This window comes from Ruegeria sp. BH8, from assembly GCF_056538065.1.
Genome location: NZ_JBQFSP010000002.1, coordinates 1 through 56,992 on the forward strand (window position 1 = coordinate 1; position 56,992 = coordinate 56,992).

The 56,992-nt window shown below is 56.4% G+C and carries 51 protein-coding genes, 1 tRNA gene and 3 pseudogenes; 37 read left to right on the top strand and 18 right to left on the bottom strand.

Going from position 1 to position 56,992, the window contains the following annotated elements; genetic code table 11:
• Positions 1 to 54: 54 nt before the first annotated feature.
• The 5 genes and pseudogenes from ACR0AD_RS07040 to ACR0AD_RS07060 form a co-directional block, all read right to left on the bottom strand.
• A complete protein-coding gene (locus ACR0AD_RS07040; protein WP_480486498.1) occupies positions 55 to 276 on the bottom strand; it encodes a hypothetical protein in 222 nt (73 codons plus the stop codon).
• 205 nt (positions 277 to 481) lie between these two features.
• Positions 482 to 889 (bottom strand): phasin, PhaP, encoded by a 408-nt coding sequence (locus tag ACR0AD_RS07045; RefSeq protein WP_480482927.1) that lies wholly within the window; start codon positions 887 to 889, stop codon positions 482 to 484.
• A 309-nt stretch (positions 890 to 1,198) separates the two neighbouring features.
• Positions 1,199 to 1,381 (bottom strand): annotated as a pseudogene (locus ACR0AD_RS07050) (IS6 family transposase); the annotation flags it as partial.
• Positions 1,382 to 1,441: 60 nt separating this feature from the next.
• Positions 1,442 to 2,428, bottom strand: coding sequence for a DUF3179 domain-containing protein (locus ACR0AD_RS07055; RefSeq protein WP_480486499.1), 987 nt, complete (start codon positions 2,426 to 2,428; stop codon positions 1,442 to 1,444).
• Positions 2,429 to 2,984: 556 nt separating this feature from the next.
• Positions 2,985 to 3,602 carry a GNAT family N-acetyltransferase gene (locus tag ACR0AD_RS07060; protein WP_480473296.1) on the bottom strand — a complete coding sequence of 206 codons (618 nt, stop codon included), beginning with the start codon at positions 3,600 to 3,602 and terminating at the stop codon, positions 2,985 to 2,987.
• Between the two features lie 153 nt (positions 3,603 to 3,755).
• On the opposite strand from ACR0AD_RS07060, the pseudogene ACR0AD_RS07065 reads away from it, so the two are divergent.
• Together ACR0AD_RS07065 and ACR0AD_RS07070 are read left to right on the top strand one after the other, a co-directional pair.
• Positions 3,756 to 3,941: pseudogene (locus ACR0AD_RS07065) on the top strand (hypothetical protein); the annotation flags it as partial.
• Between the two features lie 121 nt (positions 3,942 to 4,062).
• Positions 4,063 to 5,622, top strand: a complete 1,560-nt coding sequence (locus ACR0AD_RS07070; RefSeq protein WP_480473298.1) for an acetolactate synthase large subunit — start codon at positions 4,063 to 4,065, stop codon at positions 5,620 to 5,622.
• Positions 5,623 to 5,839: 217 nt separating this feature from the next.
• Here ACR0AD_RS07070 and ACR0AD_RS07075 read toward each other — a convergent pair whose 3' ends face one another.
• Positions 5,840 to 6,388, bottom strand: a complete 549-nt coding sequence (locus ACR0AD_RS07075; RefSeq protein ID WP_480492724.1) for an RES family NAD+ phosphorylase — start codon at positions 6,386 to 6,388, stop codon at positions 5,840 to 5,842.
• A gap of 103 nt (positions 6,389 to 6,491) precedes the next feature.
• Here ACR0AD_RS07075 and ACR0AD_RS07080 point away from each other — a divergent pair, with 103 nt between their 5' ends.
• Complete coding sequence (locus ACR0AD_RS07080) at positions 6,492 to 8,033, top strand: M81 family metallopeptidase (protein WP_480486501.1); 1,542 nt, start codon at positions 6,492 to 6,494, stop codon at positions 8,031 to 8,033.
• Here the strand turns inward: ACR0AD_RS07080 and ACR0AD_RS07085 are convergent.
• Positions 8,030 to 8,941: a LysR family transcriptional regulator gene (locus ACR0AD_RS07085; protein WP_480486503.1), complete on the bottom strand. Its 912-nt coding sequence runs from the start codon at positions 8,939 to 8,941 to the stop codon at positions 8,030 to 8,032. The genes ACR0AD_RS07080 and ACR0AD_RS07085 overlap by 4 nt on opposite strands.
• Before the next feature lie 181 nt (positions 8,942 to 9,122).
• Here ACR0AD_RS07085 and ACR0AD_RS07090 point away from each other — a divergent pair, with 181 nt between their 5' ends.
• From ACR0AD_RS07090 to ACR0AD_RS07120, 7 genes are read left to right on the top strand one after another with little or no spacing between them, the layout of a single operon-like run.
• Positions 9,123 to 10,703 (top strand): ABC transporter substrate-binding protein, encoded by a 1,581-nt coding sequence (locus ACR0AD_RS07090; protein WP_480486505.1) that lies wholly within the window; start codon positions 9,123 to 9,125, stop codon positions 10,701 to 10,703.
• A gap of 60 nt (positions 10,704 to 10,763) precedes the next feature.
• Positions 10,764 to 11,741 carry an ABC transporter permease gene (locus tag ACR0AD_RS07095; RefSeq protein ID WP_480486506.1) on the top strand — a complete coding sequence of 326 codons (978 nt, stop codon included), beginning with the start codon at positions 10,764 to 10,766 and terminating at the stop codon, positions 11,739 to 11,741.
• Complete coding sequence (locus ACR0AD_RS07100; RefSeq protein WP_480472946.1) at positions 11,738 to 12,661, top strand: ABC transporter permease; 924 nt, start codon at positions 11,738 to 11,740, stop codon at positions 12,659 to 12,661. Before ACR0AD_RS07095 ends, ACR0AD_RS07100 begins: the two co-directional genes overlap by 4 nt.
• On the top strand, positions 12,658 to 13,635 hold the full coding sequence (locus ACR0AD_RS07105) for an ABC transporter ATP-binding protein (protein ID WP_480472948.1): 978 nt from the start codon (positions 12,658 to 12,660) through the stop codon (positions 13,633 to 13,635). Before ACR0AD_RS07100 ends, ACR0AD_RS07105 begins: the two co-directional genes overlap by 4 nt.
• Positions 13,632 to 14,636: an ABC transporter ATP-binding protein gene (locus tag ACR0AD_RS07110; RefSeq protein ID WP_480486508.1), complete on the top strand. Its 1,005-nt coding sequence runs from the start codon at positions 13,632 to 13,634 to the stop codon at positions 14,634 to 14,636. The genes ACR0AD_RS07105 and ACR0AD_RS07110 overlap by 4 nt, the downstream gene beginning before the upstream one ends.
• Positions 14,637 to 14,656: 20 nt before the next feature.
• Entirely contained in the window at positions 14,657 to 16,063 is a 1,407-nt protein-coding gene (locus ACR0AD_RS07115) for an amidohydrolase (protein ID WP_480486510.1), read from the top strand.
• A 12-nt stretch (positions 16,064 to 16,075) separates the two neighbouring features.
• Positions 16,076 to 17,461 carry a M20 family metallopeptidase gene (locus ACR0AD_RS07120; protein ID WP_480486511.1) on the top strand — a complete coding sequence of 462 codons (1,386 nt, stop codon included), beginning with the start codon at positions 16,076 to 16,078 and terminating at the stop codon, positions 17,459 to 17,461.
• Positions 17,462 to 17,951: 490 nt separating this feature from the next.
• Here ACR0AD_RS07120 and ACR0AD_RS07125 read toward each other — a convergent pair whose 3' ends face one another.
• The 3 genes and pseudogenes from ACR0AD_RS07125 to ACR0AD_RS07135 all read right to left on the bottom strand — a co-directional run.
• Entirely contained in the window at positions 17,952 to 18,350 is a 399-nt protein-coding gene (locus ACR0AD_RS07125; RefSeq protein WP_480482942.1) for a cupin domain-containing protein, read from the bottom strand.
• A gap of 296 nt (positions 18,351 to 18,646) precedes the next feature.
• Entirely contained in the window at positions 18,647 to 19,342 is a 696-nt protein-coding gene (locus ACR0AD_RS07130; RefSeq protein WP_480486825.1) for a LysR substrate-binding domain-containing protein, read from the bottom strand.
• A 24-nt stretch (positions 19,343 to 19,366) separates the two neighbouring features.
• Positions 19,367 to 19,558 (bottom strand): annotated as a pseudogene (locus ACR0AD_RS07135) (helix-turn-helix domain-containing protein); the annotation flags it as partial.
• Positions 19,559 to 19,679: 121 nt separating this feature from the next.
• Here ACR0AD_RS07135 and ACR0AD_RS07140 point away from each other — a divergent pair.
• The 7 genes from ACR0AD_RS07140 to ACR0AD_RS07170 all read left to right on the top strand — a co-directional run bounded on the left by ACR0AD_RS07140 (position 19,680) and on the right by ACR0AD_RS07170 (position 26,886).
• Complete coding sequence (locus ACR0AD_RS07140) at positions 19,680 to 20,735, top strand: dipeptidase (protein WP_480486513.1); 1,056 nt, start codon at positions 19,680 to 19,682, stop codon at positions 20,733 to 20,735.
• Positions 20,736 to 20,769: 34 nt separating this feature from the next.
• Positions 20,770 to 22,365 (top strand): ABC transporter substrate-binding protein, encoded by a 1,596-nt coding sequence (locus ACR0AD_RS07145; RefSeq protein ID WP_480486515.1) that lies wholly within the window; start codon positions 20,770 to 20,772, stop codon positions 22,363 to 22,365.
• The gene (locus ACR0AD_RS07150) at positions 22,366 to 23,424 is read left to right on the top strand and encodes an ABC transporter permease (protein WP_480486517.1); all 1,059 of its coding nucleotides are present in this window, start codon (positions 22,366 to 22,368) and stop codon (positions 23,422 to 23,424) included.
• Positions 23,421 to 24,332 carry an ABC transporter permease gene (locus ACR0AD_RS07155; RefSeq protein WP_480486519.1) on the top strand — a complete coding sequence of 304 codons (912 nt, stop codon included), beginning with the start codon at positions 23,421 to 23,423 and terminating at the stop codon, positions 24,330 to 24,332. Before ACR0AD_RS07150 ends, ACR0AD_RS07155 begins: the two co-directional genes overlap by 4 nt.
• Positions 24,329 to 25,177 (top strand): ABC transporter ATP-binding protein, encoded by an 849-nt coding sequence (locus tag ACR0AD_RS07160; RefSeq protein ID WP_209598734.1) that lies wholly within the window; start codon positions 24,329 to 24,331, stop codon positions 25,175 to 25,177. Before ACR0AD_RS07155 ends, ACR0AD_RS07160 begins: the two co-directional genes overlap by 4 nt.
• A 1-nt stretch (position 25,178) precedes the next feature.
• Positions 25,179 to 25,934 (top strand): ABC transporter ATP-binding protein, encoded by a 756-nt coding sequence (locus ACR0AD_RS07165; protein ID WP_480486520.1) that lies wholly within the window; start codon positions 25,179 to 25,181, stop codon positions 25,932 to 25,934.
• 319 nt (positions 25,935 to 26,253) lie between these two features.
• Positions 26,254 to 26,886, top strand: a complete 633-nt coding sequence (locus tag ACR0AD_RS07170; RefSeq protein WP_480486522.1) for an outer membrane protein — start codon at positions 26,254 to 26,256, stop codon at positions 26,884 to 26,886.
• A 155-nt stretch (positions 26,887 to 27,041) separates the two neighbouring features.
• On the opposite strand, the gene ACR0AD_RS07175 is transcribed toward ACR0AD_RS07170, so the two are convergent.
• A tRNA-Ser gene (locus ACR0AD_RS07175) sits at positions 27,042 to 27,131 on the bottom strand.
• 432 nt (positions 27,132 to 27,563) lie between these two features.
• Between ACR0AD_RS07175 and ACR0AD_RS07180 the strand changes: the two genes are divergently transcribed.
• Both ACR0AD_RS07180 and ACR0AD_RS07185 read left to right on the top strand, forming a co-directional pair.
• On the top strand, positions 27,564 to 29,546 hold the full coding sequence (locus tag ACR0AD_RS07180; protein WP_480486524.1) for a phosphatase PAP2 family protein: 1,983 nt from the start codon (positions 27,564 to 27,566) through the stop codon (positions 29,544 to 29,546).
• A gap of 184 nt (positions 29,547 to 29,730) precedes the next feature.
• Entirely contained in the window at positions 29,731 to 30,939 is a 1,209-nt protein-coding gene (locus ACR0AD_RS07185) for a hypothetical protein (RefSeq protein WP_480486526.1), read from the top strand.
• 7 nt (positions 30,940 to 30,946) lie between these two features.
• Here the strand turns inward: ACR0AD_RS07185 and ACR0AD_RS07190 are convergent, their stop codons facing one another.
• A complete protein-coding gene (locus ACR0AD_RS07190; RefSeq protein ID WP_480486528.1) occupies positions 30,947 to 31,888 on the bottom strand; it encodes a YcaO-like family protein in 942 nt (313 codons plus the stop codon).
• 68 nt (positions 31,889 to 31,956) lie between these two features.
• Between ACR0AD_RS07190 and ACR0AD_RS07195 the strand changes: the two genes are divergently transcribed.
• Together ACR0AD_RS07195 and ACR0AD_RS07200 are read left to right on the top strand one after the other, a co-directional pair.
• Positions 31,957 to 32,268 carry a hypothetical protein gene (locus ACR0AD_RS07195; RefSeq protein WP_480482958.1) on the top strand — a complete coding sequence of 104 codons (312 nt, stop codon included), beginning with the start codon at positions 31,957 to 31,959 and terminating at the stop codon, positions 32,266 to 32,268.
• A 32-nt stretch (positions 32,269 to 32,300) separates the two neighbouring features.
• Positions 32,301 to 33,920 (top strand): hypothetical protein, encoded by a 1,620-nt coding sequence (locus tag ACR0AD_RS07200; protein WP_480482960.1) that lies wholly within the window; start codon positions 32,301 to 32,303, stop codon positions 33,918 to 33,920.
• 6 nt (positions 33,921 to 33,926) lie between these two features.
• Here ACR0AD_RS07200 and ACR0AD_RS07205 read toward each other — a convergent pair whose 3' ends face one another.
• From ACR0AD_RS07205 to ACR0AD_RS07215, 3 genes are all read right to left on the bottom strand, one after another.
• The gene (locus ACR0AD_RS07205; protein ID WP_480482962.1) at positions 33,927 to 34,310 is read right to left on the bottom strand and encodes a carboxymuconolactone decarboxylase family protein; all 384 of its coding nucleotides are present in this window, start codon (positions 34,308 to 34,310) and stop codon (positions 33,927 to 33,929) included.
• A gap of 193 nt (positions 34,311 to 34,503) precedes the next feature.
• Entirely contained in the window at positions 34,504 to 35,634 is a 1,131-nt protein-coding gene (locus ACR0AD_RS07210; protein WP_480486530.1) for an aromatic ring-hydroxylating oxygenase subunit alpha, read from the bottom strand.
• The gene (locus ACR0AD_RS07215; RefSeq protein WP_480486532.1) at positions 35,631 to 36,518 is read right to left on the bottom strand and encodes a MurR/RpiR family transcriptional regulator; all 888 of its coding nucleotides are present in this window, start codon (positions 36,516 to 36,518) and stop codon (positions 35,631 to 35,633) included. Before ACR0AD_RS07215 ends, ACR0AD_RS07210 begins: the two co-directional genes overlap by 4 nt.
• Positions 36,519 to 36,586: 68 nt before the next feature.
• On the opposite strand from ACR0AD_RS07215, the gene ACR0AD_RS07220 reads away from it, so the two are divergent.
• From ACR0AD_RS07220 to ACR0AD_RS07245, 6 genes are read left to right on the top strand one after another with little or no spacing between them, the layout of a single operon-like run.
• A complete protein-coding gene (locus ACR0AD_RS07220; RefSeq protein ID WP_480486533.1) occupies positions 36,587 to 39,040 on the top strand; it encodes an FAD-dependent oxidoreductase in 2,454 nt (817 codons plus the stop codon).
• Positions 39,040 to 40,122, top strand: a complete 1,083-nt coding sequence (locus ACR0AD_RS07225; RefSeq protein ID WP_480486535.1) for an alcohol dehydrogenase family protein — start codon at positions 39,040 to 39,042, stop codon at positions 40,120 to 40,122. The genes ACR0AD_RS07220 and ACR0AD_RS07225 overlap by 1 nt, the downstream gene beginning before the upstream one ends.
• A complete protein-coding gene (locus ACR0AD_RS07230) occupies positions 40,119 to 40,697 on the top strand; it encodes a dimethylsulfonioproprionate lyase family protein (protein WP_480486536.1) in 579 nt (192 codons plus the stop codon). The genes ACR0AD_RS07225 and ACR0AD_RS07230 overlap by 4 nt, the downstream gene beginning before the upstream one ends.
• A complete protein-coding gene (locus tag ACR0AD_RS07235) occupies positions 40,694 to 41,800 on the top strand; it encodes a mandelate racemase/muconate lactonizing enzyme family protein (protein WP_480486537.1) in 1,107 nt (368 codons plus the stop codon). Before ACR0AD_RS07230 ends, ACR0AD_RS07235 begins: the two co-directional genes overlap by 4 nt.
• Positions 41,797 to 42,900: a mandelate racemase/muconate lactonizing enzyme family protein gene (locus tag ACR0AD_RS07240; protein WP_480486539.1), complete on the top strand. Its 1,104-nt coding sequence runs from the start codon at positions 41,797 to 41,799 to the stop codon at positions 42,898 to 42,900. The genes ACR0AD_RS07235 and ACR0AD_RS07240 overlap by 4 nt, the downstream gene beginning before the upstream one ends.
• A gap of 1 nt (position 42,901) precedes the next feature.
• On the top strand, positions 42,902 to 44,173 hold the full coding sequence (locus tag ACR0AD_RS07245) for an aspartate aminotransferase family protein (RefSeq protein WP_480486541.1): 1,272 nt from the start codon (positions 42,902 to 42,904) through the stop codon (positions 44,171 to 44,173).
• A gap of 223 nt (positions 44,174 to 44,396) precedes the next feature.
• Here ACR0AD_RS07245 and hemC read toward each other — a convergent pair whose 3' ends face one another.
• The gene (gene hemC, locus ACR0AD_RS07250; protein WP_480486542.1) at positions 44,397 to 45,362 is read right to left on the bottom strand and encodes a hydroxymethylbilane synthase; all 966 of its coding nucleotides are present in this window, start codon (positions 45,360 to 45,362) and stop codon (positions 44,397 to 44,399) included.
• Positions 45,363 to 45,468: 106 nt separating this feature from the next.
• Here hemC and hemE point away from each other — a divergent pair, with 106 nt between their 5' ends.
• Positions 45,469 to 46,503: a uroporphyrinogen decarboxylase gene (gene hemE / locus ACR0AD_RS07255; protein WP_480486544.1), complete on the top strand. Its 1,035-nt coding sequence runs from the start codon at positions 45,469 to 45,471 to the stop codon at positions 46,501 to 46,503.
• Between the two features lie 81 nt (positions 46,504 to 46,584).
• Here the strand turns inward: hemE and ACR0AD_RS07260 are convergent, their stop codons facing one another.
• On the bottom strand, positions 46,585 to 47,673 hold the full coding sequence (locus ACR0AD_RS07260) for a CaiB/BaiF CoA transferase family protein (protein ID WP_480486546.1): 1,089 nt from the start codon (positions 47,671 to 47,673) through the stop codon (positions 46,585 to 46,587).
• Between the two features lie 170 nt (positions 47,674 to 47,843).
• On the opposite strand from ACR0AD_RS07260, the gene ACR0AD_RS07265 reads away from it, so the two are divergent.
• The 6 genes from ACR0AD_RS07265 (at position 47,844) to uvrC (ending at position 54,531) form a co-directional block, all read left to right on the top strand.
• Positions 47,844 to 48,773: an ABC transporter ATP-binding protein gene (locus tag ACR0AD_RS07265; RefSeq protein ID WP_480486548.1), complete on the top strand. Its 930-nt coding sequence runs from the start codon at positions 47,844 to 47,846 to the stop codon at positions 48,771 to 48,773.
• On the top strand, positions 48,770 to 49,531 hold the full coding sequence (locus ACR0AD_RS07270; RefSeq protein ID WP_209598717.1) for an ABC transporter permease: 762 nt from the start codon (positions 48,770 to 48,772) through the stop codon (positions 49,529 to 49,531). Before ACR0AD_RS07265 ends, ACR0AD_RS07270 begins: the two co-directional genes overlap by 4 nt.
• Positions 49,532 to 49,645: 114 nt before the next feature.
• Positions 49,646 to 50,443 (top strand): S49 family peptidase, encoded by a 798-nt coding sequence (locus tag ACR0AD_RS07275; RefSeq protein ID WP_480486550.1) that lies wholly within the window; start codon positions 49,646 to 49,648, stop codon positions 50,441 to 50,443.
• 171 nt (positions 50,444 to 50,614) lie between these two features.
• On the top strand, positions 50,615 to 51,577 hold the full coding sequence (locus ACR0AD_RS07280; protein ID WP_480486826.1) for a calcium/sodium antiporter: 963 nt from the start codon (positions 50,615 to 50,617) through the stop codon (positions 51,575 to 51,577).
• A gap of 21 nt (positions 51,578 to 51,598) precedes the next feature.
• On the top strand, positions 51,599 to 52,378 hold the full coding sequence (locus ACR0AD_RS07285) for an SDR family oxidoreductase (protein WP_480486551.1): 780 nt from the start codon (positions 51,599 to 51,601) through the stop codon (positions 52,376 to 52,378).
• A gap of 290 nt (positions 52,379 to 52,668) precedes the next feature.
• Complete coding sequence (gene uvrC / locus ACR0AD_RS07290; protein ID WP_480482993.1) at positions 52,669 to 54,531, top strand: excinuclease ABC subunit UvrC; 1,863 nt, start codon at positions 52,669 to 52,671, stop codon at positions 54,529 to 54,531.
• On the opposite strand, the gene ACR0AD_RS07295 is transcribed toward uvrC, so the two are convergent.
• Complete coding sequence (locus tag ACR0AD_RS07295; protein WP_480486553.1) at positions 54,528 to 55,412, bottom strand: DMT family transporter; 885 nt, start codon at positions 55,410 to 55,412, stop codon at positions 54,528 to 54,530. The two genes, uvrC and ACR0AD_RS07295, sit on opposite strands and share 4 nt — an antisense overlap.
• A gap of 174 nt (positions 55,413 to 55,586) precedes the next feature.
• Between ACR0AD_RS07295 and pgsA the strand changes: the two genes are divergently transcribed.
• Genes pgsA through ACR0AD_RS07310 form a run of 3 tightly spaced genes read left to right on the top strand, consistent with a single transcriptional unit; the run spans position 55,587 to position 56,951 of the window.
• Complete coding sequence (pgsA, locus tag ACR0AD_RS07300) at positions 55,587 to 56,255, top strand: CDP-diacylglycerol--glycerol-3-phosphate 3-phosphatidyltransferase (RefSeq protein ID WP_480482997.1); 669 nt, start codon at positions 55,587 to 55,589, stop codon at positions 56,253 to 56,255.
• A gap of 3 nt (positions 56,256 to 56,258) precedes the next feature.
• Complete coding sequence (gene moaD / locus ACR0AD_RS07305) at positions 56,259 to 56,504, top strand: molybdopterin converting factor subunit 1 (protein WP_209506660.1); 246 nt, start codon at positions 56,259 to 56,261, stop codon at positions 56,502 to 56,504.
• A gap of 3 nt (positions 56,505 to 56,507) precedes the next feature.
• The gene (locus ACR0AD_RS07310; RefSeq protein WP_480482999.1) at positions 56,508 to 56,951 is read left to right on the top strand and encodes a molybdenum cofactor biosynthesis protein MoaE; all 444 of its coding nucleotides are present in this window, start codon (positions 56,508 to 56,510) and stop codon (positions 56,949 to 56,951) included.
• The last annotated feature ends 41 nt before the right edge of the window (positions 56,952 to 56,992 follow it).

The following is a 56,992-nucleotide window of genomic DNA, read 5'->3' on the forward strand; positions in this document are numbered from 1 at the left end:
CATCAGAACGCGGCGTAGATTGAAACTGCGGCGAGCCTGATCCTCCTAAGCCAATCAAACGCTCGTGTTCCAAATCATTCGATGACGGACACTTCGGAACGCTGCAGCGCAGCCCGCATTGCCGACATTCGCTGCACCGCCAAAGTTTGGGTTGTCATAAACTAATAGTCTACGGGTTAACCAATCATTTATCCCTGTGGAACGAGCAACCGCTTCTTGACCAAAAAATTCCCAAAAGGATGACAGGATACGGATATCTTTTTCGACGGCGATCAATGGTTTCCCCCATCGGAGGCTTGTAAATAAGCGATATTCACGCCGCCTTTACATAGGGCTACGTTACATAGGTGCGCACCGGAGCATATCATACATAACGTTTCGATCCTCTTACACACGCGCATAAAGGGCAGATTCTTCAATCTGCCCTTCTCTATTGCACCAATTAATAAGAAACGGCGCAATTCTGTTCTCTTGTTCCGAATTAGGCTGCTAAGGCTTTCTTTGCAGCGGCGGATTCTTTGGTGATGTCTCTGCCGGCGGTCATCAGCAACTCGACAGTGTCTATCTGGGCTTTCTTGGCGATCTCGGCAAAAGCAAACATCATTTCAGTGGCGTCTTCGGTAGCGCCCGACAAAAAATCTGTGGCAGCTTTTGCGTACTCAGTTGGCTCCGCCTTGGCTTTTGACACTTCGGTCAGCTTGACAATGGTATCTTTGGTCCACACGCTGGAAATATCCGTTGATTTTTCAGCCGCTTCTAATGAAATGCGCGACAGTTTTTCGCTCAGCGATGTGGAAGTTCTGAACGCATTTTCGAAGACTGCGGCTTTGAGGGGAAATTCGCCCATCGCATCTTTCCAAATCGCTGTGAAGTTCTGGATTTTTTCCATTGTCTTAAGTCCTAGTGTCTTGCGGGCCCACCCCGCATTATCTCCAATTGAGATTTTATCCTTTCTGCGACACAGCAATGCAAGGAGATAAGTTTACGCTAGGGAAAGCAGTGGAACGGAAGCGTTTTCAAAAACTTGCTTGCAAGCAACTTAGTCTCCGACGCCGGCGTCAACGGCATGGAACCCGAATCGCTAGTATCACTGGCCGCGGGTGCTTGACCGGTGCTGTCAGACAAAGGTGCTGTCAGACAAATTCGAACCTGTCTCCGTTAGGCCAAAAGAACTGTCCTTTATACAGCACCAATATACAGCACCAAGTTTGCGCAACTCGGCAAGAGCGGCGGACCGTGTCAGCTTGAGGGTGTCTCGGCTGGTGAGCGATCTTTCCTGGTTGAAATGGTTTTAGACGGAGGAGTGGACGGAGGCGAATTTCAGCAAACTTCGCATACGCTTGAAACGTTGCATGGTGCGTTCTCTTCGTCGGAACGGCAGGGGCATTGCTAACTTGATTGCGCGCGGCTGATGGCTGTCTGGCCCGCGTCCGTCAAGCGGTCATTTCGAGAGCGTACGTTCACCCCCGTCGGCCAGCATCCATCTGCCTTCCGGCCAGAAGGCGTGGAATGCAAAGGCGAACATGACATCATGGGCGATATCCTGTCCCGATGCGTTACGCACCCGGACTGAGCCTACATCGCGCCCCTTGGCGATGCGCCCGGTGTCGAGGGCCGAGGCCTGCCCCGCGCGCCAGGAGAGCGTTTTCCCGGCCTCAGAGATCTCGCCCTCTGCTCTCAGCCTCTCCAGAGTCCAGGCTTTGTCGCCGACGCGGATCACGCGCGCCAGTGGGTTGATGCCATGGGGCGGGTTTTCACCGGAATAGAGAAAGGGCCGCGACAGGGTGTCATAGCCGCGATAAGGGTTGCGCCCATAGTCGCGAATATAGGCCGGTTCGTTCATCACCAGCCCATCCGGGTTACGGCTGCTGAACTCCTCCCAGCTTTCCATCCAAGTGGGCAGGGTCTTCAATTCGGTGCCTGTCAGATCGCCGACGATGGCCCGGCCGATGGCCTGCTGCCACCAGCTTTCAGTTTCGCGGTCATACATCAACATGTCGGAATGGCGCAGCTTACCTGAGACGCCGAATGTGAGCGTGCCCGCAGCGGTGCGCCGATCGAAGCTCATGCCGGAATTGCACAATGGGCAAAAGGTGACGGCCACCGGGATACCGCCGACGCTGTCATTCACGATCTCGTGCCATACCAGATAGCGTATCGGATAGGCTCGAGGCTCGGCCCCGTCGATCTCAAGCGTGATTACTGGCTCGCGTTTACCCAGTCTCGTTTCGTCAGAAACGCGCAGGAAATTGGGATCGCTGATCGCAGGGATTCCGTCCTTGGGCGGACCGCCGGACTGAATCTCGGACCAATCCGTGACCGCACTGCGGCTGAAATTGGTCTGCGGCCACTCAAGTTCCCAGCGGTCGGGGCTGGCGAGCGCTGTACCGGCGACGAAGAGAAAGGCGAACAGGACAGGACGGCGCATTGGAATCTCCGGTCGGGGGATGCGCAATCCTGACGGCTGGACACCTGTCTGCAAAGGGCTGGCACAGGAATGTGAAGAGAATTCATGCCTCCGGTATCAGGTTGCCCCCTCGGGGCGTCGGCAAACCAGGGTGGAGGCAAGGGCCGAGATTCCGGCTAGGGCCTGCCCCGCATGGTTCACTGCACCCCGAAACCGGCAAAGCGCCAGCACCGCAAAGCCCGACCGGGTCGTAAAAACTACGTTGCCCGTCCGTACCATGGGCCACGTTTGGAACTACCACCGCCGCCTCGTAATAGCGGATTGTATCGATTTTGGGCCCTGACCGGGAAGCGGCTTCCGAAATACGCACAAAGGATGCCCTCCAACCTCCAAAGCGGTACCGGCCTCAAGTAACTCAACGTCGAAAGGAAACTTGGAGAACGGCCCATAAGAGACATTCATCGCAGTCACTGGTGCCGCAGTGCGGCTTCACCAGACCGGCCATTCGCTACGGACATAAATATCCTGAAACTGCCGAACTCACAGATTGCAGACAATGCAGCCGTTTGATCTACCGCTATTGGGCGGCTCGAAACATCGGAAACAGGGGTGGGGCTTGGTCGGCTTTGATTAGACCCATCTCTTGGAAACCATAGCGCTTATACAGCGATAGATTTGTAGGGTTTGTCGACTCTAAGTAAGCAGGTCTTCCATCTTCATCACAACGTTTGAGGCAGCATTCAAGCAACGCGGACCCCAATCCTTTTCCTTGGCGAATTGGATCGACCGCAATAAATGCTAAATGCCAGCAATCCTCATCGGGATGATAATTGTCCATCTGCCCGAAGGTTTCGAACAACGCATCATGCTTTTCTGGTGAGACCGTCTGCTCAAAACAGGCGACAAGCCGTTCTTCGTCAGGGTGAATGCTTGGCGGAAGCCAAAGTGCGCCAGCAGTGAAATCATCGTTCCGAAACGCGCTACCCTGTTCAAATGCACGCCCGCCAAAGAAATCCATTACTCGCGGGAAGTGGGTAAGGAAATCGGCAGGTTCAGGATACAGCCAACGCATGAACGGGTCCGCAGAAAATCCAAGAGCAAGTCCGCTTAACAAACTTTCTGCTTCACTTCGGGTTGATGATCTAAACATGAAATTACCTTTGGTCGTTACACCTCGATTTTCACGTTTCAGCATGTGGGCCGCAAATACTTGTTGTCAAATGCGCAATTTATTGTCCTGCTCAAGCAACGATGGATGGCTACGTCGAGCTCCCAGCAGGCCTCTGAGGCGACGCAGCATCCTGTAATATTGTTTCTCGTCAATGTCGGGTTGTCGTTGTGGGAGGGCATGGCGGATCGGAGGATCAGTCATGGAAACCCAAACATACCTGCCGTTCGCGCGCTTCGCCCAACCTGGAACAAAGGACGTATCGTCGGTCAGAAGCGGCCGCCAAAACCCAAGCATGTCTGGGCGACCCGAGTTCGACTTGAACTGGCCGAAAACCACCGCGATTTCGCGTTGTTCAACATGGCATGTCTTACGGGCGAGGGCATCGATGACGATTGACGGCCTGCACATCATCGAAAGCTTTTTCAGTTACTTTTAGATTGTCTCTCCCATAAAGTTCGTTGAAATCAGAGTTGGCGGTGATCGAATGAATGGCGCAGAATCGTTAGTCAAAACCTTTCTTCACAATGGTGTGGATACGGTTTTCGCCAATCCAGGCACGTCTGAAATGCACTTTGTTGCGGCTCTTGATAGACATCCCGAGATGAACTGTGTTCTGTGCCTGTTCGAAGGTGGAACGACGGGCGCCGCTGATGGCTATTACCGCATGAAACGGGACGTCGCCGGCACTCTGCTGCATCTTGCACCGGGGCTAGGCAACGCATTTGCCAATCTACACAACGCCCGAAAATCAGGGTCCGGGATCGTGAATGTGGTGGGAGATCACGCAACACATCACCTGCGCTATGAAAGCCCACTCAGAGGCGACATTATTGGCGTAAGTCAGGCCATAAGCCATTGGACACGAGTTTCTGATCAGGCCACAAGCGTCGCATCGGACGGGGCCGCAGCCATCCAGGCCGCCCGATCTCAAAACGGCCAGATCGCCACTCTTGTTCTTCCCGCCGATACTGCTTGGGATGCAGCGACTGGCCCTGCGACGAATAGCATTCTGGCCCAACCACTTCATCGCCCGTCCTTGGAAGGCATCGAGGCCGCAGCCATGCGTCTGAAGACTGCAAACGCGGCTTTGATGATAGGTGGTTCCGCGCTTTTTGGTCCACTTCGTGTACTGGCTGGAAAAATTTCCGTCAAAACCGGATGCCGCCTGTTGGCGGATACTCTAATCCCTCGAATTTCGAAGGGGGCCGGGGCTGCCAAATTGGATCAACTTGTGTATCCAATTGCACCCAAGATCGCTCAGCTTGAACAGACATCGTCAATCACTTTGATCGGCGCCGACCAACCCGTTGCCTTCTTTGCATACCCGGGCAAACCGAGCACACCCGAGCCCGCCGGTTGCACGGTTTCAAGCCTGTGTGCTCCGACGGATGATATTGCCTGGACTCTTCAAACACTGGCAGATGCGGTTGGTGTTTCGAGCAAGACACAGCTGAACACATACGCTCTCGACCTGCCTCCAATCCCAACCGGAGATCTCACCCTAGCGAAAGTCGGCCAAGCGTTAGCGGCCCTCATTCCCGAGAATGCTATCGTTTGCAATGAATCCGTGACGTCCGGGTTTCACGTCATTCCTCCGACTGCAACCGCGCGACCACATGACTTGCTTGGGGGAACCGGTGGTGCGATAGGGCTTTGCCTACCGTGCGCAACCGGCGCAGCAATTGCATGTCCAGATAGAAAAGTAATTGCTCTAACAGGCGATGGATCAGCCATGTATACGTTGCAATCTTTGTGGACGATGGCACGCGAAAGCCTGGACGTTACGGTGATTGTTTTTGCAAACCGCGGCTATCAAATCCTTCGAGATGAGCTGGCAAATGTCGGTGTTGAGAGTTTTGGCAAGAATGCGGAGGCAATGTTTGATGTGGAAAACCCAACGCTTGATTGGGTTGCGCTCGCTAAAGGGCATGGGGTTCCCGGAATACGAATTGAAGACACCGATAGCTTTGCAAAAGCCCTTTCCGCGGGGCTATCACGTGACGGCCCTTCCTTGATCGAAGTCATGTGCCCGCCAGCATCTTGAACACAAATTCTTTTTGAAACGGGCGGCCCAAAGCCGCCTTTCGTTACCCAAAGCGAAGCTACATTTTGGCACTGAAAGCAGACTGTCACGAGCGCTCAAACAACATGCAAAAAAATGTCATTGGCGTGCCAGAAGAGAACTCATGACAATGTCCTCCACACAGCCAATTTTCGCGATGACCATAATTGCGAAATGATAGTTGGTCGCACCTTAAACGTCACCGATAATCCGGCAGGACGGAAACCGGCTTCACTTCACTACGCCGAAACACGCCAGGTGCGCCTGGCTCGCTCCATCGAAATAAAGTTATGTGCCAAAGACCCGGACGCCTTCGCGAAGGGTCAATCAACCCGATATGCCGATCTGTTCTGAGCCGATCAGCAGCGAGCCATGAAGACGGCTCTCCGCCCGCAGCTAAGAGTTTGCGCCAGGGCTGACTGGCGAGTGCATAGATATCCGCGGCTTCGGGGCTGCGCAGATCGAATAACGCACATCGTTCCACCTCGAAGGTCAGCACAACCCGCGGGCGATCATCCTTCCTAACGTCCTGACCAATAGCGACTTTTGCGCTTTCGACATCAGGGCTCAGATACAAAGCGTCCTGCCCCCGGCGATTGAACCGGGCGGGTGGGCGATCCGGTGCGCCGCGCATGAGGTGAACGTCTGGGTCATCGGCCCAAACAATCTTTACGAATTCTCCGGAAACTTCTGTCAGCATAACGGGTGGCACTGATCGTTTGCGCGTCGCGTTATAGGAAAGACGCAAGGCGGCAGTGGTTTTCCTAGAACAGAGAAGACGCATGATATCTTGATTGAAATCACTTACTCATGTTTCCTCGCACTGTGTTGCATTTCCAAAGGCCTCTCGCATGACGGCTCCAAAGATCGCCCTCCTTGGCGCAATTCTCGAGTCAAATCGCTTTGCACCCCCGGCTGATTTGTCAGACTTTAAGTCTCTGACATGGCTTACAAGCGATGCTTTGATATCTGAAGCCAGATCCGCGACACCAAAGCTGGCAATAGAATTTGCGGCCTTTGTCCGGGCGATGGATGCTACGGGCGACTGGACGCCGGTACCCTGTATCTTGGCAGCCAGCCATCCCGCAGGTCCAGTACGAAAAACCGTGATCGAAGAGATCATGGTGACTTCGGAAGACATGCTTCGCTCAGCTGGCCCTGTCGACGCAGTCTACATCTGCAATCACGGCGCGATGGTTGCCGAGCACGACCACGACCCCGACGGTTTGTTGATGTCACGCATTCGGAGAGTTGTCGGACCGGACGTACCTGTCATCGCGACACTCGATTTGCATGCAAATATCTCACAACGGATGGTCGATGCCTGTGACCTGATCGTCGGCTATCGGACCAATCCTCACGTCGATCAAATAGAACGTGGCGAGGAAGCCGCCTTTTCGTTGCGCCGGGTTTTGGCGTCGGGCGTCCGGCCCCAAACCGCGCATGTTAAACTGCCTCTTGTTCCGGCATCCGTGACCCTGCTAAGTGCCGAGCACCCGTATGGCGCGCTGATCGACCATGGTCAGCGACGACAAGCCGAAGGTCGAGGTGAGATTCTAAACGTATCGATCTTCGGTAATTTTCTTTTCTCCGACACGCCCGACAACGGTCTGAGCATCGTTGTCACCGCGCGTGAGGACCAGAAGGCGGCCAATGCACTGGCGGAAGAATTGGCAGACATGGCCTGGTCATTGAGGAAGGATTTCGTTCGGAAACTGACATCCGTGACGGAAGCGATCTCAATTTCCGCTGACCAAGCGCGCACGCCTGTGATTTTCTCCGATGCCGGTGACAATCCTGGTGGCGGCGGCAGTGGCAGGACGACGGAACTGTTAGCCGCTCTTCATGCGGCAAAAGTCGAAGAATGCCTATTCGGTTCCTTTTGTGATCCGGAACTTGCGAACGAAGCCCATGGCATCGGTGTCGGCGGCAAATTCAGGGCACGATTCAACCGGTCTTCCGATTCCAGCGCTTTCTGGGCGCAATGGGATGTGCCTTTTGAGGCGGATGCAGAGGTCTTGGGTCTCCATAATGGAGATGTGGTAGGTGAACTGGGCATGACGGCTGGTCGGAGATTGGCCCTAGGGCCATCCGCTGCGCTTCGTATTGGTGGTATCACCGTGGTGGTGATCACCGATCGCACACAGACTGCCGACCCCGTGTTCTTTCATATGTTCGGGCTGGATATTGCGGCTGCCCGGACTGTTGTTGTGAAATCCCGAGGCCACTTTCGGGCCGGGTTTTCCAACTGGTTTGGGCCAAACCAGGTATTTGAGGTCGACACGGGCGGGCTTACGTCGCCAGTTCACGACCGCTGGCCGTTTGCGAATTTGCCACGACCGAACTTTCCGATGGACGTCGACACCTCGTGGTCGGCTAAGATGCTGCGCTAGACGGGCTCTGAGTATTTGTCCTGCGGCGTCGTCAACTTGACAAATTGCATGAACTGGCGGGCAAGCTGAGAAGGTGGCCTGCCTGATGGAAGTACAAAGCTCGTGTCATAAAAAATGGCTGCGTCAAATGGCCTGACGACGACACCTTCCATCCCTGACGACAACAACGGGAAGGGATTGATCAGCGTCACGCCCAAACCCTCGCGGACGAGCTCCAGTGCGGCCATGTTCGTTGCCGTTTCTGCGACTTGTTTCGGCCGAATTCCAGCGCGCGCAAAGATCTTTTCGGTGATCGCTCGCGTCCCCAGCCTTCGCAGAAACTCGATCAGCGCGACGCCTTCAAGGTCGTGCGGCGTCACCACTCGTTTTTCCGATAGCGGATGGTTGCTCGGCATGGCGCAGACCACCTGACTGCGGCGCCAAGGCATGAGATGAACACCCGTTCGTTGGATCATCGCACTCGTCAAACCAAGATCATAGCGGAGGTCGAGAATGCCGGCGACCAGCACGTCCGTGGCCTGAATATCCAATTGAAGCTGCTTTCCTTCATTCTTCTTGAGAAAACTGGCCACCCTGGAGATGACAAAGTGATGTGCCAGAGTCGGCGGCACGATCAGGCGTAACGGCTCGTTATCCGGAGTAGCCCATTCTGCGCCCTCAATGTCCGCCAGCGTCTCGAAAATTGGGTCCAGTTTTTCGTTGAGACGCAAGGCTTCGTCTGTTGGGTCGATACGTCCCGATCGCCGGAGAAAGAGCGTTCGCCCAACACGGGCCTCGAGTTGTGATAAGGACCGGCTCACGGCAGACTGCGAAATCCCGAGACGCCGCGCGGCGCCGATGGTTGTCCCAGTCGTGATCACGGCTCTTAGCGACTCGAACTCGCGCAGTCTGTGTCTGTGTTCCGTCATGCTACATTACTCCCCCGGTACGAGCGGCTGAACATCCAAACTCTTGGATTGGTCTATGCAAAGTCGCATAGCAATATGTATTGGCAATGATTTTTGCGGTAGCTAGCCTTATTTAATAGGGCGCGGGATCGGCCAAAGATTCGCCCATTCACAAGCGCCAAACAAACAGGGAGTCTTTTTGATGAGGAAACTCACATCTGTGACAGCCGTCGCTGTCAGCATTTTGGCTTTCGGCGCCGGTGCTGTCTCGGCCGAAAAACTAACGATCGGCCTCGCTTCGGAGCCGACGTCACTCGATCCGCATTTTCACAACCTGGGTCCGAACAACGCGATGTCCGTGCACATCTTTGACCGGCTGATCGCGCAGGATGAGAAGCAGCGCCTATCGCCGGGTCTTGCCGTGTCATGGGAGCCGATTGATGAATTAACTTGGGAGTTCAAGCTGCGTGAAGGCGTTAAGTTTCACGACGGAAGCGACTTCACGGCGGACGACGTCGTCTGCACCATGGCGCGCGCGCCGGACGTACCGAACTCTCCATCGGGATACGGCACCTATCTTAAGGGTAAGGAAGTCGTCAAGATCGATGACTACACGGTGCATTTCAAAACGGCCGCACCTTATCCGTTGATGGGCAATGACATTTCCACGATCCCTGTGATCTCAGAAGTGGGCTGCGAAGCAACGACGGAAGACTTCAACGCGGGTACGGCCGCCATCGGCACAGGGCCGTTCAAGTTCCAAAGTTACACACCGGGTGAAAGCATCGTACTGGTGCGGAACGACGACTACTGGGGTGACGCGCCGATCTGGTCCGAGGTGGAATTCCGCCCAATCACGTCCGGTCCGAGCCGTGTTGCATCGCTTCTTGCCGGTGACGTCGACATGATATCGGGCGTACCAACGACCGATATCACAACACTTCAGGGCAATGATGGTATCCAGCTGAGCCAGGGCGTGTCCAACCGAGTGATCTATCTTCACATGGACCAATTCCGCGAGGATTCACCCTTTGTGAAGGCCAACGGTGGCGGCGATATCAAGAACCCCCTCATGGACGTCCGCGTCCGCAAGGCGATCAGCATGGCGATCAACCGCGATGCAATCGTTGAGCGTGTCATGGAGGGGGTTGCCCTGCCCGCCGGCCAGCTTCTGCCCGAGGGGTTCTTTGGCGTGTCCGACAATCTGGACGTCGTGGCTTATGACCCGGACGGTGCTAAAGCGCTTCTGGCTGAAGCCGGTTATCCCGATGGATTTGAAATGACAATCCATGGGCCGAATGACCGTTACATCAACGACGCCAAAATTGCCGAGGCAATTGCGCAAATGTTGACCCGTGTTGGCATCAAGACAGCCGTCGAAACAATGCCGCGTTCGGTATACTTTGGACGCGCGTCCAAAGGCAGCCCAGAGGGTCTGCCGGAGTTCAGCTTTATCCTCGTCGGATGGGGCGCGGGGTCCGGCGAAGCGTCCTCGCCTCTCAAATCGCTGATCCACACCCATGACAAGGATGCGGGCTTTGGATCATCGAACCGTGGCCGGCACTCGGATGCTGAAACCGACGCACTGATCGAAGAAGCCCTGCGAACAGTCGATGACGCAAAGCGGCAGGAACTGCTCGCCGCGGCGACAGAGCGCGCGATCGAGAACGTGGCGATCATTCCGACGCACTTCCAGGTCAACACCTGGGCGGCCAAAAAAGGTCTGAGCTACATCCCTCGGACCGACGAATACACTCTCGCGACAGGCGTCGTGAAAGAGTAATCGCAATGCATCCGGGCCGCCTTCGCAGCGGCCCGGAGCCTTTGCCCAGGGAATGTCCTCATGACCGTTTTTGTCATTCGCCGATTGCTGCAAGCAATGCTTGTTGTCTTCCTGATGTCGGTGATTGTCTTTTTCGGCGTCAATATCGTTGGTGACCCGGTCTACATGCTGGTCAGCCCCGACGCGGATCAGGCTGACATCGAAGCTGCAATTCGACGGCTTGGATTGGATCGGCCTATTTGGGAACAGTACTGGTTGTTCCTCAAAGGTGCTGCACAGGGTGACCTCGGCGACAGTTTCGTCTTCGGTGAGCCCGCGCTCAAACTGATCCTGCACCATATGCCTGCCACGATGGAACTGGCCTTCAGTGCACTCTTTCTTGCTATCGTGATCGGTATTCCATTGGGTCTTTATGCCGGGCTCTATCCCGACAGCCCGCTGTCCAAGGGCATTATGGCTGGCTCAATCCTTGGGTTTTCGCTGCCGACCTTCTGGGTCGGGCTTATGCTCATCATGCTGTTTGCCGTAGAACTTAGATGGCTCCCAGCGACAGGGCGCGGCGATATCGGCTCGTTTCTTGGGATTCACAGCAGCCTTTTTACGCTCGATGGGTTGAGCCACATCTTCCTGCCTGCTCTCAACCTAGCGCTTCTTAAGATTTCACTGGCAATCCGCCTTACCCGAGCGGGTGTCCGGGAAGCGATGGGACAGGATTACGTGAAGTATGCCCGGGCCAAAGGGCTTTCGACCCGACGCATCATTCTGGTGCATGTAATGAAAAACATCATGATCCCGGTAGTGACCGTCATGGGCCTCGAATTCGGTAGTTTGATCGGGTTCTCGGTGGTGACTGAATCAATCTTCGCGTGGCCGGGAATGGGCAAACTGCTGATCGACGCAATACTGCAATTGGATCGGCCTGTCGTCGTCGCCTATCTGATGATCATCGTACTGTTCTTCGTGCTGATCAATCTGATCGTCGACATACTCTACTCGATCCTCGATCCGAGGGTTCGTTTGCAGGATCAGGGCGCATGACCGACACCGTCACAGATCATTCTCTGACCCCCGCCAAGTCCCCTAAAGTCGAGACGCCGTTCCAGCGATTTCGGGCCGAGTTCTTCGAAAGCAGGATCGCAACAGCGGCGCTCGGCATATTCCTGATCATCGTTCTGCTGGCCATCCTGGCACCCTGGATCACGCCGCAGAACCCCTACGATCTTGGCCAGGTCAGCGTCATGGATGGGCGCTTGCCTCCAGGTTCCGAAGCATTCGACGGATACACGATGTGGCTCGGTTCGGACGGGTCTGGACGCGATCTCTACTCGGCAATTCTCTATGGCTTGCGTATTTCTCTGACCGTTGGGCTTGCATCTGGGGTGATTGCCCTTCTGATCGGTATGGCGATCGGTCTGGTCGCGGCCTACGCCGGAGGCCGGACCGAAGCGTTCATCATGCGCATCGTGGATCTTCAACTGTCGTTCCCGGCATCGCTTGTTGCGCTGATGATGGTTGCGGCACTTGGTAAGGGTGTCGACAAGATCATCCTCGCCCTCGTGATCGCGCAATGGGCTTATTACGCCCGCACGGTTCGCGCGACCGCGCTTGTCGAGCGTGGCAAGGAATATGTCGAAGCCGCGCAATGCCTTGGAATATCGCGACCCCGGATCGTCTTTCGCCATATCCTTCCGAATTGCATGGCGCCTCTGATCGTCGTTGGCACGGTGCAAACCGCCAGCGCAATCTCATTGGAAGCGACGCTTTCGTTTCTTGGCGTAGGCCTTCCACAGACTGAACCGTCGATTGGGGTGCTGATCGCAAATGGCTTCGAGTACATGCTGTCCGGGCGCTACTGGATATCCGTTTTCCCCGGCATCGCGCTCTTGCTGACGGTCGTGTCCATCAACCTTGTGGGCGACCATTTGCGCGATGTTTTGAACCCGAGGTTGAAGAAATGACGGCAGTACTCGAAGTCAGCGGGCTAAAGACCCACTTCTTCACGCACGCGGGTGTGGTCAAGGCCGTAGATGGTGTGGATTTCACCGTCTCCAAGGGCGAGGTAATGGGTCTGGTGGGTGAGTCCGGGTCGGGCAAGTCGATCACCGGGTTTTCCATCCTTGGGCTGATCGATCCTCCCGGGCGCATCGTCGATGGGTCAATCCGTTTTAATGGTGACGAGATCGCGAACGCACCGGAAGAGCGACTCAAGACCTTGCGTGGCAACCGAATCTCGATGATCTTTCAGGATCCGATGATGACTCTCAACCCGGTCCTGCGCGTCGATACGCAGATGATCGAGGCCATTCTCGCCCATGAAAACGTAAGCCGCCAAACCGCCTGGGAAAGAAGCCGTGATGCGCTTGGTTTGGTTGGCATCCCATCGCCGGAAGAGCGATTGCAAGCCTATCCGCATCAGCTTTCCGGTGGGATGCGGCAGCGCGTGGCGATTGCGACAGCCTTCTTGAACCAGCCGGACCTCATTATTGCCGACGAGCCGACGACAGCGCTCGACGTGACAATTCAGGCGCAGATCATCCACGAGGCACAGAAGCTGACGAAACGCACGGGAACCGCGATGATCTGGATCACGCATGACCTTGCCGTTGTGGCAGGGCTCGCGGACCGGATTTCGGTGATGTACGCAGGACGGATCGTTGAGCAAGGCAGTATCGACGATGTTATCGACCGTCCGTTGCATCCCTATACGGTCGGGCTTCTCGGATCGGTTCCGACGGCGAACCGGCGCGGGCAGCGTTTGTTCCAGATCGAAGGGATGACGCCAAACATGCTCGCCCTGCCTGAAGGATGCGCCTTTGGACCGCGTTGTCAGGCCCGAACGGCAGCGTGTTCCAAGCGCCCCCCGATTAAGGACGTGGATGGCCGCAGCCTTCGCTGTTTCAATCCGCAACGCACCAAGGAGACGACGCTTTGAGTGAGCCGCTCGTTGAAATCCGAGGCGTTTCGAAGCGCTTCACCAAACGTTTGGACGTCGCGGGGAAAATCGCACAGCGACTTGGCGCAAACATCCGGGAAGAAACGGTCCATGCTGTCGATAGCGTGAACCTGTCGATTCAAAAGGGTGAGGTTCTGGGATTGGTCGGCGAATCCGGCTGCGGCAAGTCCACTTTGGGACGTGTTGTTGCCGGCATTCACCCTGCAAGTGACGGACAGATGTTCTACGGAGGCAAAGATGTTGCGACGTTGAACGGCACCGACAAACGCGCGGCGACCCTCGCAATTCAGATGATCTTCCAGGACCCCTTTGCCAGCCTAAATCCGCGAATGCGCGTCGAAGATATCATCGGCGAAGCACCGCGTATGCATGGGATCGTCCGCAAGGCAGAGAGTGCGGAATACGTGGACGACGTGATGCGCAAGGTCGGCCTCGACCCGTCGCTCAAGCGGCGTTACGCGCATCAGTTTTCCGGCGGTCAAAGGCAACGGATTGGAATTGCACGTGCGCTCGCCGTGAAGCCGAAGTTCCTTGTCTGCGACGAAGCCATCGCTGCGCTGGACGTGTCGATCCAGGCGCAGGTTATCAACTTGTTCATGGATCTGCGCGAAGAGCTGGGCCTGACCTATCTGTTCATCAGCCATGACCTGAGCGTCGTCGAACACATCGCCGACCGCGTGGCGATCATGTATCTGGGCCGCATTGTCGAGAGCGCATCGACTGAGGAAATTTTTTCGGACCCACGCCATCCCTACACGAAAGCGCTGCTTGCAGAGGCTCCGCGCCTTGATCAGCGCCGGCGTGAGTTTGCCCCGATTGAGGGGGAAATTCCGTCGCCGCTCGATCCGCCATCTGGATGTACCTTCCACCCGCGTTGCCCGGTGGCGACCGCTGAGTGCCGCACCACTGTTCCTGAACTGAAAGCGGGGCGCGGCGGGCGCGAAACGGCTTGCCTGCTGGAACACGCCGAAACCGTTTGAACGAGAAGCTGGAGAGCCCCTTGAAAAACGCCGATCCGATCTGGGACCACGTCGACCGCCATCGTGATGATTTTATCGCCTTGTCAGATCGAGTCTTTGACACGCCCGAGACGCTTTATGCCGAGTACAAGTCCGTCGCCGAACATGTGCAGATGTTACGCGCTCAGGGCTTCAAGATAACAGAGAACGCAGCTGGCATTCCTACGGCCGTGATTGGCGAAGCAGGAGACGAGGGTCCGGTGATTGCCATCCTCGGCGAGTTCGATGCGCTGCCATATCTGAGCCAGGCGCCAGGTGTGGCTGAACATCAGCCGCTTGAAGAGGGCGGCAACGGGCATGGGTGTGGTCACAATCTTTTAGGGGCCGCCGCACTCTTGGCCGCGACGGCGGTGAAAGACTGGCTGGCCGAAAACGGCATCAAGGGCCGTGTGCGATACTATGGCTGCCCCGCTGAAGAAGGGGGCGCGGCCAAGACATACATGGTGCGCGAAGGACTGTTCGATGATGTCGACGCGGCCATCTCCTGGCATCCAGCGACCTTCACAGGCGTGAATGAGGCGAGATCGCTCGCGAACACCCGGATCGACTTCACTTTTCATGGAAAAGCTGCCCATGCTGCTGGCGCGCCTGAATTGGGCCGGTCCGCGCTTGATGCGGTTGAACTGATGAACATCGGCGTGAATTATCTGCGCGAGCACATTCCCGACAGCGCCCGGGTGCATTACGCCTATCTCGATGCAGGTGGTGTTGCGCCGAACGTGGTGCAGGCCAAGGCCACGGTGCGCCAGCTTGTCCGGGCCAGTTCGCTACCCGACCTCGCCGATCTGGTTACGCGTGTCAGAAAGATTGCAGACGGTGCGGCGCTGATGACCGGAACGCAGGTCACAAGTCAGGTCTTTTCCGGCGTTTCAAACCTGCTTGGAAACCGTCCTTTGGAAGAAACCATGCAGCACGAGCTAGAGAAACTCGGACCCGTCGCCTTTGACGAGTCAGACCTCAGCTTTGCCCGTGAGATTCAGACTACATTGACCAAGGCTGACATCAACACGACCTTCAAGCGGATCGGAGCCAAGCCCAAAAAAAATCTCGCACTCTGCGACTTCATCGCACCTCTTGATCGCCACAGCGATGGTGGCGAAGGCTCAACAGATGTAGGGGATGTGAGTTGGGCAGTTCCGACGGTTCAGGCACGAGTTGCCACCTGTGCCATAGGAACACCGTTTCATACGTGGCAAACAGTTGCTCAAGGCAAGGCACCCGCGGCTCACAAAGGCATGGTCTACGCGGCAAAAGCAATGGCCGCGACGGCCTGTCGACTGGTTGAGGACCCGTCACGCATCGACGCGGCGCGCGCGACACATCAAGACCATCTGGGCGAAACGCCGTATACATGTCCGATCCCTGACGACGTGCGCCCACCTGTCTGAGGGAAAGTGACCATGACCCGCGCTGCTGCCATAGACAACGCCGCCGAATATTTTGACAGCGGTCGATTTGCAACCGATCTTAGCGAACTGGTTGCCCATGAGACAGAGAGCCAGACACCAGAGAAAGCCGCGGAACTTCCGCGCTATCTTGAGGAAGCCCTCGTTCCGCGCCTGAGCAGACTCGGGTTCTCCTGTGAAATCTACCCGAACCCTGTGCACGATGCCGGACCGATCTTGGTTGCAGAGCGCATCGAGGACGACACGCGCCCGACAATCCTGTCCTACGGGCATGGCGACGTGATCCGCGCGCAAACGGATCAATGGCGCGACGGGCTTCACCCATTTCGACTGGTTGATGAGTGCGACCGCCTCTATGGACGCGGAACAGCCGACAATAAGGGGCAGCATCTCATCAATTTGGCGGCGCTGAGCGCTGTCATTGAGGCCCGTGGAGCGCTCGGCTTCAACATGCGCATTCTCATTGAAATGGGCGAAGAAATGGGATCACCGGGGTTGTCGGAGTTTTGCGCCAAGCACAAGGACAACCTAGCCGCAGACGTCCTGATCGCATCGGACGGGCCGCGCCTTCAGTCCGACACGCCCACGTTGTTCATGGGGGCAAGGGGCGGCAATTCGTTCGACCTCATCGTTGATCTAAGAGACGGCGCGCACCATTCGGGTAACTGGGGCGGTTTGCTTGCCGACCCCGCGATGATCCTTGCACAAGCCCTCTCGACGATCACCGATGTGCGGGGCCAAATCCAAATACCAGAATGGCGGCCGACCAGCCTGACTGAAGACATCCGGGACACCCTGCGCAACTTGCCGGTTGGCGGGGATGGTGGTCCGAAGATTGACGAGAATTGGGGAGAGGAAGGCCTGACACCGGCCGAACGCGTCTTCGGCTGGAACAGTTTTGCGGTCCTCGCAATGAAAAGCGGTGTCCCCGAGGCACCGGTCAACGCGATCTCGGGATTTGCCATAGCCGCCTGCCAGCTCCGCTTCGTTGTTGGCACTAACCAATCCGATATCCTGCCCGCCCTTCGACGCCACCTTGATGCGAGAGGTTTTGAGATCGTTCAGATCAAGCCTCATGACCGCAGCTTCTTTGATGCAACGCGAACGTCGCCCAACCATCCGTGGGTGTCTTTTGTCGCGCGTTCGCTTGAAAAAACGTGTGGGAAGCCACCCCATGTCCTGCCAAATCTCGCCGGTTCCTTGCCCAACGAGGTCTTTTCCGATTTGCTCGGTCTCCCAACGGTTTGGGTGCCGCACTCCTATCGCGGCTGTTCGCAGCACGCGCCAAACGAGCACGTGTTAAAGTCAGTTTCGCGTGATGCATTGCGCGCAATGGCCGGGCTTTTTTGGGATATTGGCGACCTTGCCAGGTCGCTCTGATCCCGCGCCACAAAGGACTTCATCCGTACCTGGATCGGGCGTGTATCGCATATCTGACTGTAAATGACCGCTTTCACAGATTGGTAGAGTTGCTCTCGCATATGCAGCGAAAGTCAGCTTCCCGCCCAGACTTCAATTTAGGCATGTCTGCTTCTGGCTGTCTGCAGCCTTCCGGCACAAGCGTGCCAATTGCGGGAAAATCCGCAAGACATCTTCAGCGCTTTTCAACTCTGGGTCTGCCATCCCTCCCAACGCGGTCATTAATTTAAGCAGCTAGGGCATGTGTAAAATTGGCCTACTAGATTCTTAGTTCCACAGACGTTCGGCAAAGGCCAAATCCTGCTCCCGCAACCAATACTTCCTAGTTAGATATCAAACACTTAGCGCCCCAAGGGGCGCTTTCTGCGTTCAGGGCCACTGCACAACTGGAAGCTCTCTGGAAGCATTAGGGACTAAAAAATACGCTGCTGGTCCCCAACGGTATTTTGCGTCACCCTGGTACAAGGTCTTCAAGTTCCGGCATCAGAACAACGCTTTCCTGTTCGTTCGGGTCCGTGCGTGCGATAACTGCAACTGCGGGTTCATTCCCATCGTTGAACGGAAGGTGCGGAGTGTTTGATGGTATATAGATCAGGTCTCCTGCTTGCGTTTCCATAACGTGTTCTAGCCTGTCGCCCCAATACATCTTAGCAGACCCGGAAATCACATAAATCGCGGTTTCATGTGTCTCATGTTTATGCGCCCTGGCGCGCCCTCCGGGCGGGACCGTGAGCAGATGCATGCAGATAGCTTGGCTTCCTACCGTCTGTCTGGCGATGCCTTCGAAGTAATCGAACCCCTGTTTCCCGGAATAGGTTTCGCCGGGGTGCAGTTTCGCACAATCCGCCATCTAGGTATTCCTTCCTAAGATTTGAGCGAGAGAATGATACGCCAGCTTCGCCTGGAAACGTAGGGAAATCAGAAGCGGGTTTTGGGCGGAGATTCTAACGAGCCTTATGAACGAACCGCATACCGGGTGATACGGCCTGAGATACATAAGGACGAAGAAACCCACGTTTGCGGACGTTACTCATACCAAACTGTGCACGTAGCCATGACAGGTCCGTACCTCGACCCTCCTCCAAAATCTTCCCTGTTGGGCGGTCACATGGCGTATTGCCATTGAAGACCTTTGGAAAGATTTCATTACTTCGGGTCAGAGAAAGGGTCCGGAGGGGTATTCAATCGCAGATGCCGCATGAATGCCCGTGCGATCCTTGGAACCGGTTTTTGATCAGAGACCACAAAATGGCCCCGGTACCGCATAAGAGATTCAAATCGGACAAATGCCAGGTCGGGAGATCGGTAATGGTAGACGGGAAAGGGATTGATAACAGACAGCCCCAATCCTTCGCGCGCCATGTCGGCAGCGGCGAATGAGGTTGAAACTTCGGCAACGATCCTCGGTTTAGCGCGCACTTGATGAAGCAACCGGTCCAGCTGCCCGCGCCGCCCATGTCGATACGTCAGCGCGATCAGCTCTTGCTCATGCAAGTCTGAAGGCGTCAGAACGGTGCGTTCAGACAGAGGATGTTCGGGTCGCATGACGCAAACGGCTGGTGACTCGCGAAATGGTATAAGTTTGATGCCAGCGCGGCTTTGTTCAATCCCGGTCACGGCAAGATCAAATCGGTTCTCAAGCACGCCAAGCGTGACCATATCCGACGTTGTCACCTCAAGGTTCACGAAAAAACCGGGATTCCCGCGAATGAAACTGGCGATGAGGGAAACGATGTATCGATGAGCATAGCTGGGCGGTGCAACGAGGCGCAGTGTTTCCTGCACAGTTTCGCCCGGACCATCGATCCTGTCCAATGCCTCGAACAAAGGATCCAATCGCATATTCAGCCTTACGGCTTCTTGCGTCGGTCGCAATCTGCCTGCATCCCGTTCGAACAGTGTTCTGCCCAGTCGATCCTCTAAGCTGCTGACCGAGCGACTGACCGCGGACTGAGATAAGCCGAGCTGTCGTGCGGCAGCGGCCGTTGTTCCAGACTGCATGAGCGCACGGAGCGCCTGGTATTCCGGCAGAGAATGCCAGTTGCGAGGTTTCTTCATCGCTGGGCGCCCGCATGATTCCGACTAGCTCTATGAGTAAAACTCATCAAGATTTTTTGCAATCATGATGATTGCGTCTGTTAGCGTGTGTCGAAATGACACTAACCTGGGAAAAACGAGTTTGAGCACCTCCCCTCTTATCTTTGATGGGCACAATGATGTTCTGTCAAAACTGGCCTCGTCAGGCGGTCTGCCCGAAGCGGGCCGCTTCCTGACCGGGCTCGAAGGTGCAATCGACTCTGTTAAATCCAAGGCCGGTGGATTTGGCGGAGGCTTCTTTGCCGTCTGGGTCCCTTCGCCTATCGATGCCGATGCTAAAATGGAAGAAATGGTCCAGCCTAGCTATGACCTGCCGCTTCCCAATCATATAGACGCCGAAGATGCTCTGCCCTCAGCGCTGGGGCAGATTGCCATACTGCTGGAACTGGAACGTTTGGGGGCGTTGAAAGTGGTTCGATCAGTTTCGGATATTCGAAACAGCATGGCGCTAGGCCAGATTGCGGCCATTTTTCACATCGAGGGCGCCGAGCCGATTGATGCCGATCTGCATTCGCTTGACGTGTTTCATGCGGCGGGGTTGCGATCATTGGGGCCCGTGTGGAGCCGACCCAACATTTTTGGCCATGGTGTGCCGTTTAGATATCCATCGGGGCCGGACACTGGCCTTGGATTGACGGATCATGGACTGCGGCTTGTGCAGCGATGCAATGCGCTGGGTATCATGTTGGATTTGTCCCACCTCAATGAAAAAGGTTTCTGGGATGTAGCGCGGTATTCGGATGCGCCTTTGGTCGCAACGCATTCGAATGCCCACGCCATCTGTCCGCACGCGCGAAATCTGACCGATGATCAGCTTCGCACCATCGCGGAAAGCGACGGGATGGTCGGGTTGAACTTTGCCACTGCGTTTCTGCGTGAGGATGGTCGGATGCTGTCCGATGTGCCGTTGATGCAGGTTCTGAAGCACCTTGACCACCTGATCGGGATAATGGGTGAAGACCGGGTCGGGCTTGGGTCCGATTATGACGGGGCGGTCGTGCCGGACGACGTGAAGGACATCTCGATGCTGCCTCGATTGAGAGATGCCATGGTGACCCATGGATACGGCGAAGAGCTCATCAAGAAGCTCTGCCACGAAAACTGGTTGCGTGTTCTTGAGAAGACCTGGGGCTCGTAACCGTTAGTGAAGACTTGATGACAGAGAGGACAAAATGAACGCATTTAACAGATTGCTTACCGGTGCGGCGCTAGGATTGGCGCTGGCCGTGACCTCGACTTCGGCAATGGCCGAAACGCCGCCGAACATGCTGGTTATCGCGCATCGTATCGACGACATCACGACGTTGGACCCGGCCGAAAGCTTTGAGTTTGCGGGTTCGGATGTCAGCCGGAATGTCTATCAGAAGCTGGTGAACTTCGACCCGCTCAATCTGGATGCTGGCTATCAGCCCGACATCGCTGAAAGTTGGGATGTGTCTGAAGACGGCAAATCGATTACCTTCAATATCAGGGAAGGGTTGACCTTTCACTCTGGTAATCCGGTGACGGCAGAAGATGTTGAATTTTCACTGCGTCGGGCGATCATTCTAAACAAGACCCCGGCCTTTATCCTGACTCAGTTTGGGTTCACGCCGGAAAATGTCGAACAAACGATTGTCGCGGACGGCAACACTCTGACGATCACGACGGACAAACCCTATGCGACATCCTTCGTTCTGAACTGTCTGACCGCTACCATCGGCGGCATTGTCGATAAGAAGACGGTGATGGAACACGACAAGGATGGCGACTTGGGTAATGAATGGCTCAAGACCAATACTGCTGGATCTGGGGCTTATAGCCTGGTCAGCTGGAAACCCAATGAAAGCGTAACACTGAAGTCGAACCCCGCTTTCTATTTGGGTGCTCCGGCCATGGAGCGTGTGGTTGTCCGCCACGTTCAGGAAAGCGCCAGCCAGCGCCTGTTGCTGGAACGTGGTGATATCGATGTCGCGCGCAACCTGAATCCAGAAGATGTTGCCGGCGCTTCATCTGTTGCCGGCGTAAAGATTGCAGACGAGCTTAAGGGCCGCCTGATGTATGTTTCGCTGAGCCAGAAACATCCCGAGCTGAGCAAGCCTCAGGTTCGGCAGGCGTTCAAGTATCTGGTTGACTATGAAGGGATGCGCGACAGCTTCCTGAAAGGGCAATACACGATCCACCAGAATTTCCTGCCCCAAACCTATCTCGGTGCCTCTGACGAGACGCCGTTTAGCTTTGATGTGGAAAAGGCCAAGGCCCTGCTGGATGAAGCAGGTGTAAGCGGGCTTGAGATTGAAGTAGGTGTGCGTGAAGCGCAGGAACGGATCGAAATCGCCCAGTCGCTACAGAATGCGCTGAGTCAGGTTGGCATCACGATGAACATCACCGTGGGGACCGCCAAACAAATTTTGGCGCGGTATCGTGCGCGGGAACTGGATGTTTACCTTGGCGCATGGGGGCCGGACTATCCCGACCCGCAGACGAACGCAGGTACCTTTGCCTATAACCCGGATAATTCGGACGAAGCCAATGCCACAGGATTGCTGGCTTGGCGGAATTCTTGGGATACCGGCGGGCTGACCGAGAAAACGGATGCGGCTGTTGTCGAAAACGACACCGCGAAACGGGCTGACATGTACAAGGAAATCCAGGCCGAGTTCCGCGAGACTTCGCCATTTGTCATCATGTTCCAGCAGATTGAGCAATCGGCCCTGCGTGAAAACGTGACGAATTTCTCAACCGGTCAGGCGATCACTTCGGCGTCGTATTGGCAGGTGACCAAGTAAATGGCACTGGCCGAAAGACCAACTGAGGGGCGCCGCTCGGCGCCTCTTATCCATTGGATCAAGAGTATCCTGAAAACTCTTGGCACCATCGCAATTACAATGCTGGGTCTGCTTTTTGTGACCTTCATCATCGGTCGCGTGATGCCGATCGACCCGGTGCTGGCGATCGTAGGCGAACGCGCATCGCAATCGACTTATGATGCGGTCTATCAACAGCTTGGTCTTGATAAACCGCTGTTGGTTCAATTTGGATATTACCTTTGGGATGTTCTGCACGGCGATTTTGGCGATTCACTTCTGAATGCCCGCCCGGTTTCTCAGGATATTGCCCGCGTCTTCCCTGCCACGCTGGAATTGGCGACTTTGGGCGTTCTGATTGGAATATTTCTGGGTGTTCCGCTTGGTGTGATCGCCGCAGTCAAGCGCGGATCATGGATCGATCAGATCGCCCGTGTGGTCGCGCTTGTCGGGTATTCAATGCCAATCTTCTGGCTGGGGCTCATGGGGCTTCTGGTCTTCTACGGGATACTCGGCTGGGTTGGTGGCCCGGGCCGCCTGGATATCTTCTATGAAGACCTTGTTCCCACGCGAACAGGGCTGATCTTGCTAGACAGTGCCTTGGCTCAGGATTGGGATGTCTTCCGCAATGCGTTGTCCCATATCATCCTGCCCGCAGCTTTGCTGGGGTACTATTCGCTTGCCTATATCAGCCGGATGACCCGATCCTTCATGCTGGAGCAGTTGTCGGCCGAGTATGTCATCACCGCTCGCGTTAAAGGGCTGTCTGAAAGACAAGTTATCTGGCGCCACGCCTTCAAAAATATCCGGGTGCAACTGATCACAGTGATCGCACTCAGCTATGCCAACTTGTTGGAAGGATCAGTTCTGACCGAGATCATCTTTAGCTGGCCGGGGATCGGCAGCTATATCACGACGGCTTTGCTGAGCGCCGACATGAATGCCGTTCTTGGAGGAACCGTTGTGGTCGGGCTGATCTTTATCTGCCTGAACATATTCTCGGACCTTCTTTACCGTTTCTTTGATCCGAGGTCGAAATGAGCGACATGACCTTGCGCCAGTGGCTGCTGACCGACGAGCCGACTTCGCGCCGCCATGCCAGACTGGCCAGCTTCTACAAAGGCTGGCTGACTTTGCGATCAAACTCGATGGCGATGGTCGGGTTGGCGATCCTTGTCATCCTTGTTCTGGCAGCGCTCTTTGCGCCTTTTCTTGCGCCGCACGATCCCTTTGTTCAGAGCCTGTCCAGCCGACTTCTCCCCATCGGGGCTGAAGGGCACCTGTTGGGAACCGACAGCTTGGGGCGGGATATTCTGTCACGCCTGATCTTTGGGGCGCGAATTACACTGTACATCGTAGCTCTTGTGGCGCTCATCGCACCGATTGCGGGGCTTCTGGTCGGGACTGTTGCGGGATATGTGGGGGGATGGACGGATGTGATCCTTATGCGCATCACGGATATTTTCCTCGCTTTTCCACGACTTGTTCTGGCGCTGGCGTTTGTCGCAGCGCTTGGGGCAGGGATTGAAAACGCGGTTCTGGCAATCTCACTCACGGCGTGGCCTCCCTATGCGCGTATGGCGCGTGCAGAAACCCTGACCATCCGGTCAACCGACTATATCAACGCGATCCGCCTTCAGGGTGCCGGGCCGCTGCGCATCATCACCCGGCATATCTGGCCACTTTGCATCTCATCTTTGATCGTGCGGGTCACGCTGGATATGGCCGGGATCATTTTGGCTGCAGCCGGTCTTGGTTTTCTGGGGTTGGGGGCACAACCTCCAAGCCCGGAATGGGGTGCCATGATATCCGAGGGTCGAAGGTTCATCCTTGATCACTGGTGGGTGGCCACGGTGCCGGGGCTCGCAATTTTCACGGTTTCGCTGGCTTTCAACCTGTTGGGTGACGGGCTGCGGGACGCGCTTGATCCAAAGGACGGTGGGCAATGAACTTACTCGACATCGAAGATCTGTGGGTTCGTTTCCCAACCCGTCAGGGCGTGTTTGACGCCGTGCGGGGCGTGTCGTTTTCGCTGGGGCGCGAGCGTCTGGGGATCGTCGGCGAAAGCGGCTCGGGCAAGTCGATGACGGGACGGGCCATTCTGCGCCTGATCCGAAATCCGGGTATCGTGGAGGCCAAACACATCAATTTGGAAGGCCGAGACCTGATGAAGCTCAGCGAGCGCGAGATGCGTGAGGTGCGAGGGAAGCAGATCTCCATGGTGATGCAGGACCCCAAGTTTTCTCTGAACCCGGTGGTCACCGTTGGCGAGCAACTCATGGAAGCATACCTTCAGCACAATTCCGGCTCGAAGGCCCATGCTAAGAAGATGGCTATCGAGATGTTGGATAACGTCTCAATCCGTGATCCTGAGCGGGTGATGCGAACGTACCCGCATGAGGTGTCTGGGGGTATGGGGCAGCGCATTATGATTGCGATGATGTTGATTCCCAATCCCAAGATACTGATTGCCGATGAACCAACTTCGGCGCTTGATGTCAGCGTTCAGCGGCAGGTGCTGAACATCATGGATGGATTGGTCAAGGAGCGGGGGATGGGTCTGATATTCATCAGCCACGACCTGAATCTGGTGTCTGAATTCTGCGACCGTGTTCTCATCATGTATTCGGGTCGCATCGTCGAGGTTTGCGAGGCTGACAAGCTGCATCAGGCCCAACATCCCTATACCCAGGGCTTGCTGAACTCGCTGCCGCGCCTTGACGAAAAATGCACTCACCTGAGTGTTCTCACACGCGATCCGTCGTGGTCCGAAGCCCCGAGCGTGAGGGGCTGAAATGAAGGCACTTGAAATCAACAATCTGAATGTCTGGTTTGGTCATGCACACGACCGGGTCGATGCGGTGAAGGACGCAAACCTTGAAGTCGCGCAGGGCGAGAGTTTTGGCCTTGTGGGCGAAAGCGGGTCCGGCAAGTCGACAATTCTGAGGGCAATAACGGGACTTGCACCGCAATGGTCGGGCACAATCCGCGTAGAAGGTCAGGCGATATCCGGGTCCCGGCGGGATCGGTCATTCTTTCGAACCGTCCAGATGGTGTTTCAGGACCCGTATGCATCGTTACATCCCCGACATACTGTCGACCAGGTCCTCAGTGAAACTATTCATCTGCATGGGTTTGGGGACATCGATAAACGCGTGAGCGATTTGCTCAATGACGTCGGACTTGGGCAAAAATTCCGGTTCCGGTATCCACACCAGCTTTCCGGTGGCCAACGACAACGCGTGGCAATCGCAAGGGCCTTGGCAGGTGAGCCGGATATCTTGCTTTTGGACGAACCCACGTCAGCTTTGGATGTCAGCGTTCAGGCCGAAGTGCTCAACCTGTTGACTGACCTGCGCAAGCAGCGCGGACTGACCTATCTGATGGTGTCTCATGATCTTCCGGTTATCGCACATATGTGCGAGCAATTGGCAGTTATGAGAAATGGTGAAATTGTTGAGGTCATGTCCTCGGAAACTTTGCGTTTGGGGAATCCAAGCCACGAGTATTCCAAGCAATTGTTGACCGCGTCTGTTGCTCCGAACCAATAACGAATGTTCATTCAATGTGGGGTTTGTCCTTCACACGATTAATTTGGGGGTCAGACAATAGCGTCCTTTGGCACGTCTGATGTGAATTTATCCCTATTTCGATAGGGACCGCGACGACACTACAGCGATCGAGATATTGGAAACGGCTACAAATTGTGTAACCGTGAAGCATGCAAGTAATGCAATATAAGTTTTAGCAACGAGGTCACTAATGAAAAGCAAGGTGCAAAACTTGGCGATTGCGGTTGCGTTACTGATCGCGCCACCTGTTTCAGCCCAGCAACCTGATTGGTCTTTTTCGGGCACAGCTTATCTGTTCATGGCCGAAACGGATATTTCTCTTGCAACACCAAGTGGAACAATCGACGGCACGTTGAGTTTTTCAGACGCTCTCGAAAACCTGGATTTTGCGTTTATGGGCAGTATTTCCGCGTCTAACGGGCGCTGGTTGTTGCTTGCGGATTACAACTACACCGATTTGGCGTTCAGTAACTCAACTCCCGGCCCGGCGTTTTCGAGTTTGGATACCTCTGCCACAACACAATTTCTCAGCGGCTATGTCGGGTACCAGGTTTATCAGACACCTGCGATCAGCGTGGCCTTAGCAGGGGGGTTCAGGTGGTTCAGCACGGAAACCACGTTCAGATTGCAACCTGGGGTCGCTGCTGGGCGAAGTGTGACGACCGACGACAACTGGACTGATCCGGTCGTCGCTGCCCGTGCAAGAGTTCGGATATCTGACAAATGGTCAGGGAGCGGGTTCGTGGATTATGGCGGGTTTCGGAGCGGTAGCGAAACCTGGCAAGTTTTGCTGACTGCAGATTATGAAATCAATGACAGATGGCTGATCCGCGGCGGCTACCGGTATATTTCCTTCGATCATGAGATCAACGGCAATGATTTCAGGTTTGACCAGTCCGGCCCGCTGCTGGGCGCAACGTACAGGTTCTGAAGACAACGTCAGGCGCATCCCTGATACTAACCTATGTTGCAACAGCGGCTGAACGCGGTTGTTTCTAAGGGCTGTCGTCGCTCGATAGTCCAGAAACGCACTGTCTGATTTCAAATAAGCTTTTGCTTTTTATGATTATTTTTTACTTTGGTAAATGGCGGAGACGAAGGGATTCGAACCCTCGAGACCCTTCCGGGCCTACTCCCTTAGCAGGGGAGCGCCTTCGACCACTCGGCCACGTCTCCGCCGACGGGTATATCCGTGCAAGCAACGGAAATACAAGGTCAATTCCGCAAAGTTTGGTTTTTTTTGCAGATCTGTCCGAACTCTTTGAAATAGAACGGAATCGCACCGGTTTGCATACACCATTTGTAAGTACGGGTTCACTTTCTTCAGGCCCGATGCAGTTCGTAATATCCTTAGAATCGCGGGCCTTGCCTGTGGCATCTGGCCTGATGTACGAGAATTTGAACGTGGCAAGTCTACAGCGGAGTTCAAGTGCTCGGTTGGCTTTGCAACGTGGAACCGGGTCACGAGTTTTTGCGTGATTGCGTTCCGTGCGCCAGTGCGAACCCAACAACTTATTGAAAAAGCATAGAAAACACATTCTCTTTTTGGAAGTCACGATCCGGTAACGCCGTGATGCGAATCGTTCTTTCGTCGTTGAGGAGAACATCATGTCGCAACATACCGTTCCGTCTGAACCATGGCAGAACCCTGACGAAGCCAATCAAAAGGTAGGCCGGGGTCGGCGCCGTTTGAGTGTGTTGGCGCGTTCCACTCAGGAGGTTTTCAAGGATCACAACGGTGAATCGGACCTTTTTGAAGGGACATGGCCCACGAATTTCTCGAAGGGTTTGCGTCATGACGTGAACGGAATTGTCGACGCGCAGGTCTATACCGAGTTTCTGGAAGAAGTGGCGGATCCGACCTGCACCGACAATCATGGCAATCGGTTGGCGTTGTTCGACACGCCAGCCTATTCCGGGCCCTTCCGCACCGCGCCATCAGAGGGTGGTGAATTTAGGTGGCGTGCGTGGGAAGGGCCAATCCTGGGCCATCGGCTTGGTCTCAACGGATGTGACGCGGGGGGGGTGGGAATTGCACCCGCGCCCCGGCTTGGATCGGATGAGTTGGCGGCGGAGATGGCCGAGATTTACGCGATGGCCTATCTGCGGGATGTGCCGTTCGAATCCATCAGGGATGGTGCCGGTGATGCGGCCAACGTGGCGGGTGCCCTTTGTCAGATGGAATGGTTCCGTCGCGATGGCAGCCCTCGGGACGCTGATGGCGCAGAGATTGGAAAGGTTTCGGCGGCGCGGCGGGTTCGGGACGGTGGCGGCCTGACCCCTCAAACCCTGTTTCGCGGTTGCTCACAGGGCTGTGCACAGGGACCGTATCTGTCGCAGTTCCTGGTACAAGGCCACGATCCACTGACAGCAGATCAAGCGCGCCGACAAAAGCAAAAGCTGACGCAGGCAATGGCCGTCGGGGCTGTTCCCTTCGGCGCTTTGAGGATCGACCAGAAAATCCAGCCGCAGGCGGCGGGCGTGGACTATCTGCGGGATTGGGCTGAGTGGCTGGACGTTCAGAACGGGGCGGACACGACGGCTGAACAAGCCTTTGAGAGCGAGGGAACGAAATTCATTGAAACACCGCGCGACCTTGCCTCTTACGTGCATTTTGACAGAATCTATCAGGCTTTTTTCAATGCCTGCCTGCTGATGCTGGGACAGGGCACGCCGACAGATGAAGGTTTGCCCGAGGATGGATATGCCGGTGTGCGTGATCCAGGCTCTGCCTGCGGCGGCGCGCACGTACTGTCCCTGTTGACGGAAGCCGGGGCACGGGCCCTGAGGGCCGCGAAACGCCAGACGTTTCAGGTGCACAATCGTGCCCGGCCTGAAAAGCTGGGCAGTGTTACGAGTTTGATGGCGAACGGTCACGGCGCAACCCTTGGCGCGGCCGAGCCTTTTGCCGCGACCCATCTGGGAAAACTCGAAGCGGCGACAAGCGAAGGTTTCAGCCTTATGGATGCAATCGCCGCCTCGCCTTCGGTGAAGCGGTTTGCGCATAACGCCATTTCCCATAAGGGCTTGCCGCGAAATGACCGTAACTTGCTGCTGCCGGTTGCTTACCCCGAAGGGTCGCCAATGCACCCGTCTTATGGGGCGGCTCATGGTGCCGTTGCCGGGGCATGCGTCACAGTGCTCAAAGCTTTCTTCAGAACGCACGCTTTGGATGGATTACGGGTTTCTTTGGCTGCGGCTGGTCTGCCTCGGGTCCTTGTGCCAGCTGCGGGGGGTAAGACCCTGATCGACTCGACCCGACCGGAAGACAGTGCAGACTGCCTGACGCTGAATGGCGAGCTGAACAAGCTGGCTGCGAATATTGCACTTGGGCGCAATCTGGCAGGGGTTCATTTCTATAGCGATTATTTCGACAGTATCCGGATGGGTGAGCGTATCGCGGTCGGAATACTGGCAGAGCATATGGCAAAATCACCGACGTCATCGAAAGTGTCACTGGAGACTTTTGACGGCGATCATCTCAGCATCTCGGGAAAACGGTCTTCTGGCAGTGAAATCCACGTTGCCAATAGTTCGCCTGAATTGTGGTGGACCCGCCACCTGCCAGAACAGGCAGGTTGGGGCGGATGAAGTTTCAATTTTTTTCGGAGAGAGATTTTTCATGATGCTTCCGTGCCCGTCAACGATGATGATCTCTCGAACCAGGCTGGAACTGCCGTGGCAATTATTGATGGCAGATCAGCCCTGCATTTCAGATACGGATCGGTGTTCGGTGATGGCTGTTTTTCAATCGCCAGGTTGCGCCGATAGGGGGGTGAGTGAAGCTGCCCTGTCGGATTGGAACTCGAGAATTGAAGGGATGTTCGATGGCAATGGAGTGAGCCCGTTCTTGGTCACGGACCCAGACGACATCGTCGATGGTCAGATATCGACGGGGTTCAAATGGTCTGCCAACCCGCGCGAACCCCGGGATTGTCTGGGCGAGGAACTGGCCGCCAGTCTTTCGGATCAGGGATGGGCAAGCCGGGCTGAACTGCACAATGAATTTTTGGAATATGCGCTGATTTTACGTCCCGATTCCGACGGCAAAATGCGGCCGAAGCGCTTTGTCGCCACGACCGAACTGATGGAGTGGTGGAGAACCATGGCAGTGTTCGATCTGAATCACTTCCTTTCGGTCGTCGAAACCGTATCCAGATGTTCATATTCCTGCGAAGAGCTGTTCGAGGTTTCGCGAGCAGATTGGTGCGAGATGGATGTGCCTCAACGCATCGCTCGTTTTCACAAAAGACTGGTGGGAACAGATTTTGCCCATCCACCAGAGCATCCGTTGAATATCGAACATGCTTTGTTCATGACCACAGAGACAAACAGCCTGAGCGACCTGATCGCCACAATGCATCTTTCCTCATTTCCCTATGTTGTCGGCCATGGTGAAAACAGAAGGCCCGCGCGGCTTTGTGAGGTGTTACATTTTGCCAACCGACAGGATCTGTATTGTCGCCATGCGGGATCTGGGTTGGCGGGTGAAGCCCTTGATCTGGCCTTCTCCAAGGGCACGGCGACACCGACAGGGCGTACGATGGCGTTCGCGAATCCTCTGGGGCTTTATTTTCGGGCGTTTCACATTTCCGAACTCTTCGTGGATGCGGTGAATGTGCCGACAGATTGGGTGCGTTATCCGCGCGGTGAAGCTGGAATGCCCATGCGCCTTGAGTTCGGGCCGGGCGACGATGATCCCCGGTTTCTGGACGATATCACCATGGGAACAGGGCCAACCGCACGGCCTGTGTCGGGTTACGCGCTTGCCAGCCTGATCGAAGTTGGCCCCTTGATAACAGTGGCGGCCAATCCACGCGCGATCACAAGGGTCGAATTTGTTGAAGTCCCGCCTGTTGATCCAAGCGATATCGTTTGTGGACTGCCGGAAACCCAACGATGCAAACAGATTTCTGAATTTGCGGACCGGACCGAAACTGAGGTCTTTGGCAACGTAGCGCCAACTTGCCAATTCAGTCACTGAAAAGGTTTCAAACCGGCACGGCTTTGACAACGGGCAAAGGTATTTCCGGCGCGGTCATATCGAATATGGCAATCGGGCGACCGGCAGCGTTGGCCGCCGCTGTCAACACAGTCATCAGCGTCGGGTCGGGACTCTGCCAGGCGTCCACATCGAAAGAGGATGCCGGAGTTGTCGGGCGATCGGTTCGCGCGCCGCGATACAGTCGGAACAAGCGCGCCTGTTCCTCATTCATCGCGTCATCTGTCACGCCGGTGTGGTCAAGCGTCACCATATTGCGCCAGGACACAACCGCTTCGCATGCCGCGTGCCAGACACCTGTCGCCAGATCGGCGGAAAAAGCCGTTCCATAGGTTGGTCGCCCGCCATCCGCATCGGCGCAGACCGCACGCAGTAGCAGGCCGACGCCCGAAACCATGCGAACGTGAACGCTCAGATGACGCAGGTAGGTGTTCAGCCAGCGGGTCAGATCACGCGGCAACGCTGTTTCGGGCAACACTTGGTCGAAACCGCGTGGTCCAAGCGCGTGTTCCAGGCATTCAAATGCGGCCCATAACGCAGCGGCCTCATGCGTTGGTCCGGCTGCGGCCCCCTTCGACGTGATCTGCCCATCGCTGCCCGGCGCACCCAGAGCAAGGGCATCATTTGGCAGAACATGCGTGGCACCATCCGATGAAATCAGGCTTTCGCGGGTTTCGGGCGAATCCGCGCTGTATTGCAGCGCATAACGTTCGATCGCTTCGAAACCCGAAAGTCGCGCGGCTACGTTCCGGTTACGCGCTGTGCCAAAGGACACGCGATGTTTCATTGCGCCAGCGGGTGGCACTGTTCCGTTTCGCAAATTGACCATGCGAAAGGCGGTGTGGATCGGAGCACCTTTGGGAAATTCAGCAAAAGAAGGTCCGGAAATAATCCCTGCGTTTTCGGCCAGTTCAATCAGCGCGTCGGTCATTTTTGTTTCCGGATAGGTATGTAACGGGTTATACAAATGGTTGTGGTTGTTAAGAAAGGACTTTTAGTATGGCTCGTTTGACTATTAATCCGAAATACACACTTAAGGATCTTGGGTGTGAAGTTCTGAACGCCGCCCGGAGCAACGCGCTGGGGTCACAAGAGGGTCGCGACGCGGCTGAGCGGCAGATTCATGAAATCCTTGCTGATGTCGGTAATCCTGCGGTGGAGTTTGTTTATGATTCCAAGAACAAGGTTCATATCGTAATCCCTGATCTGAGCGATAAAGAGCCAGACCCAAATCCCGATCACGAGTCATGGTGCTGCAAGCTGGCCTATGAAGCGATGGGTGGCATTGTCGTTTATGGCTGTGGTTCCTGATCGCAGTATCTGAACTTGCCTGAGGAGTTTATTTGAGTAAGGCAAAAACCAAGATATTCCTGACCGGTCCGTTTCAGGTGATTTGCAACGACGGCCAGGATGCAACACCACGCGGCACCAAGGCGAAAGCGCTTCTCGCCTTGGTGTTGTTGTCTAAGAATGCTGTTCGCAGCAGGGCCTGGCTGCAAGACAAGCTTTGGAGCAAAAGCTCACCTGCACAGGGTGCGGCCTCGTTGCGCAAGGAACTTAGTGTCCTGACCAAGCATCTGGCCGGGTTCGGTCTGGGGTTTTTGGACATCGGGCGCGAGAATGTCTCCATCGACCTGAAAGCGCTTGAAATTGATTTGTTTGATGAACCGCTTCAACCGGATCGCGCCGAGCTTCTGGAAGGGTTGGATGTTGCAGACCCGGAATTTGAAGACTGGTTGGCAGTTGAACGGCAAGCGTATTGGGACGTTGGTTTTGATGAAAATGCGCCTGTCCCGGTTGGCGCGCGCTTTCCATCCCATTGGGGGCATCAGAGACCTGCAATTGTAGTCGAGCCGTTTGAAGTAATTGGTGACGATAACAATATCAACGTTGCGGCGGCGTCGATACGGGACGAATTGCTTTTCCTCTTGGGTACGTTGTCGGATGTCATCGAATTGCGTGATGCGCGCAGGCAAGAAGGGCCTGTCGACGGCTATATGCTAAGCGGCAGCGTGGTAGCGGCCGAAGGACTGCGGGTGGCGGCACAATTAACATCAACCGTGGATCAGGTGTGCCTATGGACCGAACGTTTCCGGTTTCGGGAAAAGGATACGTTTGACGCCGTTGAAGAAATCGCAATGAAAGTTGTCGAAGCGCTTCAACTACGGCTGCGGGATGGTCACTGGTCCGACATCTGGTCAGCACGCGCCACATCCACCGAAGTTTGGACGGCATTTCAGAATGGTCGCATTCAGGAGAGCCTTACGACCAAGGACGGCCTGTTTCGTGCCATCCGCCAGTATGAGGTCTGTTTGCAGCGCGATCCGGACTATCTGCCTGCGCGGATCGCTGTCGGATTCTGCCGCCTGGATCTGATCCGGTTGGGCATGGAAGATTCGCCGGAAAAAACGCTGGCTCTGGTCGAGGCCGACTGCGCCGTCATGCGTGAAAAACACCCGGCGGATCCTTATTGCGCCGCACTCGAAGCGTTTACCCACAGTGTTGCTGGCCATACTGCCGAGGCTTGCCAGCTGATGCGCAAGGTACTTGAGAGGTTCCACAGCAGCCCCGAATTGCTGGGCTATTATGGTGTCTTGTTGATGTATGATGACCGGCTTGAGGACGGAATAGCCACGTATCGGCAGGCCCTCGCGTTAACGCCGCACCCGCCGATCTGGATCGAGGCGAACCTGTCCATGACCCTTGCCCTCTCCGGAGACAAGGCAGCATGGCAGCACGCGCATAATGTCTTGCGAGTGGACCCCGGCAGCGTGCGGGCGCGGGTTGTGTTATGCATGTTGTCCGCCGCCGCTGGCAACCAGTCACTGGCACGCCGGCACGCCCGTCGCATCCTGGAATTGCAGCCCGGTTTCACGGCAGAGCGCTGGGCCTGGCCGGGCTGTTTCAAAAACAGAAAATACTATGACGAAGGTGCACGACTGTTGGCCGAAGCAGGTCTGTGATGGCGTCTAATTGTCGTCCAGCACTTTGCGGGCGACGCGGAAACACTCCAACGCCTGCGGAACGCCGCAATAAATCCCGACCACGTGGATGATGGCGCGTATTTCTTCTTTGGTCACCCCGTTGGTGATGGCACCCCGGCAGTGGATTTCCCATTCATGCATCTTTCCCAGTGCTCCGATCATGGACAGGTTCATCATCGACCGCGTTTTTGCGTCGATCACGTCATCCCCCCAGCCAAAACCCCAGCACCAGGCGGTCATGGCTTCCTGAAACGGGCGGGTGAAATCATCTGCTGCTGCAAGGTTCTTTTCCACATAGTCCGCGCCCAGTGTATTCTTCCGTTGTTCCAACCCTTTCAGGAACAGGTCTTCGTCAAATAAGTCGGCCATTACGGGTCTCCGGTTTGTCAGCGTGTCAGGCGGTGTTTGTATGCGGGATCGTAGTGTGATTTCATCCGGTGGTGCACCTGTATACCCGGTCCGGCATGTCCACTATGTCGATATACCCAAGTGCTTTGGGCAAAATCCGGTCAATTTCGCAAGGGTGCCAGTCCTTGGGCATCAGCGTGGTTGATCTACCCGCTCAAGGGTAGGGCAAGCAGGTTATGTCTGCCTGGGGTGGGTTTAATTCCACGGCCTCGCACATCCATTGTTGCAACTTGGCGATTGAGTGTTCGGACATCACACCGCAGCCCGGATCCAGCACCAGCGGGCCGGGGCAGTAACCACGGGATCTGAGGCCGCGATGCACGGATTCCACAAGCCGGATGTCTTCTTCGACCGTTGTTTCCCTGTCCTGAACGGCCAGTTGCCGGATCACCGCGCTTTCCGAACCACCTTCAGTGTACCAACCGCGCCAGACGGTGCAGTGATCCGTGTCATTTGCGCGCCAGTGATATGTGTTCAGCACATTGCCCGGATAGCACTGGAACGAAAACATCGGCCACAGGAACCAAGACTGGTAATCGCCCGCATGAGGCACCGACAGGTCGATTGGGTAAGTCATCTTGTCGAGGCTCTGACATTCGGTCGTGTGGCGCAGCACGAAACCGCCGCCTGCATCGGGTTGGATGTCGTAGGTTTCGGGCTTGACGACACCTTCAGCGAAAGTCGGGTGGTTGCTCGGGCAGTGATAGCATTCCGAATAATTCTCGACGCTGACCTTCCAGTTGCAGTGTTCCGGAATCTCGACCCATTCCAGCGGCTCAAGCTCGTCGACATGCGGGACAAATGTACGGATTTCCTGCCGCACTCCGGGATACCAGTCATCCATCGGGGCTGCGTTGTCGTCGAGATTGACGAAGATGAATCCATTGAAGATTTCGGTTCGGACCGCCGTCAGGCAGATTGCACTGCGGTCAAATCCGGGGACGGATTTGATATTTGGACCTGCGCGCAGCTGGCCGGACAACTCGTAGGTCCACGCGTGGTAAGGGCAGACGACGACGCGGGTGTTTCCTGCGCCCGAGATCATTTCATGCGCACGGTGCTGGCAGACGTTATAGAAAGTGCGAATTTCGCCATCGCGCCCGCGAATGCAGAACAGGTTTTGCCCGGCGATCTCAAAAGCAAAGTAATCCCCTGTTTCCCGAACCTGCGCGACATGGCCTGCGAATTGCCATGTTCGGGCCAAAAGCCCCTGCATCTCCTTCTCGAAAATGGCAGGGTCGGTATAGTAGCGCGCGTCCAGTGAGTGGGTCAGCGGTACGTTCATTCGGGTTCCTCCGCATAGATGCCAAGCTGATGGCGACGACGATGGAAACGTTCGACTCGTTCGACGATCTCGTCGCTGGATACCGCGATCACGAAAGACAGCAGCGTTTCCAGCAGCGCGATGGTCGAAACGGATGACGGGAAAAACTGCGGGGTATCTGCTGCGACGACAAACCCGTGATGGGCGTTCAGGATCACAGGGCTGGCCGGACTGTCCGAGATACCTATGACAGTCAGGCCCTGCTGACGTGCCAGTTTGACCGCCTCGATCACTTCCGTACGGTAGGGATGACAGGTGATCGCAATCAGCACGTCCTGCTCATCGGCCCAGGCCAGATCGTCCATTGGGGTTGAACCGGGGCGGGGGATTGCATGAAACTGCTTCATCCCGGTCGAAGCCAGATAAGTAAAGTTGCGCGCGTTGGAGTTGTTGACGCCTACGCCGAGTGTGAAAATCTGGCGAGAATTCCAGATGGCTTCGGCAGCAGATTTCAGGCGGTTCGCGTCGATCCCTGCAAATGTTTCCTCGATATTCCGGATCGCGGCACCGATCATATCGGCATACAGCCCGCCCAATTCACCGGATTTGCCGATGTCCTGAAGCCATCTGGCGCGGTCTGGAAACGACACGCGCCCTTTTCGGATCGCGTCGCGAAAGGGTTCGCGAAAATCTTCGTACCCTTCAAACCCCACTTGCCGCGCCATGCGCACGAATGTGTTGGGCTTGACCTTTGCCGCCTCGGCAATTTCGCGCACGGTTGAAACCCCTACATCCGTAGGGTTTTCCAGAACGTAACGCGCGGCTTTCTGCGCCTCAGGGGTCAGGGCGTCCCACTCTTCGGTCAGGCGATCCAGAACAGTTGATGATACATTTGTGTCATTCATTATTGACGATGGTACAAATGTGGAATTAGCCTGTCGAGCAGAAAAGCGACTCGGGAAGAGGAAAAATCATGTCCGGGAATGAACTGCCGTCACACGCACGCGTGGTCATCGTCGGGGGCGGCGTCATGGGTGTTGGTCTGGCTTACCATCTGGCCCATGAAGGCTGGGGCGAAGAGACTGTTCTGCTGGAAAAGGCCGAGCTGACCAGCGGCAGTACATGGCATGCGGCAGGGCAGATTACGCATTCAACCTCAAGCTTTGGTCTGGGCAAATGCGTCGATTATAACATCGGTTTGTATTCCGGCCTGCTTGAGGCCGAGACAGGTCAGCCTGTCACATGGCATGGCTGCGGCTCGTTCCGTCTTGCCTATACCGAGGATGAGATGGACTGGCTGCGCCACACGCTTTCGGTGGGCCAGTCGCTGGGCTTCAATATCGAACTTGTCGGTCCCGAGAAGGTGGCCGAACTGCATCCGTTTTATAACCTCGAAGGTGTTCTGGGCGCGCTGCATACACCGGATGACGGGCATGTGGATCCGACCAATGTGACCATGGCGATGGCAGCCGGGGCACGCCAGAAGGGCGTGCGCATCTTCCGCAGCTGCCGGGCGACGAACATCACGCAGGGCGCAAACGGTGAATGGATTGTTGAGACCGAACGGGGAGCCATCAGCTGCGAGCATGTGGTGAACGCGGGCGGCACCTACGCGCGCCAGATGGGCGAATGGTCCGGGCTGCAACTGCCGATGACGTCAATGACGCACCATTATTTCGTGACCGAGCCGGTGCCGGAATTCCAGAATCTGGACAAAGAACTGCCGGTGATCCGCGATGACCGCAAAGTCTCGGGTTATATCCGGATGGAGCAGAAGCGTGGCCTGATCGGAATATACGAGAAAGCGAATCCGAACTCGGTCTGGCATGATCACTGCCCTTGGGAGTATGAGAACTGGTTGTTCGACGCGGATTTTGACCGGGTAATGCCATGGCTTGAGGAAAGCCTGAACCGGATGCCGATCTTTGCCGAGCTGGGCATTCAGCGCGATGTGCATGGGGCGATATCACATCCGCCGGACGGCAACCCCCTGATCGGTCCTGCGCCGGGTGTGCGGAATTACTGGTGCTGTTGCGGGACGCAGATCGGGATCGGCTGGGGCCCGGGTCTGACCCGAGAACTGGCGCGCTGGATGGTGCATGGGGCTGCCGATATCTCGATGCGGGATTTCGATCCGCGCCGCTTTGGCAGCTATGCCACCAAAGACTGGCAAGTGATCAAGGCGGAAGAAGATTACTGCTTGCGGCACGAAATCCCGTTTCCACACTTCAATCGAATTGCAGGGCGTCCGATCAAGCCGTCGCCACTGTACGAGTTGCTGAAATCCAAGGGCGCGGTACATGAAGAGGTCTATGGCTTCGAACGCCCCCGCTGGTTCGCCCGGGACGGCGTGGAACAGCGCGATCACTATTCCTTCCGCCGCAACCCTGCCGACGACATGGTCGCGGCCGAGGTCAAGGCAGTGCGCGAACGTGTCGGCATCATGGATGTCACCGCCTTCACCAAAGTCGAAGTATCGGGGCCCGATGCCTATACCCTGTTGGATCGGTTGACTGCTAACAGGATGCCGCAAAAGGTTGGCTCGATCACGCTGACCCATATGTTGAACCGTCGTGGCCGGATTGAGTTGGAGACTACCATTGTCCGCATCGCCGAAGAGCGCTTCTATCTGGTCTGTGCGGCGTTCTTCGAACAGCGCTTGCTTGATCATCTGGCGCATCATCGCAAGGGTGAAGATGTGCAGATCAACGCGCTGTCGTCCGAATGGTCGGCCTTGTCGCTGAACGGTCGCCGATCACGCGAAGTTCTGGCGCGCTGTACGGATACCGATCTGAGCAATGCCGGGTTCCGCTGGCTGTCAGCGCAAGAGGTCACGATTGCCGGTCATAAACTCTGGGCGTTTCGCATGTCTTATGCGGGCGAACTGGGTTGGGAACTGCATATGCCTAACGCTGCCTGCCTTGATGTCTACAATGCGCTATGGGCTGCGGGCGAGGCGTATGGCATCGCGGACTATGGCAGTTTCGCCATGAACGTGATGCGGATGGAGAAGGGCTTCAAAGGGGCAGGCGAGCTGACAAACGAAGTCACGCTGGCAGAAGCTGATGTGCTGCGCTTTGCCCGTACGGACAAGGGCTACCTGGGCAAGGACAAGACGTTGAACACCGATCTGCCATGGGTATGTGCCTATCTGCAAGTCGAGCCGGATGGCGAAATTGATGGCCATGGAGGCGAGGCGGTGACGCTGGACGGGCGTGTCATAGGCTCGACAGCTTCGGTCGTATTCGGCCACACGGTAGGTAAGATATTGGCCTTTGCATACATCAAATCCGAAGCAGCAAAAGCGGGAACCGAGTTGGAGGTCGTGATTCACGGCAAGCCGCGTTCGGCCCGAGTACTGGATAAGCCCGCCTACGATCCAGACAGCCTGCTGCCCCGCACAGACGCAGTAGTGGAGACCGCCTGATGAGCCTGCCCGCCACAATGAAAGCCATGGTCACGATGGGCCACGGAGGGTTAGAGCAGATAGTTTGGCACGATAAATGGCCGCGTCCTGAACCTGCGGAGGGTGAAGTGCTGATCAAGGTTGCGGCATGTGGCCTGAACAATACGGACGTCAACACGCGGTCGGGTTGGTACTCCAAGACGGTCACAGCCGCAACGACCGGTGGTGCGTTTGAAGAGGTTGGCGAAGAAGATCCCACCTGGGGCGGTAATCCGATCACCTTCCCGCGAATTCAAGGGGCCGATATCTGCGGGCATATCGTTTCCGTCGGCGAAGGTGTTGACCAGGCACGTATTGGCGAGCGTGTCATCACGGATGGCTGGCTGCGCGATCCGGTGGAACCCGACAATATGGACAAGACTGGTTATTTCGGCTCGGAACGGGATGGTGGTTTTGCCGAATACGCGACAACTCTGGCGGTGAATGCTGTGGCAATCACCTCGAACCTGACGGATGCTGAACTGGCAACTTTTTCCTGCTCTTACTCCACCGCCGAAGGCATGTTGACCCGTGCCAATGTGACCGGCGAGGATACGGTTTTGGTTCCAGGTGCTTCCGGCGGTGTGGGCGGTGCGCTTGTGCAACTGGCCAAACGGCGCGGCGCGCGTGTGATCGCGATGGCATCCGAATCCAAACACGCGGACGTGGCCAGGCTTGGCCCTGACGTCATTCTGCCACGCGCTCCTGCGAACCTGCGCGAGGCGCTGGGCGTAGAAAAGATCAGTGTGGTCGCAGATGTCGTGGGCGGACCATACTGGCCGAACCTGATCGACATTTTGGAACGGGGTGGCCGCTATACCTGTTCGGGCGCAATTGCAGGCCCGATCGTCGAACTTGATCTGCGCACATTCTACCTGCGCGACCTGACCTTCACCGGTTCGACCGTCATTGACCCTCAGGTCATGAAGAACCTCGTAACATACATCGAGGCTGGTGAGATCAAGCCAGCGCTTGCCGCGACATACGCGCTGAAGGAACTCCGAGAAGCACAAGCCGCGTTCATCGCGAAAGAGCACACCGGCAACATCGTGGTGATGCCATGACGCTTGACGATGTTCTCGAAGCTGCCCGGCAAATGCACCATGCGCATCCTGATCTGTCTGCGTTCGCGCCTTGGCCGGGTGATCTGACCCCGACGGGGTTGGATCCCGCACCCATTCCCGCAACGAGACTGGTGGCAGCCTTTGACCTAGTTGAAGACGTGCCAACCCGCGACCTGATCGCGGCGGTCAAAGCGACTGCGCATCTGGCACATTGGAAACACACCTACACCGAAAACGAAGTTGGTGCGGATTTCCTGAACCGATACGGCTATTATGAGCTGTTCGGTCCAACCGGACATTTTCACTCGACCCTGCTGCGTGGCTACATCGCGTATTGGGGGGCTGGCCTGAACTACGATTGGCACAGCCATCAGGCCGAAGAACTCTACCTCATTCTTGGCGGAGGTGCGTTGTTCAAGGTCAATGGGAACGAAACATATCTTGGAGCCAATCAAACACGCTTGCACGCAAGCTGGCAAAGTCATGCCATGGTCACCACAGATCAGCAGATCCTGACTTATGTTCTGTGGCGCGGTGAAGGCATGGGTGATCTGCCCCGGATGGATATCGCATGAAGATCAAATCTATCACAGTATTTCACGTCGACCTCCCACTGGAGCATCCATATTGGTTGTCTGGTGGGCGACTGAAATTCGAAACGCTTGACGCGACACTCGTGAAAATCGAAACCGATGCGGGGTTTGTTGGCTGGGGTGAAGGGACGCCATGGGGCCATACCTATGTGCCCGCGCATGGTCCGGGTATCCGCGCCGGAATTGAAACGATGGCGCCGTTCATTCTGGGCCTTGATCCGCGGCGGGTTCTGGATGTGGAACGGGCTATGGATCTTGCCTTGCCCGGGCACCTTTATACCAAAAGCCCTATTGATATGGCCTGCTGGGATATCGCGGGTCAGGTGGCGGGCGTGCCGATTGCCGATCTGATGGGGGGTGGATCGCGGACACCGCGCCCGATTGCGTCCTCGGTCGGGGCGAAAACTGTAGACGAAACGCGCGCGGTCCTAGAGCGTTACCGCCAGCGGGGCTACATCGCACATTCCGTGAAGATTGGTGGTGACGTTGAACGGGACATCGCGCGTGTTCGCGATGTCGAGAGTATTCGGCGACCCGGGGAAATCGTTCTTTACGATGTCAATCGTGGCTGGACGCGTCAGCAAGCGTTGCGTGTGATGAGCACCTGCGCGGACCTGAATGTCATGTTCGAACAACCTTGTGAGACGCTGGATGACATTGCTGCAATCTCGGGGCTTCACCCGTCACCCGTTTCAGTGGACGAAAGCCTTGTGACTTTGCAGGATGCGGCCCGTATCGCCCGCGATGGTCTGGCTCAGATTTTCGGGATCAAGTTGAACCGCGTCGGCGGGCTGACCAAGGCTGCACGCATGCGGGATATCGCGCTGGCCCATAGGATAGACATGTTTGTAATGGCCACAGGCGGTACGGTTCTGGCCGATACCGAAGCATTGCATCTGGCCGCGACCATCCCGGATGACAACTGCCTTGCCGTATGGGCCTGTCAGGACATGATCACGGTCGATATTGCCGGGGGGCGTGGGCCCCGGAATGTTGATGGTCACCTGCATTTACCCGAAATGCCGGGGCTTGGAGTGCACCCAGATGAAAGCGCGCTGGGCGATCCGGTGGGGGTATATGAATGAAAATCAACAAGATAACGCTCTGGTCTGTTGATCTGACAAGTCACGAAACGTACCATATGGCTGAAGGTAAGACCTGCGCCACTGTGAAATCCCATGTCCTGAGCCTTGAAACGGACACCGGTCACAGGGGGTGGGGTGAGGTTTGCCCGATCCCGCATTACCTGCCGGCCTATGCGGATGGGGTGCCGGGTGCCATTGCTGAGATGGCGCCTGAAATCCTCGGGATTACCCCATTTGGTGCAGACGCCCCCATGCGCAAGCTGGACGGGTTTCTGCAAGGGCATCAATACGCGAAATCGATCGTCGATATCGCGCTTTGGGACCTGTTCGGTCAGGCGGCAGGGATGCCGGTTTATGTGGTGTTGGGTGGGCGAGCGCAGGCGGATATGCCGCTCTATCATTCAATCACTTGCATTGCGCCGGACGAGATGGCGCGCATTGCTAAATCCGCTTTTCAAACTGGTATCCGCCAGTTTCAGGTTAAGCTGGGCGTCGAGGGCGATTGGCAGGCGGATGCCGAACGGTTGATCAAAGTGCGCGAAGCCGTGGGAACCGGGCCATTGGTTTACGGTGACTGGAATTGTGGAGCATCGCGATTGCAGGCGACCCGTACCGGGCGTGCGGTGGCACATCTGGACGTGATGTTGGAACAGCCCTGCAAAACGCTGGAGGACTGTGCCGCTGTCCGTCAGGCTACCGGTCTTCCGATGAAAATCGACGAGAGTGCCTTTGATCTTGCCTCGCTGATGCGTGCGCATGACCTCGGGTGCATGGATGCGGTGGCGCTTAAACTTTCAAAATTCGGCGGATTGTCGGCAATGCGTCGTGCGCGGGACCTGACCGTGCATCTGGGCGCCGAGATTTGCGCGGAATGCACATGGGGGTCTGATATTATTACCGCGGCTTCACTCCACTTTGCGGCGTCGACGCCGAAGAGCTCCCTGATGAACACGTGTGACTTGTCGTCTTACGTGGCCCCGCGTCTGTGTCCTGATGCACCAATTCGTGAAAACGGCCGGATTGCTCCGCCCGAAGGTCCGGGTTTAGGTGTTGTGCCGGACCTCGATATCCTTGGCACCCCAATTCTGGAGATCGACTGAGATGCTGAAAATCCAATCACAATCCGAATGGATTGCTCGCGCGAACGAAGTTCTACCTGCCGGGGGGTTTGGCAACTTTGATCCAGGCATCATCATCGCCCGTGGTGAAGGCAGCCGTGTCTGGGACGAAGACGGCAACGAATATGTCGATTACCTGATCGGGTCGGGTCCGATGCTGCTGGGTCATGGCCACCCTGAAGTGATGGAAGCCGTTTTGGAACAGCTGCCCAAAGGGATGACGTTTTTTGCCAATAACAGAAAAGGAATCGAACTGGCCGAGGCCATCATCGACGCCGTTCCCTGCTGCGAGCAGGTGCGCTTTGTCGCGTCGGGAGGCGAAGCCGACATGTATGCGATTCGCCTGGCGCGGGCTTATACCGGGCGCAGCAAAATCCTGAAGTTTGAAGGCGGTTACCACGGTATGAGCGCCGAGGCGCAGATGAGCCTTGCCCCAAGCCGCAGGGTTAATTTCCCGCAGGCTGTTCCCGACAGCGCGGGTATCCCCGACAGCGTGGCCGAGCAAATGCTGATCGCGCCCTTTAACGATCTGGAAGCCGTCGCTGCTTTGCTGGATGAAAATGACGACGTTGCCGCGATTATGGTCGAGCCTTTGCAACGGATCATCCCGCCAATGCCGGGATATTTGCAGGGCCTCCGAGCTCTGTGTGATCAACATGGTGTGCTGTTGATCTTTGATGAGATCGTCACTGGATTCCGGCTGGCTTATGGCGGGGCACAGGAACGATACGGGGTCGCACCGGATATCTGCACTTTGGGCAAGATCACGGGCGGCGGCTTCCCTCTGGCTGCGCTCGGTGCCAGCGCCGAGATCATGAAGCATTTCGATAAATCGAAGGTCGGGGAAGAAGGTTGGCTGATGCAGTTGGGGACCCTATCGGGGAATCCGGTCGCCTCGGCAGCTGGGCTGAAGACGATGGAGATTTTGCGGCGTGACGGCGCGTATGAGCGTTTGCGCGCAATTGGAAAACACTTGCAGCAGATTCAGACGGACGCCTTGAATGAAGCGGGTATCGCGCATCGGATATGCGGTGACGAGACTTTGTTTGACATCTATTTCACCAATGCCGAGTGCCGCGATTATCGCAGTGCAAACCATGATGATCCACAGCGTAACGCCACTTATAATGCGGTGCTGCGCGCTCATGGAATCTTTAAGTCTCCGGGCAAGCTTTATCCGTCGCTGGCGATCACCGATGCGGATTTGGAACAGACACGCATCGCCGTCCGTCACGCCGTTGATGCGATTTCCTGAAGGTTGGATGTATACAACGTAAACGGGTCGCTGTTGAGTTCAACAGCGACCCGCTACCTTTGGAAGTCGGGGGTCAGCCTCGCCCCCTCGAATACTGATTAAATCACCGGCAATCTGAAAACTTTTCGATACTTTCGAGACTGACCCGACTTCCTCATCGGTATGTCACTTTAATGCCCGAGAATCTCGGTGGCCACAGTGATCAAGTTCACACTGCCTTAAATTAATTTGAATTTTTCCAATCAAAAAAACCTGGACCCGCCTGTTCCAACAGTTCCGCAGCCATCGTGCGGGCCATTTCCGGCCCGTCTTTGACAGAACCGGTCACTTCTCTGTTCACGATTTCCGACCCATCTGGGCGCAGGACTTCACCGCGCAGCCTTAAGTTGTTTCCATCCAACTCTGCCAGGCCAGCGATCGGAGTTTCGCAAGACCCGTCCAGCGCGGCCAGCAAGGTGCGTTCGGCGGCCAGCCGCCATCCTGTTTCCGCGTGACGAATCGCTTCAAGCATTTCGGCCGCGCGCATATCGTTGCTGCGCCGTTCGATGCCAATGGTACCTTGTGCAATCGCGGGCAGCATGTCATCCGGAGAAATGGCGCTGGCTGGAACCTCGTCCATGCCCAGACGGCGAATGCCAGCCATGGCCAGAAAAGTGCAATCCGCGACCCCGGCTTCCAGCTTTTTCAGCCGCGTCTGCACGTTCCCGCGAAACTCGACCACTTTCAGATCCGGCCGCCGGTTCAGCAGCTGTGCCCGACGCCGCAATGACGAAGTGCCCACAACAGCCCCTTCGGGCAGATCGTGGATTGAGTTAAGGCGCGGCGAGATGAAAGCGTCACGCACATCCTCGCGCGGAAGGAATGTGTCCAGAACCAGCCCTTGGGGCTGTTCAACAGGCATGTCTTTCGTTGAATGCACGGCGATATCGATTTCGGCGCGCAACATCGCCTCTTCGATTTCCTTGGTGAACAGGCCCTTGTTGCCGATTTCCTTCAGCGGGCGATCCGCATCGATCATGGCGCGATTGTCGCCGGTTGTTTTGATCACGACGATTTCAAAGGCCGCTTCGGGCAGATCAAACGCATCGCTCAGGCGTTGGCGGGTTTCATAGGCCTGAGCCAGAGCCAGCGGTGAACCACGGGTGCCAATTCTGAGGGGCGATGCGGGTGTGGGCAGGGTCAAAGTCATGTGCACAGCTTTAGTCGCGTCACATTGCCCTGACAATGGGGGCTGAGCTTGACAAATTGCCGCCGAAGGACGACCCGTTGCGAAAACCGGAAGACTGGGGGCGAAAATGGCCGAGACAAAGAAACTGCTGCGGGCGCTGGCGGGTGAAGTACAGGATGTGCCGCCAATCTGGATGATGCGCCAGGCGGGCCGGTATCTGCCGGAATACCGGGCTACCCGTGCCCAGGCCGGGGACTTTCTGTCTTTATGCTATAACCCGGAACTGGCCGCCGAAGTCACATTGCAGCCAATCCGGCGCTATGGGTTTGATGCTGCGATCCTGTTTGCCGATATCCTGCTGGTGCCGCAGGCGCTGGGTGCGGATTTATGGTTTGTGACCGGTGAAGGCCCACGTTTATCGACCATCACGCGGCACGCGGAGTTTGATGCGCTGAAACCGGTTGACGCGATTCATGAGACATTGTCGCCCGTTTATGAAACGGTTCGGATCCTGTCGCGAGAATTGCCGTCTGAGACCGCGTTGATCGGGTTTGCCGGCGCGCCCTGGACAGTCGCGACCTACATGATCGCCGGGCGTGGAACACCCGATCAGGGACCAGCTCACGCTCTGCGAGAAAGCGATACTGTTTTATTCGAGGCGCTGCTGGATCGCATCACGGCGGCAACAATCGAGTATCTGTCGGCTCAGATCGACGCCGGGGCCGAGGTGGTCAAGATTTTCGACAGCTGGGCGGGTTCCCTGAAAGGTGAGGCGTTTCGCAAATACGCGGTGGAACCGTGCCGTGTGATTACGCAGGCCATCAAGGAACGTCACCCCGGCATCCCGGTGATCGGTTTCCCGCGCGAGGCGGGGGAGGGGTATGTCGGGTTTGCCAAGACGACGGGCGTGGATTGCGTCGCGCTGGACAACTCGGTGTCGCCCGATTGGGCTGCCAGACATGTACAGGTTGATGGTTGTGTGCAGGGAAACCTGGCCTCGTCGCATATGGTGACCGGTGGGCAGGCTCTGGTGGATGAGACGCGGCGGATTGTCGAGGCTTTCTCGAACGGGCCGCACATCTTCAACCTGGGACATGGGATCACGCCGGATGCCGATCCTGAGAATGTTCAGTTGATGATTGATACGGTGCGCGGGCAGTAAGCAGGTTAAAGGGGGCCAGCCCCCTTCTTGGCCTGCGGCCAATTCATCCCCCAGGATATTTTGGGCCAGATGAAGTGCGAATCAGCGCAGGCTGTCGAGCTCTGCGAGGATGTCCTTGGTATGCTCGCCGCGCATGGGGCTGGGTTTCGGGGTCCAGTCATGGCCTGAAAACCGTGGGGCGGCGGCGGCCTGAAATGCGCCGTCAAAATCCTGCCAGCAGTTGCGATGGGTGTTCATCGGGTGTGAGCGGGCTTCGTCCGGGCTGAGAACTGGGGCAACGCAGGCATCTGTTCCTCGAAACAGGGCCTCCCAATGGTCGCGTGGTTGACTGGCGAAAATATCGGTCAGACGGCGTGAAAGCGAAGGCCATAGATTACGGTCGTATTGCCGTTGAAACTCGGTATCGTTTGTGAGGCCCATTAAGCTCAGAAATTGCATGTAGAATTTTGGTTCGAGGCATTGAACGGAAATAAAACCACCGCAGGCGCAGGCGTAGGTTCTGCTCCAGTGGGGACCGTCCAACAGGCTTTGACCCCGGGTTTCAGACAGGTTGCCGGTTTGGCGCATTGTCATCAACAGGTTCATCATATGGGCCGAGCCGTCATAGATTGCCGCGTCAACGACAGTACCTGCGCCAGTGCGTTGCGCATTGATGAGCCCTGCCAGAACGCCTGCCACAAGATACATGGCCCCACCGCCGATATCGCCCACCAAAGTTGGCGGGGTCTGCGGTGCTTGGCCGGGACGTGATGCATACCAGAGCGCCCCGGACAGGGCGATGTAATTCAGGTCATGCCCAGCCGTGTCGGCCAGCGGGCTATCCTGCCCCCAGCCCGTCATGCGCCCATAGACCAGTTTTGGATTGCGGGTCAGGCAGACATCGGGCCCGAGCCCCAGTTTTTCCATCACACCAGGGCGGAATCCTTCGATCAGCGCATCGGCTGTGTCAATAAGGCGAAGCGCGGTCTCCAGATCATTGGCGTCCTTCAGATCAAGTGCGATGGATCTTTTGCCCCGATCCAGCAGGGAACGTTCCGGCATGCCCGGTGTCGTGGCGCCCCCTTTGCGATGGATTGTTATCACGTCAGCGCCAAGATCTGCCAGAAACATGGCTCCAAACGGGCCGGGACCCAGACCTTCAAGTTCGACAACACGTATTCCGTTCAGCATCAGGGCCCTCCATTCCCGGCAGAGTTTGCTGGCTGGTGTCGGGATTGCAAGCCGGATGATTGCTGGCGCGGGCGGTCTTCCTTTTGGCAGTTGTTCATCACATGGTGCGGAATGGGCCTGTTATCCCTGTGTTCGGGGCGATAGGGTTTGGGCCAGAACGGGGAGCGGATATGACGACCATTTTATCCATCAGAGATCTGCGCAAATCCTACGCCGATGGGTTCGAGGCGCTGAAAGGTGTGTCTCTGGACATTGAAGAAGGCGAAATTCTTGCGCTTCTGGGGCCGAATGGGGCGGGAAAAACCACTCTGATCTCGACGATCTGTGGAATAACCACGCCAACATCCGGCACGGTCTCAGTCGGCGGGCACGACATTCAGTCGGACTATCGCGCAGCGCGCAGGATGATCGGGCTTGTCCCGCAAGAGATCGCGCTGGAACCGTTTGAAAAGGTCTGGAACACAGTTCGGCTGTCACGCGGGTTGTTTGGGCTGGGCAAAGACAACGCCCGGATAGAGGACATTCTGCGCAAGCTCTCGCTATGGGACAAGCGCAAGAACCCCATCAAGGAGTTGTCGGGCGGCATGAAACGCCGCGTGCTGATCGCCAAGGCCTTGGCGCATGAACCACGGGTTTTGTTTCTGGATGAACCGACGGCAGGTGTGGATGTCGAGCTGCGCAAGGATATGTGGGAAATCGTGGCCGAGCTGAAACGGGACGGTGTCACCATCATTCTGACCACCCACTACATCGAAGAGGCAGAAGCCATCGCGGATCGCGTCGGCGTCATCGACAAGGGTGAGTTGCTTTTGGTGCAGGACAAAGACACGCTTATGGCGCAGATGGGCAAAAAGCAGATTGTCGTCATGCTCACCGAGCCAATCGCCAAGATTCCCGATGATTTGGCCAGCCACAATCTGACCCTCAACGGCGCGGGGGATAGCCTGATCTATACCTACGATACCCATGCGGATCGCACGGGGATAACGACCCTGTTGAATGACGTGTCGCAGGCCGGACTGGTGTTGCGCGATGTGCAGACACGGCAATCGAGCCTGGAGGAGATATTTGTCAATCTGGTATCCGGAGAGGCGGCATGAACTGGACCGCAATCGCTGCAATCTACCGGTTCGAAATGGCCCGCTTCTTTCGCACCCTGGCGCAAAGCTTCCTGTCACCGGTTCTTTCCACTTCGCTGTATTTCGTGGTATTTGGCACCGCCATCGGCAGTCGAATTCAGGAGGTCGAGGGTGTATCCTACGGCGCGTTCATCGTCCCGGGCTTGATCATGCTGTCTGTGGTGATGCTTTCGATCTCGAACGCGTCTTTCGGAATTTATTTCCCAAAGTTTCTGGGCACCATCTACGAGCTGTTGTCGGCGCCGGTGAATTTTATCGAAATCGTGATTGGGTATGTCGGTGCGGCGGCCACCAAAGCGCTGTTCGTGGGGTTGGTCATTCTGGCCACGTCGACCTTTTTCGTCGACATACGGATCGAACATCCCTTTGCCATGGCGGCGTTCTTGATCCTGTCATGTCTCAGCTTCTCGTTGCTGGGTTTTATCATCGGGATATGGGCCAGTAATTTTGAACAGATGTCATTGGTGCCGCAGCTTGTGGTCACGCCGCTTATCTTCCTTGGAGGTACGTTTTATTCAATCTCGATGCTGCCGCCTCTGTGGCAGACGATCACGTTGTTCAATCCGGTCGTCTATCTGATTTCGGGGTTTCGCTGGTCGTTTTTCGGGCTTGCGGATGTGCCCATTGCCCTGAGCTTGCTGGCCATCATAGCCTTTACTGGGGTGTGTCTGGCGGTCATTGGCTGGATATTCAAAACCGGCTGGCGCATTCGCAGCTAACCCACGCCGGTGCGTTGCATTTTTGCCCATCGAGTGTGTGAATCTGGTTCACGTCGCGTTCAAGGTTCGAAGAGTCCCTTGTTTACGGGATGGCGGCACTCTACATCGGCACCCATGAAGCTCAGCCTGCCGTTCGTCAAAAAACACCCCTGTGTGGCCATCGTCCGCCTGTCCGGAGCCATCGGCATGGCCGGGCGCGGGTCCTTGAACGACGCCACGCTGGCGCCGGTTCTGGAGAAAGCCTTTCGCAAGGGAAAACCTGCGGCCGTGGCGCTTGAGATCAATTCACCAGGCGGATCCCCTGTCCAAAGTTCAATGATCGGTGCGCGCATTCGGCGTTTGTCCGAAGAACTGGACGTGCCGGTCATCGCTTTTGTCGAAGACGTCGCTGCATCCGGTGGGTATTGGCTGGCCGCCGCAGCGGATGAGATCTGGGCCGATGACAGTTCCGTGCTGGGATCGATCGGTGTGATCTCGGCTGGGTTTGGCGCGCATGTCTTTCTGGCGCGGCAAGGGTTTGAGCGGCGGGTCCATACCGCCGGGAAATCGAAGTCCATGCTCGACCCGTTTTCACCTGAAAAGAAAGAGGACGTAGCCCGCCTGCAAGGGTTGTTGGGCGATATCCACGAGAATTTCATTGCGCATGTCAAAGATCGGCGCGGGGACAAGCTGAATCAGGAAGCTGATCTGTTCACGGGCGAGGTCTGGCTGGCGCGCCGCGCGCAGGAACTGGGGCTTATCGACGGCATCGCCCATCTGAAGCCAAAGTTGCAGGACCGTTTCGGTGACAAGGTCAAATTTCGCCGCTATGGCGTGAAAAAACCGATCTGGACCCGGTTTGGGGCCAGCTTGGCGCAGGATGCTATCGCAGGGTTAGAGGAGCGGGCAGCCTACGCGCGTTTCGGTTTGTGACGTGATCGTAAAGGCTGTCACTCTTTTTCTGATCGCAATGGGCGTATTGGCAATGTTCGGCAAGCTGCGGTTTCCCGGGCAGAAAAGGCTAAGCTCGGCGAAATGTCCGCGATGCGGTCGCTATCGCATCGGAAAAGGCCCTTGTGCCTGTGAAAAAGGAGGCCGGGCTTGATCACCACGTGGCTGCTGTCTGGTCTTGGCTTGTTGATCCTGTTGCTGGCAGGCGATGCCTTGGTGCGTGGCGCAGTGAACCTGAGCCTGCGTTTAGGTGTCCCGGCTCTGATCGTCAGCCTTACGATTGTGGCCTTCGGCACGTCCGCGCCCGAGTTGCTGATTGCTATCAGCGCCGTCAAGGAACACGCACCGGGTATCGCGCTGGGCAATGTTGTCGGATCAAACACGGCCAACATCCTGTTGGTTCTTGGTCTTCCTGCGATGCTGGCAACGATCCATACCAGCGAATGCGACAGCCGTAGGAACTATGCATTCATGCTGATGGCGACGGCCCTGTTCATAGGGTTGGCGTTTTGTGGAACATTCACCGTCGTCAGCGGCCTGATCCTGCTGGCGGCTTTGGGCCTGGTTCTGATGAATGCGTTTCGTGAAGCAAAGGCGCACCGCAAGGCCTGTGGGGAAGCCTGTGCCGATGACGACGACCTTGAAGGTCTGGAAGAAGCTGATCCTGACATGCCTTACTGGAAGGTATCGGTTTACCTGATCCTCGGCCTTGTGGGCCTTCCTATGGGGGCGCACCTGCTGGTGGAAAATGCGACGGTCATCGCCCGGACATATGGTGTCAGTGAAACGGTTATCGGTCTGACCCTAATTGCGGTTGGAACGTCTTTACCCGAACTGGCGACAACCGTGATGGCCGCTTTGCGCCGACAGGCCGATGTGGCCCTTGGCAACGTGATTGGCTCGAACATGTTCAATCTTCTGGCCATTATCGGGATTGCAACCTGGTTCGGGCGTATCCCGGTCGATCCCGGTTTCCTGCATTTTGACCTTTGGGTCATGCTGGGCGCATCGCTGCTTCTGGTTCCCTTTGTTGTTTTCAAGCAGGATATCTCTCGCGTTTGGGGTCTGGTACTGACCTTCCTTTATGCGCTTTATATCACAGTATTGCTGGTGTGATCTGACAAAACGAGGTGAAGCATGACCCGAGCTTTAGTGACCGGTGCCGGTATTCGCCTTGGCCGGGCCATGGCGCTTTATCTGGCCGGACGTGGATATGATGTCGCCGTTCACTATGCGTCCTCAGAACGTCCCGCGCACGAGACTGTGGCGGAGGTACAGGCATTGGGCCGACGGTCGGTGGCTTTGCAGGCCGATCTGCTCGATGAGGCCCAGGTGCAGGACCTGCTGCCCAAAGCAGCCGAGGCTCTGGGCGGGCCGATCACCTGTCTGGTGAACAACGCCTCGATCTTTGAGTATGACAGCGTTCACACCGCGACCCGCCAAAGCTGGGACCGCCATCTCGACAGCAATCTGCGGGCACCGTTCGTTTTGACCCAAGCCATGGCCGGGCAGGGGCTGGCCCCGAACACGGACGAAAATGGCGAACCAGTTGCGACCGGTCTGATCATCAACATGGTGGACATGCGTGTACGCAAGCTGACACCCGAGTTCATGTCTTACACCATCGCCAAAATGGGGCTATGGACGCTGACCCGTACCTCGGCACAGGCGCTGTCCCCTGCAATCCGGGTCAATGCCATCGGACCCGGACCGACGGTACAGGGGCATCGTCAAAGCGCTGAGCATTTCCAGGCGCAACGAACGAATACTGTTCTGGAACGTGGGTCAAATCCGTCGGATATCACCGCCGCCTTGGGATATTTTCTGGATGCACACGCAGTAACGGGGCAACTGATATGCGTGGATGGCGGCCAACACCTGGGGTGGAAAACACCGGACGTTCTGGGAGTTGAATAAGCAATATCGCTGCAAGTTTTGCACCGCGCACGTTTGTGTTACCTGCGTGTTACAAAAATGTCTTTTTTTTCATACACTTGCTAAATGTGTGAAAAAATATCGTTAAAAATCAGCATCTTGATAATGTGCCTATTTTTTGTGCATGTTAATGAAGTGGTAATGAAACAAGGGAAATTCTAAGGCTGTGAAAACTTATCTTCACACTTATCCACAGGAATCGTGGATTTGTTTTCTCTTGATCTGAAGCCCGCAAGATTGCAGCCAGTATAAGAGAATCATATCGGAATCCCATGACTACCCACAGTGAATCGTCCCTGACCGGTTATGCCTGCATTCAGCGCTACGCAAAGACGCTGGACAGCTCACCCGGGGTGTACCGGATGCTGGATGCCGACAGTCGGGTTTTATACGTGGGCAAGGCGCGAAACCTGAAGGCGCGGGTGTCGAACTATACAAGGCCGGGTCACTCGGGCCGGATCGAGAAGATGATTTCCTCGACCGCTTCGATGATGTTTCTAACCACAAGAACGGAAACCGAAGCGCTGCTGCTGGAGCAGAACCTGATCAAGCAGCTTAAACCGAAATACAATGTGCTGCTGCGGGACGACAAAAGCTTTCCGAACATCCTGGTCGCCAAGGATCATGACTTTCCGCAGATCAAAAAACACCGTGGGGCGAAGAAGGAAAAAGGCGCCTATTTCGGACCATTTGCCAGCGCGGGTGCTGTAAACCGCACATTGAACCAGCTGCAAAAGGCATTCCTGCTGCGTAACTGTTCGGATTCCATGTTCGACAGCCGCACGCGGCCCTGTCTGCTTTATCAGATCAAACGGTGTTCCGGGCCGTGTGTCGGTTTGATTTCGGCGCAAGATTACAGTGAAAGCGTCAAGGATGCAGAACGTTTCCTGTCGGGGCGCTCGACCAAGGTGCAGGAGGAACTGGCTGAACAGATGATGGCGGCGTCCGAGGCTATGGAGTTCGAACGCGCCGCCGGTCTGCGCGACCGCATCCGGGCGCTGACGCAGGTACAGACCGCGCAAGGCATCAACCCTCGTGGCGTGACCGAGGCGGATGTGATCGGCCTTTATATGGACAGCGGGCAAGCCTGTGTTCAGGTATTCTTCATCCGGGCCAACCAGAACTGGGGCAACAAGGACTTTTATCCGCGTGTTGGCCCGGATGTATCACATGCCGAAGTGATGGAGGCTTTCCTTGGCCAGTTCTACGACAACAAGGAACCACCACGGCAGTTGATCTTGTCGGACGGGATCGAAAACGCCGATTTAATGCAGGAGGCTTTGTCCGAGAAAGCCGGGCGCAAAGTCGAAATCCTTGTCCCGCTGCGTGGTGAGAAACAGGAACTGGTTGCAGGTGCCTTGCGCAATGCGCGAGAGTCTCTGGCCAGGCGCATGTCGGAAAGCGCCACGCAGGCCAAGTTGCTGCGCGGGGTGGCAGAGGCGTTTGATCTGGATAGTCCACCGGGACGGATTGAGGTCTACGATAACTCTCATATCCAAGGCACTAACGCGGTGGGTGGTATGATCGTGGCAGGGCCCGACGGGTTCATGAAAAACGCCTATCGCAAGTTCAACATTCGCGGCGACGACCTGACGCCGGGTGATGATTTCGGCATGATGAAAGAGGTTCTGAACCGTCGCTTCACCCGCCTGCAAAAAGAAGACCCGGATCGGGATAAAGGGCTTTGGCCCGACCTGCTGTTGATCGATGGCGGTGCCGGACAGGTCAGCGCCGTGCACGAGATCATGCAGGCCCACGGGGTCGAAGACATTCCGATGGTCGGTGTTGCCAAAGGGGTCGACCGTGACCACGGCAAGGAAGAGTTTCACCGGATCGGCCAGCGCCCCTTTGCCCTAAAACGCAACAATCCGGTCTTGTACTTTATTCAACGGTTAAGGGACGAGGCGCACCGTTTTGCCATTGGCACCCATCGCGCGAAACGCGCCAAGGCCGTTGGTGCCACGCCGCTGGATGAAATTCCGGGCGTCGGGGCTGCACGCAAGCGCGCATTGCTGACTCACTTCGGCAGCGCCAAAGCGGTAAGCCGGGCCAATCTGGCAGACCTGAAAGCGGTCGAGGGAATCTCGGCCGGGTTGGCTCAGAAAGTCTATGATTTCTTCCACGACAAGGGTTAGACCTGTCGCCCCCGCCACAGGATATAGAGGCCCGAGGCCACAATAAGCGCGCTGCCGACCCACATAGTACGGTCCAGGCTTTCGCCGAACAGGGCGATACCCAACCCGATACCGAACAGCAGTCGCGTATAGCGGAACGGGGTCACGGCTGACACTTCACCCGTGCGCATTGCGTTCATGAGCGCGGCATAGGCCATGACGCCCATCAGAACCGCGCCCGTCAGATGCAGGCTGGTGTGCGTGCTAACCGGTGTCATGGGTGCGCCTTCCCACACCCGATAGGCAAGGCCCGCGACGATAATGCTGAGGAAACCATAAAACCCCAGTACTTCGGTTCCAAGGGTCGCAGGGGCCGCGCGGCTGGCCAGATCACGCCCTGCGAACCCTAACATACCCAGCACGGCCAGCATCGACAGCAGTGAAAAACTGTCCCCGGTCGGTTGCAGAATAATGACGACTCCGATCATACAGACAAAAATCGCGCTCCATCGCCGCCAACCAACCGCTTCACCAAAGAATAATGCCGCGCCTGCGACCACAACCAAAGGCGTTGCTTGCAAGATCACGGTGGCCGAGGACAAGGGCGTCAACGCAATGGCGAGCACATAGAATAGCCGACCAAAGACTTCGAACAGCACCCGAACTTTCATCGGGCGGGAAAGAACGTCCGGGTGTGTCAGGCGTTTCCCACGAGCTGACGCCAGCGCGGCAAATATTATGGACCCGCCGGTCCCGAACAGCACCAGTACCTGCCAGATCGGAAGCGCGGTCGATGCTGCTTTCAGCAACGCATCCTCCAGCGCAAAGCCCGCCATTGCGGCCACCATCCACAGGCTGCCGATCATGTTCGACCGGGCGTCGGTTTGAATATGCGCTGTCATCCTGTACGTTCCGCTTTGCAGTCGACGGGCAATCTGACTGCAAAGACGTGAAACGCCAAGTGCACGAGGTCCAAAGGGTCGGACCTGCGGCGCTTTGACCAAGCTGTTGTGAGTGATGTAGTTTTTTACCGGTTTGTCTTTTCTGTCTTGAACCGGCGATATAGGGTCCAAGCCATGAAGTGGAATTTGCCCAATATCCTGACGGTTCTACGCCTGCTGGCTGCGCCCGGTCTGGCCGTTATGTTTTTGTACTTCACCCGGCCCTATGCGGACTGGTTCGCTTTGATCCTGTTCCTGTCGGCGGCGATCACCGATTGGTTTGATGGCTATCTGGCCCGTGCGTGGAAACAGGAAACCAAGATGGGCGCGATGCTGGATCCGATTGCCGACAAGGCAATGGTGGTGATCGCGCTGATGATTCTGGTTGGCTATTCGACCGAACACTGGACGCCATGGCTGGTGCTACCCGCCACCGTGATCCTGTTCCGCGAGGTTTTTGTCTCGGGCCTGCGCGAATATCTGGGCGATGTGGCGGGGACGCTGAAGGTTACAAAGCTTGCCAAGTGGAAAACTACAGCGCAGATGATCGCCATCGCCGTGCTGTTCTCGCAGGGCATCTTTGAACACTATGCCGTGATGGCGAGTTTCGGCATGGACGCCGCGCTGGTAGAACAGATTATCGCGGGCCAGGTTGAAGATGTGAATCACCTGCGCTGGAACATCCATGGTATGTTCTGGGCAGGCCAGATCGGGCTGTGGTTGCTGTGGATTGCGGCGACACTGACGTTGATCACCGGCTATGATTACCTACGTAAAGCCATGCCACATCTGAAGGAGATCTAAGGGATGGATGTGCTGTATTTTGCATGGGTACGCGAACGTATCGGTTTGCCAAAGGAAAAGGTCGAAACGCAGGCAGTCACTGTCAATGATCTGGTGGCCGAGTTGAGCGCGCGGGAAGAACGCTATGCCGCGGCATTTGCCGATTTGTCCGCCCTGCGCGTTGCACTGGATCAGGAATTGTCGGATTTTGACGCCTCGCTGTCGGGCGTTCGGGAAGTGGCGTTTTTTCCACCAATGACGGGCGGCTGAGTGATGCGGATCACTGTTCAGCAGGAAGCATTCGATCTGGGCGCCGAGGCCAATGCTTTTGCCGCCGGGGATGATGCCAACGGAGCCATTGTCACCTTCACTGGCGTTGTGCGCGACCTGGCAAGCGGTGATCTGGATGTGATGGAGATTGAACACTATCCGGGTATGACGGAACGGGCGCTGAGCAAGATTGCCCAGGAAGCCAAGGAGCGGTGGTCATTGGGTGACGTCCTGGTGATCCATCGTCATGGCCGCCTGTCCCCGGGAGACAGGATCATGATGGTGGCGACCGCTGCACCGCATCGTAAAGATGCGTTTGAGGCAGCGGAATATCTGATGGATTATCTGAAGTCTCGCGCACCCTTCTGGAAGAAGGAAATCACCCACTCTGGTGCGGAATGGGTCGCAGCTAAAGACGAAGACGAAGACGCGCTGACCCGGTGGTAGTGATTTAGCGACCGTTTATTCTTGCAAACTTGGGCGGCGGC

Excerpts from the sequence above, each read along its gene's own strand:
- ACR0AD_RS07045 (WP_480482927.1), bottom strand. The coding sequence starts at position 889 with ATGGAAAAAATCCAGAACTTCACAGCGATTTGGAAAGATGCGATGGGC.
- ACR0AD_RS07055 (WP_480486499.1), bottom strand. The coding sequence starts at position 2,428 with ATGCGCCGTCCTGTCCTGTTCGCCTTTCTCTTCGTCGCCGGTACAGCG.
- ACR0AD_RS07060 (WP_480473296.1), bottom strand. The coding sequence starts at position 3,602 with ATGCTGAAACGTGAAAATCGAGGTGTAACGACCAAAGGTAATTTCATG.
- ACR0AD_RS07070 (WP_480473298.1), top strand. The coding sequence starts at position 4,063 with ATGAATGGCGCAGAATCGTTAGTCAAAACCTTTCTTCACAATGGTGTG.
- ACR0AD_RS07080 (WP_480486501.1), top strand. The coding sequence starts at position 6,492 with ATGACGGCTCCAAAGATCGCCCTCCTTGGCGCAATTCTCGAGTCAAAT.
- ACR0AD_RS07085 (WP_480486503.1), bottom strand. The coding sequence starts at position 8,941 with ATGACGGAACACAGACACAGACTGCGCGAGTTCGAGTCGCTAAGAGCC.
- ACR0AD_RS07090 (WP_480486505.1), top strand. The coding sequence starts at position 9,123 with ATGAGGAAACTCACATCTGTGACAGCCGTCGCTGTCAGCATTTTGGCT.
- ACR0AD_RS07095 (WP_480486506.1), top strand. The coding sequence starts at position 10,764 with ATGACCGTTTTTGTCATTCGCCGATTGCTGCAAGCAATGCTTGTTGTC.
- ACR0AD_RS07100 (WP_480472946.1), top strand. The coding sequence starts at position 11,738 with ATGACCGACACCGTCACAGATCATTCTCTGACCCCCGCCAAGTCCCCT.
- ACR0AD_RS07105 (WP_480472948.1), top strand. The coding sequence starts at position 12,658 with ATGACGGCAGTACTCGAAGTCAGCGGGCTAAAGACCCACTTCTTCACG.
- ACR0AD_RS07120 (WP_480486511.1), top strand. The coding sequence starts at position 16,076 with ATGACCCGCGCTGCTGCCATAGACAACGCCGCCGAATATTTTGACAGC.
- ACR0AD_RS07125 (WP_480482942.1), bottom strand. The coding sequence starts at position 18,350 with ATGGCGGATTGTGCGAAACTGCACCCCGGCGAAACCTATTCCGGGAAA.
- ACR0AD_RS07130 (WP_480486825.1), bottom strand. The coding sequence starts at position 19,342 with ATGCGATTGGATCCTTTGTTCGAGGCATTGGACAGGATCGATGGTCCG.
- ACR0AD_RS07145 (WP_480486515.1), top strand. The coding sequence starts at position 20,770 with ATGAACGCATTTAACAGATTGCTTACCGGTGCGGCGCTAGGATTGGCG.
- ACR0AD_RS07150 (WP_480486517.1), top strand. The coding sequence starts at position 22,366 with ATGGCACTGGCCGAAAGACCAACTGAGGGGCGCCGCTCGGCGCCTCTT.
- ACR0AD_RS07155 (WP_480486519.1), top strand. The coding sequence starts at position 23,421 with ATGAGCGACATGACCTTGCGCCAGTGGCTGCTGACCGACGAGCCGACT.
- ACR0AD_RS07160 (WP_209598734.1), top strand. The coding sequence starts at position 24,329 with ATGAACTTACTCGACATCGAAGATCTGTGGGTTCGTTTCCCAACCCGT.
- ACR0AD_RS07165 (WP_480486520.1), top strand. The coding sequence starts at position 25,179 with ATGAAGGCACTTGAAATCAACAATCTGAATGTCTGGTTTGGTCATGCA.
- ACR0AD_RS07170 (WP_480486522.1), top strand. The coding sequence starts at position 26,254 with ATGGCCGAAACGGATATTTCTCTTGCAACACCAAGTGGAACAATCGAC.
- ACR0AD_RS07180 (WP_480486524.1), top strand. The coding sequence starts at position 27,564 with ATGTCGCAACATACCGTTCCGTCTGAACCATGGCAGAACCCTGACGAA.
- ACR0AD_RS07190 (WP_480486528.1), bottom strand. The coding sequence starts at position 31,888 with ATGACCGACGCGCTGATTGAACTGGCCGAAAACGCAGGGATTATTTCC.
- ACR0AD_RS07195 (WP_480482958.1), top strand. The coding sequence starts at position 31,957 with ATGGCTCGTTTGACTATTAATCCGAAATACACACTTAAGGATCTTGGG.
- ACR0AD_RS07205 (WP_480482962.1), bottom strand. The coding sequence starts at position 34,310 with ATGGCCGACTTATTTGACGAAGACCTGTTCCTGAAAGGGTTGGAACAA.
- ACR0AD_RS07210 (WP_480486530.1), bottom strand. The coding sequence starts at position 35,634 with ATGAACGTACCGCTGACCCACTCACTGGACGCGCGCTACTATACCGAC.
- ACR0AD_RS07215 (WP_480486532.1), bottom strand. The coding sequence starts at position 36,518 with ATGAATGACACAAATGTATCATCAACTGTTCTGGATCGCCTGACCGAA.
- ACR0AD_RS07220 (WP_480486533.1), top strand. The coding sequence starts at position 36,587 with ATGTCCGGGAATGAACTGCCGTCACACGCACGCGTGGTCATCGTCGGG.
- ACR0AD_RS07225 (WP_480486535.1), top strand. The coding sequence starts at position 39,040 with ATGAGCCTGCCCGCCACAATGAAAGCCATGGTCACGATGGGCCACGGA.
- ACR0AD_RS07230 (WP_480486536.1), top strand. The coding sequence starts at position 40,119 with ATGACGCTTGACGATGTTCTCGAAGCTGCCCGGCAAATGCACCATGCG.
- ACR0AD_RS07235 (WP_480486537.1), top strand. The coding sequence starts at position 40,694 with ATGAAGATCAAATCTATCACAGTATTTCACGTCGACCTCCCACTGGAG.
- ACR0AD_RS07240 (WP_480486539.1), top strand. The coding sequence starts at position 41,797 with ATGAAAATCAACAAGATAACGCTCTGGTCTGTTGATCTGACAAGTCAC.
- ACR0AD_RS07245 (WP_480486541.1), top strand. The coding sequence starts at position 42,902 with ATGCTGAAAATCCAATCACAATCCGAATGGATTGCTCGCGCGAACGAA.
- hemC (WP_480486542.1), bottom strand. The coding sequence starts at position 45,362 with ATGACTTTGACCCTGCCCACACCCGCATCGCCCCTCAGAATTGGCACC.
- hemE (WP_480486544.1), top strand. The coding sequence starts at position 45,469 with ATGGCCGAGACAAAGAAACTGCTGCGGGCGCTGGCGGGTGAAGTACAG.
- ACR0AD_RS07260 (WP_480486546.1), bottom strand. The coding sequence starts at position 47,673 with ATGCTGAACGGAATACGTGTTGTCGAACTTGAAGGTCTGGGTCCCGGC.
- ACR0AD_RS07265 (WP_480486548.1), top strand. The coding sequence starts at position 47,844 with ATGACGACCATTTTATCCATCAGAGATCTGCGCAAATCCTACGCCGAT.
- ACR0AD_RS07270 (WP_209598717.1), top strand. The coding sequence starts at position 48,770 with ATGAACTGGACCGCAATCGCTGCAATCTACCGGTTCGAAATGGCCCGC.
- ACR0AD_RS07275 (WP_480486550.1), top strand. The coding sequence starts at position 49,646 with ATGAAGCTCAGCCTGCCGTTCGTCAAAAAACACCCCTGTGTGGCCATC.
- ACR0AD_RS07285 (WP_480486551.1), top strand. The coding sequence starts at position 51,599 with ATGACCCGAGCTTTAGTGACCGGTGCCGGTATTCGCCTTGGCCGGGCC.
- uvrC (WP_480482993.1), top strand. The coding sequence starts at position 52,669 with ATGACTACCCACAGTGAATCGTCCCTGACCGGTTATGCCTGCATTCAG.
- ACR0AD_RS07295 (WP_480486553.1), bottom strand. The coding sequence starts at position 55,412 with ATGACAGCGCATATTCAAACCGACGCCCGGTCGAACATGATCGGCAGC.
- pgsA (WP_480482997.1), top strand. The coding sequence starts at position 55,587 with ATGAAGTGGAATTTGCCCAATATCCTGACGGTTCTACGCCTGCTGGCT.
- moaD (WP_209506660.1), top strand. The coding sequence starts at position 56,259 with ATGGATGTGCTGTATTTTGCATGGGTACGCGAACGTATCGGTTTGCCA.
- ACR0AD_RS07310 (WP_480482999.1), top strand. The coding sequence starts at position 56,508 with ATGCGGATCACTGTTCAGCAGGAAGCATTCGATCTGGGCGCCGAGGCC.